Origin of the sequence: Lactococcus sp. NH2-7C (assembly GCF_029953655.1) — a bacterium.
Lineage (GTDB): Bacteria > Bacillota > Bacilli > Lactobacillales > Streptococcaceae > Lactococcus > Lactococcus lactis.
In genome coordinates, this window is the sequence record NZ_CP124538.1 from 1,954,799 (window position 1) to 2,012,469 (window position 57,671).

Annotated in this window: 55 protein-coding genes and 1 tRNA gene (2 of these 56 running past the window's edge); 43 read left to right on the forward strand and 13 right to left on the reverse strand. The window is 35.6% G+C overall.

Annotation, left to right across the window (positions count from 1 at the left end):
- From QJV49_RS09850 to glmM, 5 genes are all read left to right on the forward strand, one after another.
- A protein-coding gene (locus QJV49_RS09850) for an ABC transporter ATP-binding protein (RefSeq protein WP_003131545.1) crosses the window boundary here: on the forward strand, nt 1-507 show its 3' portion. It extends 630 nt beyond the left edge of the window; 507 of the gene's 1,137 nt are visible here — the last part of the coding sequence; its start codon lies beyond the left edge, outside the window; the stop codon is at nt 505-507.
- A 307-nt stretch (nt 508-814) separates the two neighbouring features.
- A complete protein-coding gene (gene nifJ / locus QJV49_RS09855) occupies nt 815-4,486 on the forward strand; it encodes a pyruvate:ferredoxin (flavodoxin) oxidoreductase (RefSeq protein ID WP_225512634.1) in 3,672 nt (1,223 codons plus the stop codon).
- Between the two features lie 183 nt (nt 4,487-4,669).
- Entirely contained in the window at nt 4,670-5,548 is an 879-nt protein-coding gene (gene cdaA / locus QJV49_RS09860) for a diadenylate cyclase CdaA (protein WP_003131542.1), read from the forward strand.
- A complete protein-coding gene (locus QJV49_RS09865) occupies nt 5,538-6,497 on the forward strand; it encodes a YbbR-like domain-containing protein (RefSeq protein ID WP_225512635.1) in 960 nt (319 codons plus the stop codon). Before cdaA ends, QJV49_RS09865 begins: the two co-directional genes overlap by 11 nt.
- A gap of 47 nt (nt 6,498-6,544) precedes the next feature.
- Nucleotides 6,545-7,903, forward strand: coding sequence for a phosphoglucosamine mutase (glmM, locus tag QJV49_RS09870; RefSeq protein WP_225512636.1), 1,359 nt, complete (start codon nt 6,545-6,547; stop codon nt 7,901-7,903).
- A 76-nt stretch (nt 7,904-7,979) separates the two neighbouring features.
- Here glmM and treR read toward each other — a convergent pair whose 3' ends face one another.
- Nucleotides 7,980-8,696, reverse strand: a complete 717-nt coding sequence (gene treR / locus QJV49_RS09875) for a trehalose operon repressor (protein ID WP_225512637.1) — start codon at nt 8,694-8,696, stop codon at nt 7,980-7,982.
- A gap of 110 nt (nt 8,697-8,806) precedes the next feature.
- Here treR and QJV49_RS09880 point away from each other — a divergent pair, with 110 nt between their 5' ends.
- The 4 genes from QJV49_RS09880 to pgmB all read left to right on the forward strand — a co-directional run bounded on the left by QJV49_RS09880 (nt 8,807) and on the right by pgmB (nt 14,182).
- Nucleotides 8,807-9,292, forward strand: coding sequence for a PTS glucose transporter subunit IIA (locus tag QJV49_RS09880; protein WP_225512638.1), 486 nt, complete (start codon nt 8,807-8,809; stop codon nt 9,290-9,292).
- A 136-nt stretch (nt 9,293-9,428) separates the two neighbouring features.
- Nucleotides 9,429-10,994: a PTS transporter subunit EIIC gene (locus QJV49_RS09885; RefSeq protein WP_225512639.1), complete on the forward strand. Its 1,566-nt coding sequence runs from the start codon at nt 9,429-9,431 to the stop codon at nt 10,992-10,994.
- 67 nt (nt 10,995-11,061) lie between these two features.
- Nucleotides 11,062-13,371, forward strand: coding sequence for a glycoside hydrolase family 65 protein (locus tag QJV49_RS09890; protein WP_225512640.1), 2,310 nt, complete (start codon nt 11,062-11,064; stop codon nt 13,369-13,371).
- 145 nt (nt 13,372-13,516) lie between these two features.
- Nucleotides 13,517-14,182, forward strand: coding sequence for a beta-phosphoglucomutase (gene pgmB / locus QJV49_RS09895; protein WP_225512641.1), 666 nt, complete (start codon nt 13,517-13,519; stop codon nt 14,180-14,182).
- Between the two features lie 58 nt (nt 14,183-14,240).
- On the opposite strand, the gene QJV49_RS09900 is transcribed toward pgmB, so the two are convergent.
- A complete protein-coding gene (locus QJV49_RS09900) occupies nt 14,241-15,008 on the reverse strand; it encodes an alpha/beta hydrolase (protein WP_225512642.1) in 768 nt (255 codons plus the stop codon).
- 111 nt (nt 15,009-15,119) lie between these two features.
- Between QJV49_RS09900 and QJV49_RS09905 the strand changes: the two genes are divergently transcribed.
- From QJV49_RS09905 to QJV49_RS09960, 12 genes are all read left to right on the forward strand, one after another.
- Nucleotides 15,120-15,815: an ATPase gene (locus QJV49_RS09905; RefSeq protein WP_225512643.1), complete on the forward strand. Its 696-nt coding sequence runs from the start codon at nt 15,120-15,122 to the stop codon at nt 15,813-15,815.
- Between the two features lie 207 nt (nt 15,816-16,022).
- Nucleotides 16,023-16,469: a tRNA (adenosine(37)-N6)-threonylcarbamoyltransferase complex ATPase subunit type 1 TsaE gene (tsaE, locus tag QJV49_RS09910; RefSeq protein WP_225512644.1), complete on the forward strand. Its 447-nt coding sequence runs from the start codon at nt 16,023-16,025 to the stop codon at nt 16,467-16,469.
- Nucleotides 16,466-16,984 (forward strand): GNAT family N-acetyltransferase, encoded by a 519-nt coding sequence (locus QJV49_RS09915; protein ID WP_225512645.1) that lies wholly within the window; start codon nt 16,466-16,468, stop codon nt 16,982-16,984. Before tsaE ends, QJV49_RS09915 begins: the two co-directional genes overlap by 4 nt.
- Before the next feature lie 104 nt (nt 16,985-17,088).
- Nucleotides 17,089-18,474: an LCP family protein gene (locus QJV49_RS09920; RefSeq protein WP_225512646.1), complete on the forward strand. Its 1,386-nt coding sequence runs from the start codon at nt 17,089-17,091 to the stop codon at nt 18,472-18,474.
- A 78-nt stretch (nt 18,475-18,552) separates the two neighbouring features.
- Nucleotides 18,553-18,626, forward strand: a tRNA-Arg gene (locus QJV49_RS09925).
- A 147-nt stretch (nt 18,627-18,773) separates the two neighbouring features.
- Complete coding sequence (truA, locus tag QJV49_RS09930; RefSeq protein WP_003131523.1) at nt 18,774-19,535, forward strand: tRNA pseudouridine(38-40) synthase TruA; 762 nt, start codon at nt 18,774-18,776, stop codon at nt 19,533-19,535.
- Between the two features lie 32 nt (nt 19,536-19,567).
- Nucleotides 19,568-20,356, forward strand: a complete 789-nt coding sequence (locus QJV49_RS09935; RefSeq protein WP_225512647.1) for a bifunctional hydroxymethylpyrimidine kinase/phosphomethylpyrimidine kinase — start codon at nt 19,568-19,570, stop codon at nt 20,354-20,356.
- A gap of 39 nt (nt 20,357-20,395) precedes the next feature.
- Nucleotides 20,396-20,896 (forward strand): ECF transporter S component, encoded by a 501-nt coding sequence (locus QJV49_RS09940; protein WP_225512648.1) that lies wholly within the window; start codon nt 20,396-20,398, stop codon nt 20,894-20,896.
- A complete protein-coding gene (locus QJV49_RS09945; protein WP_225512649.1) occupies nt 20,877-21,419 on the forward strand; it encodes a TIGR01440 family protein in 543 nt (180 codons plus the stop codon). The genes QJV49_RS09940 and QJV49_RS09945 overlap by 20 nt, the downstream gene beginning before the upstream one ends.
- Nucleotides 21,420-22,556 carry an alanine--glyoxylate aminotransferase family protein gene (locus QJV49_RS09950; protein ID WP_225512650.1) on the forward strand — a complete coding sequence of 379 codons (1,137 nt, stop codon included), beginning with the start codon at nt 21,420-21,422 and terminating at the stop codon, nt 22,554-22,556.
- A 236-nt stretch (nt 22,557-22,792) separates the two neighbouring features.
- Nucleotides 22,793-24,400, forward strand: coding sequence for a CTP synthase (locus QJV49_RS09955; protein ID WP_225512651.1), 1,608 nt, complete (start codon nt 22,793-22,795; stop codon nt 24,398-24,400).
- A gap of 137 nt (nt 24,401-24,537) precedes the next feature.
- On the forward strand, nt 24,538-25,452 hold the full coding sequence (locus tag QJV49_RS09960) for a lactate/malate family dehydrogenase (protein ID WP_225512652.1): 915 nt from the start codon (nt 24,538-24,540) through the stop codon (nt 25,450-25,452).
- A 32-nt stretch (nt 25,453-25,484) separates the two neighbouring features.
- Here QJV49_RS09960 and QJV49_RS09965 read toward each other — a convergent pair whose 3' ends face one another.
- The 5 genes from QJV49_RS09965 to QJV49_RS09985 form a co-directional block, all read right to left on the reverse strand.
- Complete coding sequence (locus tag QJV49_RS09965) at nt 25,485-26,357, reverse strand: DUF1003 domain-containing protein (RefSeq protein ID WP_225512653.1); 873 nt, start codon at nt 26,355-26,357, stop codon at nt 25,485-25,487.
- A 347-nt stretch (nt 26,358-26,704) separates the two neighbouring features.
- Nucleotides 26,705-26,905 carry a YjzD family protein gene (locus QJV49_RS09970; RefSeq protein WP_012897261.1) on the reverse strand — a complete coding sequence of 67 codons (201 nt, stop codon included), beginning with the start codon at nt 26,903-26,905 and terminating at the stop codon, nt 26,705-26,707.
- A gap of 97 nt (nt 26,906-27,002) precedes the next feature.
- A complete protein-coding gene (locus QJV49_RS09975) occupies nt 27,003-27,482 on the reverse strand; it encodes a nucleoside 2-deoxyribosyltransferase (RefSeq protein WP_225512654.1) in 480 nt (159 codons plus the stop codon).
- Nucleotides 27,466-28,020 carry a TIGR00730 family Rossman fold protein gene (locus QJV49_RS09980; RefSeq protein ID WP_225512655.1) on the reverse strand — a complete coding sequence of 185 codons (555 nt, stop codon included), beginning with the start codon at nt 28,018-28,020 and terminating at the stop codon, nt 27,466-27,468. The genes QJV49_RS09975 and QJV49_RS09980 overlap by 17 nt, the downstream gene beginning before the upstream one ends.
- Nucleotides 28,020-28,673 carry a deoxynucleoside kinase gene (locus QJV49_RS09985; protein ID WP_225512656.1) on the reverse strand — a complete coding sequence of 218 codons (654 nt, stop codon included), beginning with the start codon at nt 28,671-28,673 and terminating at the stop codon, nt 28,020-28,022. Before QJV49_RS09985 ends, QJV49_RS09980 begins: the two co-directional genes overlap by 1 nt.
- A 478-nt stretch (nt 28,674-29,151) precedes the next feature.
- Between QJV49_RS09985 and QJV49_RS09990 the strand changes: the two genes are divergently transcribed.
- The 8 genes from QJV49_RS09990 (at nt 29,152) to QJV49_RS10025 (ending at nt 39,776) form a co-directional block, all read left to right on the forward strand.
- Nucleotides 29,152-32,334, forward strand: coding sequence for a DNA polymerase III subunit alpha (locus tag QJV49_RS09990; RefSeq protein WP_225512657.1), 3,183 nt, complete (start codon nt 29,152-29,154; stop codon nt 32,332-32,334).
- 87 nt (nt 32,335-32,421) lie between these two features.
- The gene (locus QJV49_RS09995; protein ID WP_225512658.1) at nt 32,422-33,435 is read left to right on the forward strand and encodes a LacI family DNA-binding transcriptional regulator; all 1,014 of its coding nucleotides are present in this window, start codon (nt 32,422-32,424) and stop codon (nt 33,433-33,435) included.
- A gap of 93 nt (nt 33,436-33,528) precedes the next feature.
- A complete protein-coding gene (locus QJV49_RS10000) occupies nt 33,529-33,924 on the forward strand; it encodes an RDD family protein (RefSeq protein ID WP_225512659.1) in 396 nt (131 codons plus the stop codon).
- Entirely contained in the window at nt 33,917-34,192 is a 276-nt protein-coding gene (locus QJV49_RS10005) for a hypothetical protein (protein ID WP_225512660.1), read from the forward strand. The genes QJV49_RS10000 and QJV49_RS10005 overlap by 8 nt, the downstream gene beginning before the upstream one ends.
- A gap of 82 nt (nt 34,193-34,274) precedes the next feature.
- Nucleotides 34,275-36,575, forward strand: a complete 2,301-nt coding sequence (locus QJV49_RS10010) for a glycoside hydrolase family 65 protein (protein WP_225512687.1) — start codon at nt 34,275-34,277, stop codon at nt 36,573-36,575.
- Between the two features lie 53 nt (nt 36,576-36,628).
- Nucleotides 36,629-37,894, forward strand: coding sequence for an ABC transporter substrate-binding protein (locus QJV49_RS10015; protein WP_225512661.1), 1,266 nt, complete (start codon nt 36,629-36,631; stop codon nt 37,892-37,894).
- Nucleotides 37,895-38,029: 135 nt separating this feature from the next.
- On the forward strand, nt 38,030-38,944 hold the full coding sequence (locus QJV49_RS10020) for a carbohydrate ABC transporter permease (RefSeq protein WP_225512662.1): 915 nt from the start codon (nt 38,030-38,032) through the stop codon (nt 38,942-38,944).
- Nucleotides 38,916-39,776 carry a carbohydrate ABC transporter permease gene (locus tag QJV49_RS10025; protein ID WP_225512663.1) on the forward strand — a complete coding sequence of 287 codons (861 nt, stop codon included), beginning with the start codon at nt 38,916-38,918 and terminating at the stop codon, nt 39,774-39,776. Before QJV49_RS10020 ends, QJV49_RS10025 begins: the two co-directional genes overlap by 29 nt.
- A gap of 29 nt (nt 39,777-39,805) precedes the next feature.
- Here QJV49_RS10025 and QJV49_RS10030 read toward each other — a convergent pair whose 3' ends face one another.
- Nucleotides 39,806-40,459, reverse strand: coding sequence for a hemolysin III family protein (locus tag QJV49_RS10030; protein WP_225512664.1), 654 nt, complete (start codon nt 40,457-40,459; stop codon nt 39,806-39,808).
- Between the two features lie 201 nt (nt 40,460-40,660).
- Between QJV49_RS10030 and QJV49_RS10035 the strand changes: the two genes are divergently transcribed.
- From QJV49_RS10035 to QJV49_RS10055, 5 genes are all read left to right on the forward strand, one after another.
- Complete coding sequence (locus QJV49_RS10035; RefSeq protein WP_014570388.1) at nt 40,661-41,497, forward strand: DegV family protein; 837 nt, start codon at nt 40,661-40,663, stop codon at nt 41,495-41,497.
- Complete coding sequence (locus QJV49_RS10040; protein WP_225512665.1) at nt 41,490-42,350, forward strand: SGNH/GDSL hydrolase family protein; 861 nt, start codon at nt 41,490-41,492, stop codon at nt 42,348-42,350. Before QJV49_RS10035 ends, QJV49_RS10040 begins: the two co-directional genes overlap by 8 nt.
- Entirely contained in the window at nt 42,347-43,558 is a 1,212-nt protein-coding gene (locus QJV49_RS10045) for a glycoside hydrolase family 3 N-terminal domain-containing protein (protein WP_225512666.1), read from the forward strand. Before QJV49_RS10040 ends, QJV49_RS10045 begins: the two co-directional genes overlap by 4 nt.
- 9 nt (nt 43,559-43,567) lie before the next feature.
- On the forward strand, nt 43,568-44,224 hold the full coding sequence (locus QJV49_RS10050) for a YpmS family protein (protein WP_225512667.1): 657 nt from the start codon (nt 43,568-43,570) through the stop codon (nt 44,222-44,224).
- A gap of 104 nt (nt 44,225-44,328) precedes the next feature.
- On the forward strand, nt 44,329-44,604 hold the full coding sequence (locus QJV49_RS10055) for an HU family DNA-binding protein (protein WP_010905402.1): 276 nt from the start codon (nt 44,329-44,331) through the stop codon (nt 44,602-44,604).
- Between the two features lie 91 nt (nt 44,605-44,695).
- On the opposite strand, the gene QJV49_RS10060 is transcribed toward QJV49_RS10055, so the two are convergent.
- A complete protein-coding gene (locus QJV49_RS10060; protein WP_225512668.1) occupies nt 44,696-45,193 on the reverse strand; it encodes a GNAT family N-acetyltransferase in 498 nt (165 codons plus the stop codon).
- A gap of 149 nt (nt 45,194-45,342) precedes the next feature.
- Here QJV49_RS10060 and QJV49_RS10065 point away from each other — a divergent pair, with 149 nt between their 5' ends.
- The 8 genes from QJV49_RS10065 to QJV49_RS10100 all read left to right on the forward strand — a co-directional run bounded on the left by QJV49_RS10065 (nt 45,343) and on the right by QJV49_RS10100 (nt 51,190).
- Complete coding sequence (locus QJV49_RS10065) at nt 45,343-45,852, forward strand: methylated-DNA--[protein]-cysteine S-methyltransferase (RefSeq protein ID WP_225512669.1); 510 nt, start codon at nt 45,343-45,345, stop codon at nt 45,850-45,852.
- 13 nt (nt 45,853-45,865) lie between these two features.
- The gene (locus QJV49_RS10070; protein WP_225512670.1) at nt 45,866-46,426 is read left to right on the forward strand and encodes a bifunctional transcriptional activator/DNA repair enzyme AdaA; all 561 of its coding nucleotides are present in this window, start codon (nt 45,866-45,868) and stop codon (nt 46,424-46,426) included.
- Nucleotides 46,427-46,519: 93 nt separating this feature from the next.
- The gene (locus tag QJV49_RS10075; RefSeq protein WP_225512671.1) at nt 46,520-47,329 is read left to right on the forward strand and encodes an ABC transporter ATP-binding protein; all 810 of its coding nucleotides are present in this window, start codon (nt 46,520-46,522) and stop codon (nt 47,327-47,329) included.
- Nucleotides 47,326-48,051, forward strand: coding sequence for an ABC transporter permease (locus tag QJV49_RS10080; protein ID WP_225512672.1), 726 nt, complete (start codon nt 47,326-47,328; stop codon nt 48,049-48,051). Before QJV49_RS10075 ends, QJV49_RS10080 begins: the two co-directional genes overlap by 4 nt.
- A gap of 62 nt (nt 48,052-48,113) precedes the next feature.
- Nucleotides 48,114-48,572 carry a LytTR family DNA-binding domain-containing protein gene (locus tag QJV49_RS10085; protein WP_225512673.1) on the forward strand — a complete coding sequence of 153 codons (459 nt, stop codon included), beginning with the start codon at nt 48,114-48,116 and terminating at the stop codon, nt 48,570-48,572.
- On the forward strand, nt 48,569-48,946 hold the full coding sequence (locus QJV49_RS10090; RefSeq protein ID WP_225512674.1) for a hypothetical protein: 378 nt from the start codon (nt 48,569-48,571) through the stop codon (nt 48,944-48,946). The genes QJV49_RS10085 and QJV49_RS10090 overlap by 4 nt, the downstream gene beginning before the upstream one ends.
- Nucleotides 48,947-49,059: 113 nt before the next feature.
- Nucleotides 49,060-50,205, forward strand: a complete 1,146-nt coding sequence (locus QJV49_RS10095; protein ID WP_225512675.1) for a cysteine desulfurase family protein — start codon at nt 49,060-49,062, stop codon at nt 50,203-50,205.
- Between the two features lie 106 nt (nt 50,206-50,311).
- Nucleotides 50,312-51,190: a C40 family peptidase gene (locus QJV49_RS10100; protein WP_012897271.1), complete on the forward strand. Its 879-nt coding sequence runs from the start codon at nt 50,312-50,314 to the stop codon at nt 51,188-51,190.
- 57 nt (nt 51,191-51,247) lie between these two features.
- Here QJV49_RS10100 and QJV49_RS10105 read toward each other — a convergent pair whose 3' ends face one another.
- Nucleotides 51,248-52,897 (reverse strand): peptide ABC transporter substrate-binding protein, encoded by a 1,650-nt coding sequence (locus QJV49_RS10105; RefSeq protein ID WP_225512676.1) that lies wholly within the window; start codon nt 52,895-52,897, stop codon nt 51,248-51,250.
- 211 nt (nt 52,898-53,108) lie between these two features.
- The gene (cysK, locus tag QJV49_RS10110) at nt 53,109-54,041 is read right to left on the reverse strand and encodes a cysteine synthase A (RefSeq protein ID WP_225512677.1); all 933 of its coding nucleotides are present in this window, start codon (nt 54,039-54,041) and stop codon (nt 53,109-53,111) included.
- Nucleotides 54,042-54,259: 218 nt separating this feature from the next.
- Here cysK and QJV49_RS10115 point away from each other — a divergent pair, with 218 nt between their 5' ends.
- Nucleotides 54,260-55,345 (forward strand): LysM peptidoglycan-binding domain-containing protein, encoded by a 1,086-nt coding sequence (locus QJV49_RS10115; protein WP_225512678.1) that lies wholly within the window; start codon nt 54,260-54,262, stop codon nt 55,343-55,345.
- Between the two features lie 37 nt (nt 55,346-55,382).
- Here QJV49_RS10115 and QJV49_RS10120 read toward each other — a convergent pair whose 3' ends face one another.
- Complete coding sequence (locus QJV49_RS10120; RefSeq protein ID WP_225512679.1) at nt 55,383-56,015, reverse strand: MBL fold metallo-hydrolase; 633 nt, start codon at nt 56,013-56,015, stop codon at nt 55,383-55,385.
- Nucleotides 56,016-57,671 carry the 3' portion of a transglycosylase domain-containing protein gene (locus QJV49_RS10125; RefSeq protein ID WP_225512688.1) on the reverse strand. 357 nt of this gene lie beyond the right edge of the window, so 1,656 of the gene's 2,013 nt are visible here — the last part of the coding sequence; the start codon falls outside the window, past its right edge; its stop codon occupies nt 56,016-56,018. It abuts the gene before it with no gap.

Genomic DNA, 57,671 nt, shown 5'->3' on the forward strand with positions numbered 1-57,671 from the left:
TCATCACCAAACTCTGATAAAACAGGGACAGTTGGTCGTGTTGAACAAATCGGAACACCACAAGAGCTTTATAATGAACCTGCTAATAAATTTGTTGCTGGTTTTATCGGTAGTCCAGCGATGAACTTCTTTAATGTCAAAGTTGCTTCTGGAAAATTAACAAATAATGAAGGTTTGAATATGGACCTTCCAGAAGGAAAAGCAAAATTGCTTAAAGAACAAGGTTATGAAGGAAAAGAAGTGATTCTTGGAATTCGTCCAGAAGACATTCAAGCAAGCAATTTGGCACAACAAGCCTATCCAAATCAAACAATTGAAGCTGAAGTTGTCGTTTCTGAACTTCTTGGAGCAGAAACTATGCTTTATCTTAGAGCTGGTTCAACTGAATTTGTTTCTCGTGTTGAAGCGCGTGATTTCCGCAATCCAGGAGAAAAAATTACAGTGGCTTTGAACCTAAACAAATCACATTTCTTTGATGCTCAAACTGAACATCGCATCATTGATTAAAATTTACGCCCTCTTATCTCTAAAGATTCTGTCATTAATTGATAGAATCTTTTTTAGTTTGTAAGTGAAAAAATTACTGATAGGTCTTGTAAATAAAGGCTTTTCAACGATAATGTCAAAGATAATTGACACTAAGCAGCTTCAACTTTTCAGGCTTAAAATGCTAAAATTAACTTAGTCAAAATAATATTATTAGGAAAGCTCTCGTCTTTTTCGATTTAGTACTAAATCACATAAAGAACACCGACACCCCTCTTTATGCCGTAAAAATGTCGAATAAATGCTCTCCTGAGAAGGTTTGAAAAAAATGAAAAAAACAATGGACGGAAACATGGCGGCAGCACATATTGCTTACGCCTTTTCAGAAATTGCCGTAATTTATCCAATTACCCCAAGTTCACCAATGGCAGATTATACTGACGCGTGGTCAGTTGCTGGTCGTAAAAATATCTGGGGCTCAACAGTAAAAATTACAGAACTACAATCAGAAGCCGGTGCAGCAGGTGCCATGCACGGTGTTCTTAAAGCAGGAGGGCTTGCGACAACATATACCGCTTCGCAAGGGCTCCTTTTAATGCTTCCAAATATGTATAAAATGGCTGGGGAACTCTTGCCAGCAGTTATTCATGTCGCAGCTCGTGCCGTAGCGACTGGGGCGCTTAATATTTTTGGAGACCAGTCTGATGTAATGTCAGCTAGAACAACTGGGTTTGCCATGTTAGCAGAGTCATCTGTTCAAGAAGTGATGGACTTGTCAGCAGTTGCCCACTTAGCAACACTTGAAGGTTCAGTTCCTTTCTTGAATTTCTTTGACGGTTTTAGAACTTCTCATGAAATTCAAAAAATTGACGTAATTGATTATCAAGATTTATTACCAATGATTAATCAAGAAAAATTAGCTGATTTTCGTGACCGTGCAATGAACCCGGACCATCCTACTGTTTCAGGGACAAATCAAAATGCAGATATCTATTTCCAACAAAGAGAAACGGTCAATTCTTACTATGAAGCTCTTCCTGAAATCGTTCAAAAGTATATGGGAAAAATCAATAAACTTCGTGGGACAGATTATGATTTAGTCAATTATTATGGCGCACCCGATGCGACAGAAGTTATTGTTTCTATGGGTTCTGTTGCTGGGACAATTGAGCAAACAGTTGATTATTTAAATGGACAAGGCCGAAAAGTTGGCTTTATCAATGTCCACTTATACCGTCCGTTTCCCCTGGAAAACTTTCTTGAAAAATTACCAAAGACAGTCAAATCAGTAGCGGTCTTAGACCGTACAAAAGAATCTGGTTCAAATGGAGAACCCCTTTTTCTGGATGTTCAATCAGCCTTATTCAATTCTAATGTTAAACAAGTGATTGGTGGCCGTTATGGAATTGGAGGAAAAGATACTCGTCCAGAACATATTGTCAGTGTTTTTGATGAATTAGTCAAAGCTCAACCAAAACGTATTTTTACAATCGGAATTAATGATGATGTTACAAACTTGTCTCTGACAAATTCAACAGTTCTTGATTTAACACCAGCAGATACATTTCAAGCAAAATTTTGGGGCTTTGGATCAGATGGAACAGTTGGCGCCAATAAAGCAGCAATCAAAATTATTGGTGACCATACTGATAAATATGTTCAAGCCGCTTTTGAATATGATTCAAAAAAATCAGGTGGTTTAACCATTTCACATTTACGTTTTGGGGATTCTCCAATTACTTCTGAATATATGACAGCTACACTTGATTTTGTTGCTTGTCACAACATGACCTATGTACGTAAATATAACTTGACCAAAGGCTTGAAAACCGGAGGCCTATTTTTATTAAACACAAGCTGGAATTTAGAACAACTTTCAAAAAATCTTCCGAGTGAAATGAAGAAATTCATTGCCGAAAATCAAATTCGATTTTATACGATTGATGCCATGAAAATTGCCCATGAAACTGGAATGGAACGTAGAATTAATACGATTATGCAGGTCGCCTTTTTCAAATTGGCTCATGTTATGCCTTTTGATGAAGCCTACGAGATTTTGAAAAAAGATGCTCAAAAATACGCGAAGAAATCACCAACCATTGTTGAACAAAATTTGAATGCAATGGCACTTGCTTTGAATGGCTTGCATGAAGTAGATGTTCCAGAAAGCTGGGCTGAAACTCAAGAGGAAAAAACGAAAGTTCTTACGACAGAAAGTTCTCGTAAAAAATATGTTTTTGAAATTGTAAATAAAACCAACGCCTTTGAAGGTGATGAACTTTCGGTACAAACCTTAGTCGATAACAAAATGACTTTTGGTGATGAACCATTGGGAACAAGTGCTTCTGAAAAAAGAGGGATTGCCTTAGAAATTCCTGAATGGAATGCCCAAGCTTGTATTCAATGTAATGAATGTTCATTTGTTTGTCCACATGCTGCCATCAGACCATTTTTAGTCGACGAGGATGAATGGAATCAAGCGCCAGAAGGTTTCCATGTTATGGATTATAAAGGATCTGACGGCTTAAAATATCGGATTCAGGTTTCTGTTGAAGACTGTACAGGTTGTGGATTATGTGTTGAAGCCTGTCCTAAAAAGGGTGAAGCTTTAAAAATGATTCCTTATGAGGGACAAGAAAAAGAATCTGTCAATTGGGCTTTTGCACAAACCCTTAAAACAAAAAAAAATCCAGCTCGTCCAGGTACAATTGCCGCTAGCCAATTTGAAAAACCACTTTTTGAATTTTCAGGAGCATGCTCAGGCTGTGGTGAAACACCATATATTAAATTATTGACACAAATGTTTGGTGACCGAATGATGATTTCCAATGCAACTGGCTGTTCAGCCATTTATGGTGGAACACAAGCAACGCCATATACAACAAATGAGCTTGAACAAGGCCCTGCATGGTCAAACTCACTCTTTGAAGATAATGCGGAATATGGTTACGGAATGTGGTTAGCTTCTCAAAGTAGACGCCAAAAATTAGCAGCCCAAGTTCTTGAAGCCTTACCAGAAATGTCAGATGATTTGCAAAAATTGGCGAAAGACTGGGTAGAACACTTAGAAGATTCAGAAGGAACACGAGCAAGAGCCGAAAAAATGAAGGGAATGCTTGCTTCTGAACACTTCAACTCAGCTAAGTTGGATGAAATATATAAACAAAAAGATCAATTTGTAAAACCAACCCAATGGATATTTGGTGGAGATGGTTGGGCCTATGATATTGGTTTTGGCGGTTTAGACCATATTGTAGCTTCAGGTGCTGACGTCAATATCTTAGTTATGGACAACGAAGTCTACGCTAATACAGGGGGACAAGTTTCTAAAGCAACTCCAGCTTCAGCCATTGCACAATTTGCTGCTGGCGGTAAATCTAATACGAAAAAAGATTTAGGAGCGATGTTGATGACCTACGGAGATGTTTATGTGGCTCAGATTGCTTCTGGAGCAAACATGATGCAAACAATCCGAGCCTTTGATGAAGCTGAAAAATTTAAAGGCCCATCAGTCATTATTGCTTATACTCCATGTATTTCACATGGTTTATACGGAGGAATACATTTAGCACTTGATGAAGCAAAAGAAGCCGTGAATTCTGGTTACTGGCAACTTTATCGCTATAATCCTCTTCTTGAAGATTTGGGTAAAAATCCGATGATACTTGATTTCAAAAAACCTGATTTTAGTAAAGTTAGAGATTTCTTATTGACACAATCTCGTTTTGGTAATCTATTAAAAGTTGATGCTGAACATGCAGAAAGTTTGTATGCTAAAGCTGCCAAAGATTCTCGTAAACGATTTATGCGTTATGCTAGAACATCAGGAGATTTAGATAAGTATTTAGAACGTGAAGCAAAAGCACTGGCGAAAAAGAATCCTGAATCAGAGGGAACTATAGAAGCTACTCTGCCAAAAGAACGTAAGAAACGTCCAGTTGATCCTGAGCGTGAGGCGAGACGAGCTGCTCGTAAAGCAGAACGTGAGGCTAAAAAATAATAGGCTCTTACTAATGAAAAATTACTGACAGAATTTTTGTCAGTAATTTTTTATTCTCGTAAGCTAAAAATTACAGAAAGATTAAGGGGATAAGAACAAGATGATAAATCTTTATTTGGGAATAAAGCAGTTCACTTAAAATTTTGGTATAATTAGACTAACAATATAAAAGGAGGGGGACTTTTGACCGACTTCAATCAATTTTTTAACCTTGAGTTTTGGCAAAAGATTTTTGAATTGAATGAATCACCTCTGCGAATTGCTATTGCAATATTAGACATTGCAATTATCAGTTTTTTCCTTTATCAAGCAATTAGGTTTGTACAAGGAACAAAATTAATGACGCTTGTTCGTGGTGTGATTATTTTCATTTTTATCAGAATTATTGCCGGACTTATTGGACTTACAACAGTTGAGTGGTTACTCAACCAAGTTATTACCTATGGGGTTATCGCCGGAGTTATCATTTTTCAGCCTGAAATTAGGCGAGCGCTTGAAAGCTTAGGAAGAACAACCACATTATTTACACCAACGAGAAAAAGTAGCCCTGATGGGCATATTTCAGCTTACGAGAAATCTTTTGCTTACATGTCTGAGCGAAAAATTGGCGCTTTGATTGCGATTGAGCAAGGGCAAAATTTAAATGAATTTGTAAGTACAGGGATTCGTTTAGATGCGGATATTACTAGTGAATTACTTATTAATATTTTCATTCCAAATACACCTTTGCACGATGGCGCGGTCATTGTTCAGGGAAATAAAATCGCTGTAACCTCTGCCTATCTTCCTTTGACCGAAAAATCGGGGATTTCAAAACAATTCGGGACTAGACACCGTGCTGCAATTGGACTTTCTGAAGTCTCAGATGCTTTAATTTTAGTGGTTTCCGAAGAAACTGGTGGAATTTCAATTGCTCACAATGGAGAATTTTTCGCGGATATTTCTAAAGAAAAATTCCATGATATTCTAGTGGCCATTTTGGTTCCTAAAGTTGAAAAAAATGAAAAAGGAACAGGGAAGAATAGAAAAAATAAAGCAGGAGGAAAGAAAAATGGCAAATAAATTTTTTAATTCCAAAACATTTTATATCCTTGCCTCTGTTTTCTTTGCGATTGTCCTTTTCTTTAATGCTAATGCAACATCCATCCGTAATCAGGGAACTAATCAGTCTGGAGAAGTTTACACAGCCACAATTAATAACGTTCCAGTAGAATTAAAATATAATTCTAATAAATATTTCGTTAGTGGTTATAACAGCACTGCGACGGTTCATCTTTCTGGATATAATCGCTTGTCTATCACTAATGAAGAAAATTCGGATACAAGAAATTTCTTTTTAAGTGTTGATTTGACCAAACTAAAAACAGGAAAATTTGATGTACCAATTCGGATTGAACAACTGCCTGGCGGAGTAACGGCAACGATTGAACCTAAAACAATGAATATCACTTTAGAAGACAAAGTAAAGAAAGAATTTGAAGTAACACCAAAAGCTGATTCAACTCAATTGCCAGAAGGTTTTACAATTGATTCACTTTCAGTGAGTGATGAAAAGGTAAAAGTGACTGCCGGGGAAGAGAGCATCAAAAAAATTCAAGCAATTGAAGCTGCTTTACCAAATGATGTTAATTTAAATGAAAATTATTCAGGCACAGTCACTCTTCATGCCGTAGACAGCACAGGTAAAATTCTGCCAGCACAAATTGAACCTTCAACGACTCATTTGAAAGTTGTAGTAAACAAATTAACTAAAGATGTGCCGGTTAAAGTGACACAAAAAGGAACGCTTGATAAGACTTTATCATCCATTAAGACAAAAGTATCTGATAAAACAGTTACTCTTTCAGGAGAAAAAAGTGCTTTAGAAGCAATCAACGAGGTTGAAGCATCAGTGGATATCTCTGGAGTTGTAAAAGAAACGAAAGTAACTGTTCCTATACGTGCAACAGGAGTAAGTGCTGATCCACAAGAAGTTGAAGTAACATTAACGCCTGTAAAAATAGGTGGATAAATTTTCAGAGTCAAATAAAAAAATAATAAAAATGGAGACAAGAAAAAATGGGTAAATATTTCGGAACAGACGGTGTTCGCGGGGAAGCAAATGTTGAATTAACGCCGGAGATGGCTTTTAAACTTGGTCGTTTTGGTGGCTATGTCCTTAGTCAACATGAATTAGGTACACCAAAAGTTTATGTTGGTCGCGATACACGAATTTCTGGACAAATGCTTGCGAGCAGTTTGATTTCAGGACTTTTGTCTGTTGGGATTGAAGTTTATGATTTAGGAGTCATTGCAACACCAGGTGTAGCATATTTAGTTAAAAAAGATGGGGCCTCTGCTGGGGTTATGATTTCAGCGAGCCATAATCCAGCACTTGATAATGGAATTAAATTCTTTGGTGGAGATGGTTATAAATTAGAGGATGAAAAAGAGCTTGAAATTGAAGCATTGATTGATGCTAAAGAGGACACATTGCCACGCCCGTCTGCTCAAGGCTTAGGAATGCTGCATGACTATATCGAAGGGGTTCGTAAATATCAAGCTTTCTTAAAAACAACAGCAGAAGGGAACTTTGAAGGTTACAATGTGGTTCTTGATACAGCTAATGGTGCAGCTTACACTTCTGCTCGTGCTGTTTTTGCTGATTTAGAAGCGAATTTGACAGTTATTGGTGAAAATCCTGATGGACTCAATATCAATGTAAAAGTAGGATCAACTCATCCTGAAGCGATGGCTAAAAAAGTTGTTGAAACAGGAAGTGACCTCGGACTTGCCTTTGACGGTGATGCTGACCGCCTGATTGCCGTTGATGAAAATGGAGAAATTGTTGATGGCGATAAAATTATGTTTATCGTTGGGAAATATCTTCTTGGACAAGGAAAATTGGCTCAAGATACGCTAGTAACAACTGTGATGTCTAATCTTGGATTCCATTTAGCGCTTGAAGAAGCAGGAATTAATTCAGTGATTACAGCGGTTGGTGACCGTTATGTTGTTGAAGAAATGAAGAAAAATAATTACAACTTCGGTGGTGAACAATCGGGTCATATGATTTTCCTTGATTACAACACAACAGGAGATGGGCAGCTTTCAGCCATTCAATTGTTGAAAGTAATGCGTGAAACTGGCAAATCTTTATCCGAGTTAGCAAGTGAAGTTACGATTTATCCTCAAAAACTAGTTAACGTTCGAGTAAAAGATAATGCAGCCAAAAAATCAGCAATGGATGTGCCAGCGATTCAAAAAGTAATTTCAGAAATGGAAACTTCAATGAATGGGAAAGGTCGTATTTTAGTTCGGCCTTCAGGAACTGAACCACTCTTGCGCGTCATGGCTGAAGCGCCAACTCATGAAGAGGTCAATCATGTTGTAGATACCATTGTTGAAGTTGTTGAAGCAGAAATTGGTGTAAAATAAAGAAAAAAAGCAAGAACTGATTTTGTTCTTGCTTTTTATTATCAAGTAAAAACTCTCCTTATTGGGAGAGCTTTTTTTATCTTTTTTGTCGTCTAGCGAATTCTGTGAAACGAAAGCGGTCGACTTGATGCCGAGATTCAGTATATTGAAAAAGAGTATTATCAGCAAGGTAAACATGAGATTTGACAGAAACGACATGATGATCTTTGGGATTTAAATCAAGATATTTAAAGTCGTCTTCACAAGCAAAATCAATCGTGACTTCCTTTTGAGCATAGGCAATGTCAAGGCCTAAATGATCTTCTAAGTAATCATAGGTTGAGATTTTAGCATGTTCTGGTCTTAGACCTGCGGCATATTTTTCTAAAAATAAATCCCAATCTAAAATTGAAAATTTACCATCTACCTTGCGTCTTCTGAGAATACTTAAGGCGTGTTCACCGACGGCAAAACCAGTTGTTTCCGAAAGTTTTGGGTTAATTTCAAGTCTTTCAAAGCGAATAACCTCAGTTTCACTATGGAAACCCATAGAGGTTTGTAGTTCTTTGTATGAAGTTAAGCCAGAGATAGGGAAAAGGAGCCTATCGTGAGCGAGGACAATGCTACCATAGCCATGTCGTCTTTGAATAAGCCCTTTTTCTTCTAAAATTTTTAAAGCTTGTCTCACTGTTGAACGACTACTCTCGTAGATGACAGAGAGCTCATTTTCACTTGGAAGAATATCGTTCGTTTTATAGATATCGTTAAAAATCTTTTTTTCTAAATCTTGCAAAATCACTTCATATTTCTTCATACTTTATATTTTATCACAAAAATAATTGTTACCGCTTGCTGAAAACGTTTTTATGTGATACAATGATTTTGTTAACTTGTACGTACAACTTCGAAAGATAGGAGATTCTTATGTTTGGAATAGGAAAAAAGAAAGAGTTGAAAGATGATAAAGGGCTATATAATCCAGTTTCTGGAGAAGTTATTGAACTTTCAAAAGTAAACGATCCGGTATTTTCAAAGAAAATAATGGGTAATGGTTTTGCAGTTGAGCCCAAAGAAAATAAAATTTTTGCTCCAGTTTCTGCAAAAGTAACTTTGGTTCAGGGACATGCAATTGGTTTTAAACGTGCTGATGGCTTAGATATTCTTTTACATCTCGGTATTGATACAGTAGCTCTTAAAGGAGTACCATTTAAAATTAAAGTTAAAGTGGATGATATTGTTAATGGAGGTGATGAGCTAGGGACTGTTGATTGGGTGCAGATTGAATCTGCTGGTTTGGATAAAACGACAATGGTTATTTTTACAAATACTAAAGACGCTTTATCTGGCTTTGAGGTTAAATATGGTTTAGCCAATGCACGTGATCAATTGGGGCAGGCAAGTGTTAAGTAAGTAAAAATATCAACCAATAAATTTATAGCGCAAAGTTGACGGGAACTTTGGATATAAATTTTGTGACTATTAAACTCGTCAATTATTATTTTATATTATGAAATGCTTCATAGATAATGAAGCAAAAGGAGAACTTATGGCAAATTATTCACAACTTGCGACTGATATTATCGCAAATGTAGGTGGCGCTGAGAATGTCACAAAAGTTATTCATTGTATCACACGTCTTCGTTTTACTTTAAAAGATAAAGATCGAGCTGATACAGCGGCGATTGAAGCCTTGCCTGGTGTGGCTGGCGCCGTTTATAATTCAAACTTGAATCAATATCAAGTGGTTATTGGACAAGCGGTTGAGGATGTTTATGATGAAGTTGTTGAACAACTTGGTGATTCAGTAGTTGATGATGATGCAACGGCACAAGCAGTCGCTGCAACAGCACCAGCTAATGGTAAAAAACAAAATCCGATTGTTCACGCTTTCCAAGTGGTCATTGGAACAATTACTGGGTCAATGATTCCTATTATTGGTTTACTTGCAGCTGGTGGGATGATTAATGGTTTACTTAGTATCTTTGTTAAGGGGAATCGCTTAATCGAAGTGATTGATCCTGCAAGTTCAACTTATGTCATTATATCAACACTAGCAATGACACCCTTTTACTTCTTACCTGTTTTGGTTGGTTTCTCAGCGGCAAAACAATTGGCACCTAAAGATACTGTTTTACAATTTATTGGTGCTGCAGTCGGCGGATTTATGATTAATCCAGGAATAACCAACTTGGTTAATGCGCATGTTGGAACAAATGCGGCAGGTAAAAATGTTGTTGTCGAAGCAGCTGCTCCTGTTGCAAATTTCCTTGGAGTAACTTTCAATACAAGTTATTTTGGAATTCCAGTTGCTTTGCCAAGCTATGCTTATACAATCTTCCCAATCATCGTAGCGGTGGCAATTGCTAAACCACTGAATGCTTGGTTGAAAAAAGTTTTACCACTTGCCTTGCGTCCAATTTTCCAACCAATGATTACTTTCTTCATCACTGCATCAATTGTTTTACTTCTGGTAGGTCCAGTTATTTCTACAATTTCTTCTGGATTGTCATTTGTGATTGATCATATTTTGTCACTGAATTTAGGAATTGCAAGTATCATTGTTGGTGGTTTGTATCAATGTTTGGTTATCTTTGGCTTGCATTGGTTGGTTGTACCACTTATTTCACAAGAATTGGCAGCTACTGGAGCAAGTTCACTCAATATGATCGTTTCTTTCACAATGCTCGCTCAAGGGGTTGGTGCCTTGACTGTCTTCTTTAAATCTAAAAAAGCAGACCTTAAAGGACTTTCTGCTCCAGCCGCAATTTCAGCATTTTGTGGGGTAACTGAACCGGCAATGTATGGGATTAATTTGAAATATGTGCGTGTCTTTATCATGTCTTCAATTGGTGCCGCGATTGGTGCAGGTGTTGCTGGATTTGGCGGATTACAAATGTTTGGATTCTCAGGTTCTTTGATTGGTTTCCCTAACTTTATTTCTAATCCTTTAACACATCACGCTCCTGCGGGTAACTTAATGCTCTTCTGGATCGCAACTGGAGTATGTGCGGTTGCAACTTTCCTATTGGTTTGGTTCTTTGGTTATAAAGATACAGATGTAATGGGAGAGGGCGTTGAACAAAAAAATGCGTTTAAAGATGCAGTTAAATAATTAATAAACTCAGTTGGAGGCAGCGCTGATAAATTCTGCTTCCTTTAGTTTTATATGAGGGGGAGAAATGACTGAAAAAGATTGGATAATCCAATATGATAAAAAAGAAGTAGGGAAACGCTCTTATGGTCAAGAATCTTTAATGTCATTGGGAAATGGTTATTTAGGGCTTCGAGGAGCGCCTTTATGGTCAACTTGTTCTGACAATCATTATCCTGGCTTGTATGTAGCTGGTGTTTTCAACCAGACCAGTACAGAAGTCGCAGGACATGATGTCATTAATGAAGATTTGGTAAATTGGCCAAATCCTCAATTAATAAAAGTATATATTGATGGTGAATTGGTTGATTTTGAAGCGTCAGTTGAAAAGCAAGCTACAATTGATTTTAAAAATGCTTTGCAAATTGAACGTTATCAGGTGAAATTGGCCAAAGGAAATTTGACTTTAGTAACAACAAAGTTTGTAGATCCGATTAATTTTCATGATTTTGGTTTTGTTGGTGAAATTATTGCTGACTTCTCTTGTAAATTAAGAATTGAAACTTTTACTGATGGCTCAGTTTTAAATCAAAATGTTGAACGTTATCGGGCTTTTGATAGTAAAGAATTTGAAGTAACAAAAATTTCCAAAGGACTTTTGGTTGCTAAAACAAGAACAAGTGAAATTGAACTTGCAATTGCTTCTAAATCATTTTTGAATGGATTGGCTTTCCAAAAAATAGATTCTGAGAATGATGAGATTTTAGCAGAAGCAATTGAAATTGACTTACAAAAAAATCAAGAAGTTCAGTTTGACAAAACGATTGTCATTGCAAGTTCTTATGAAAGTAAAAATCCTGTTGAGTTTGTACTGACAGAGCTGTCAGCAACTTCTGTCAATAAAATTCAAGAAAATAATGCGAATTATTGGGAAAAAGTTTGGTCAGATGCCGATATTGTTATCAAATCAGACCATGAAGATTTACAAAGAATGGTCAGGATGAACATTTTCCATATTCGTCAAGCGGCACAGCATGGTGCTAACCAGTTTTTAGATGCATCAGTAGGTTCACGTGGCTTGACTGGTGAAGGTTATCGGGGCCATATCTTCTGGGATGAAATTTTTGTTCTTCCTTACTATGCGGCTAATGAGCCAGAAACAGCGCGTGATTTGCTTTTGTACCGAATCAATCGATTGACCGCAGCGCAGGAAAATGCGAAGGTTGATGGAGAAAAAGGAGCTATGTTTCCTTGGCAGTCCGGCTTAATTGGTGATGAACAATCGCAATTTGTTCATTTGAATACAGTAAATAATGAATGGGAACCAGATAATAGCCGGCGTCAAAGACATGTTAGTTTAGCCATTGTATATAATTTATGGATTTACTCACAACTGACAGAAGATGAAAGCATTTTGACTGACGGTGGTTTAGATTTAATCATTGAAACGACAAAGTTTTGGTTAAATAAAGCCGAATTAGGAGATGACGGCCGTTATCATATTGATGGGGTCATGGGACCTGATGAATATCATGAGGCCTATCCTGGGCAAGAAGGGGGAATCTGTGATAATGCCTATACTAATTTAATGCTCACTTGGCAATTAAATTGGCTGACAGAATTATCAGAAAAAGGATTTGAAATTCCTAAGGAATTACTTGAAAAAGCTCAAAAAGTTCGGAAAAAACTGTATCTAGATATTGATGAAAACGGTGTGATTGCGCAATATGCTAAATATTTTGAACTTAAGGAAGTGGACTTTGCAGCTTATGAAGCAAAATATGGGGATATTCATCGGATTGACCGTTTGATGAAGGCCGAAGGCATTTCACCTGATGAATATCAAGTGGCTAAACAGGCTGATACACTGATGTTAATCTACAATTTGGGTCAGGAGCATGTGACTAAGTTGGTCAAACAATTGGCCTATGAGCTGCCCGAAAATTGGTTGAAAGTCAATCGTGATTATTATCTTGCAAGGACTGTTCACGGTTCAACGACTTCACGTCCTGTTTTTGCTGGGATTGATGTGAAATTAGGTGATTTTGATGAAGCACTTGATTTCTTGATTACAGCAATTGGCAGTGATTATTATGATATTCAAGGGGGAACAACGGCTGAAGGGGTTCATATTGGGGTCATGGGCGAAACGCTTGAGGTGATTCAAAATGAATTTGCGGGTCTGAGTCTGCGAGATGGCCAATTTGCAATTGCTCCTTATTTGCCAAAAAGCTGGACAAAATTGAAATTTAATCAAATTTTTAGAGGAACTAAAGTTGAAATTTTGATTGAAAATGGACAATTATTACTGACAGCCTCGGCAGATTTACTGACCAAAGTCTATGATGATAAGGTTCAATTAAAAGCCGGAGTGCAGACTAAATTTGATTTAAAATAAATGGTTTAACTCTTAATAAAGTTTTGATACAAAGATTTACAATTATTTTTTAATAAAAAAGTTACTGACAGAATTTCTGTCAGTAATTTTGGAAAGTCATTGCTTAAAAATATATTTTTAAAATGACGAGAAAGAAGGTAAAAAGATGTTTAAAGCAGTATTGTTTGATTTAGATGGTGTAATTACAGATACCGCAGAGTATCATTTTAGAGCTTGGAAAGCTTTGGCTGAAGAAATTGGTATTAATGGTGTTGACCGCCAATTTAATGAGCAATTAAAAGGAGTCTCACGAGAAGACTCACTCCAGAAAATCCTAGATTTAGCTGACAAAAAAGTATCAGCTGAGGAATTTAAAGAACTTGCTAAGAGAAAAAATGATAACTATGTGAAAATGATTCAAGATGTGTCGCCAGCCGATGTTTATCCTGGAATCTTACAATTACTCAAAGATTTACGTTCAAATAAAATCAAAATTGCTTTAGCTTCGGCTTCTAAAAATGGTCCATTTTTATTAGAGAGAATGAATTTAACTGAATATTTTGATGCAATTGCTGATCCAGCTGAAGTTGCGGCATCAAAACCAGCACCAGATATTTTTATTGCAGCAGCACATGCAGTGGGCGTTTTACCTTCTGAATCAATTGGCTTAGAGGATTCCCAAGCTGGAATTCAAGCCATCAAAGATTCGGGGGCTTTACCAATTGGTGTAGGTCGCCCAGAAGATTTGGGAAATGATATCGTCATTGTGCCTGATACTTCACACTATACTTTAGAATTTTTGAAAGAAGTTTGGCTTCAAAAACAAAAATAATTAGTAATTAATAAATTACATAAAACCAATAAAAAATACCACTCAAAAGTGGTATTTTTTAATTTTTGATTTGTCTTTCTAACCAATCAGAAGCCCAAGAAACCCAGCGATGTACTGATGGAAGACAATAGGCATCAGAAGGAGCGGTTGAACGATTAGCCAAAGAGACACCATGAGGTCCAGATTCAAAAAAGTGAGCTTCAAAAGGAACTTGATGTTTTGAGAGCCGATCACAATATTTAAGGCTGTTATAGATGGGGACGCCTTCATCATCAGCCGTATGCCAGATAAAGGTTGGAGGAGTTGAGGAAGTGACTTTTTCCGAAATATTATATTCTGAGATATTTTCAATTTCAAAATTAAAATGTGACAAATCACTAGGCCAACCAAAAGTGAAAGAAGTTACTGGATAGCAGAGAAGAACTCCTTTTGGTCGATGAATTTGTTCAGAATTGCCATACCAAGCGGCCAGATGTCCTCCGGCAGAGCAACCAAGTAAGAAAACTTGCTCAGGGTTGATTTGCCATTCTTTATGATTTTGATGAATTAGAGAGAAAACAGCTTGAACTTCTTCAAGATTTTGTGATAAAAAGTTATAGTTTGTTCCTTTGTTCATCACGGTGTAATTAAGAAGAAATACTTGATAACCTTGGGCGAGAAAAGCTAAGGCCAGAGGGTCAGATTCTCTTTGTGAAATATGTTGATAACCACCACCAGGGCAGATAATAATGGCAGGAAAAGTATAATTTTCGTTTTGACGAGGGTTTTGGAGCTGATAAAAATCAACCCATGCAGTATCATTTAAAGAAAACGTTGATTTATTCATAAGTTCATTGTACCAAAAAATATTTGAAAGAAATATCAAAGTACCTCGTTGTTTATTTATTACATTAATAAATTTTAAGTTCGTTTAAGAAAACTATCATAAAATTTGAATATGAAGAAAATTATTTATAGTATAGGTCTGATAGCCTTGCTTAATTTTGGAACGATTGCTTATGGAGAAACGGCAACCGGGACTTCAGCAAGTTCAGCAGATGCAACAGCTCAAAGCTCAACTGGGACTTCGAGTACCTCAAATTCAGCAAGTTCAGCTAGCAGTAGTTCACAAAACACAAGTTCCTCTGAAGGAACGAATTCGACAAGTCAAAATCAAACACAAACAAGTACCACTGCTCAAAATCAGACAGATAATGTTGGGCAAAATCAAACGCCTCCGGTAGTAGAAAATCGAGACAGCTCAACAGATAAAAATTCTGGCAGTCAAAAAGAAACTAAAAATTCAACCACAATTATTAATGAAACCGTCAATAATAATGCAAAAGGGAACAATATTCTTTTGATGACATTGACCAGTTTGTCAGCATCAGTCACAATCATTGGGGGAATTATTGCTTTTGTGCGTCATTTGCGTGGCCGTGGCAAGAAGAAAAATCCTGTCAGTAAAGCACAAAGTTCTAAAAATGGGAAAACTCCTTCAAATTCAATGACAGCTGAGCCATCAGTAAGTTCTAAAAAAGCACCAAATGAAGAAAAAGTACTGACAGAAACTCAGCAAATTAATATGCAGGCAGATGAATTGCTTAAAAATCATAAAAAACAACAAAAAGAGTATCGTCGCAGAAGAAGATAAAAAGCCATTTAAGGTTTTTTATTTTGCCCAAATTTTTGAAAAGCTGTCAGTAAATTTTACTGACAGCTTTTATTTTAAAGACTGTGATAATGAAGGAGATAAACTTTTTGAAGTGGCAACACTGGAATTTTCTAAAGTTTGACTGTTTTTAGACTCATCAGTTGCAATCGTTAGATAGTGTCTTAGGGGATGTGTTATAATAAAATCATGAAATTTAACGAAGAAGAAATGTTACAATTTGCACAAAAATTGGGAAGAAAATTAGAGGCTCAAGATGTTATTGTTTTAACGGGCGAGCTTGGGGCTGGAAAAACAACTTTTACCAAAGGCTTGGCTTTGGGATTAGATATTCATCAAATGGTTAAAAGTCCAACTTATACAATTGTCAGAAGTCTGGAAGGACGTTTGCCGCTCCATCATATGGATGTTTATCGCATTGGTGATGATCCAGATAGCTTTGATTTAGATGATTATTTATTCGGTGATGGTGTTTCAGTCATTGAATGGGGCGAAATGTTAGGCGATGATTTGCCAGAAAATTATCTGGAAGTCATTTTTGATAAGTATTCTAAAGATTTGGTCAATGATCAAGAGCGTAAAATTATTTTGAAACCGCATGGGAAAAGATATGAGGAGCTCGTTAATAACTTATGACCACAGAGCTAATTGTTAGAGAAGCAAATGGCGCCGACAGTCCTAGAGTCATTGAATTTCTCAATAAGGTTGGAACAGAAAGTAATTTTTTGACCATTGATGAAGTAGGAATTTTAATCTCTGAAGCAGAAATGACGGACTTTTTAAATCGACAAGCTGAGAAAGATAATAATGCTTATTTTCTGGCATTCGTTGGTGATGAAATTGCTGGTATTTTGCATTTGACAGCGGATTATCATTATCGAGTACGTCATATTGCGGAACTTTTTATCGCTGTGTCAGAAGATTATCAAGGTTATGGCATTGGGACGATTCTACTAGAAGATGCACTTGAGTGGGTAAAAGAAGTTGGAACAATCAAGCGTTTGGAATTAACTGTCCAAGCACGTAATAAAAAAGCACGTCATCTCTATGAAAAGTTTGATTTTGAATTAGAAAATGTCAAAAAATGGGGCGCCCGAGATGAAAAGGGCCAATTAATTGATGTTTGCGAATATGTTTTATTTTTTGACTAATAGTTGACCCTTTTGTCAGTAAAATTAAATATAATTAAAGAAAAATTAAAATCTAATTTTTCTTTTTTTGTTGTGAAAAATCAGAATTTTGATATAATGCTAATATGAAGCTTTGGATAAAAACACTTCTCATGCTTGGAAGTATTATTTTAGTAACGGCAATTGCTGCAGGCGGATATACATTAACCGTTTTGAACAGTACAACAAAAGCCTTTAAAATGACTTACACTAATGCTGGGAATAAAAAGACAGAACAAGTCATTCAGGCAACTGAACCTCTGACTATCCTACTTATGGGGGTTGACACAGGAGGCGAGGGGCGTGGAACTTCCGATTCATGGAATGGGAATTCTGACTCACAAATTCTGATGACACTTAATCCTAAAACGCACACGACAACAATGGTTTCAATTGAACGTGATACGATGACTAACATTTTAGATGCTGACGGAAATATTGTTTCTAAGCAAAAAATGAATGCAGCTTATCCCTTAGGTTATAACTCAGGGTCGTCTTCTGATGGTTTAAAAAATGCTGTAAGTTATGCCATGAAAACAATTGGTGCTCAGACTGGTATTAATATTGACAGTTTTGCAACCGTCAATTTTGATGGTTTAGTCAACATGGTTGATAATGTTGGTGGAATTGATATTAACAATACCACAGGGCAAACCCTCTATATTTCAGATACAGAGCCACAATATACTGCGAAAGTTCCACCTGGCAAACAGCACATCAATGGTGACCAAGCCTTAGTTTATACTCGTGATCGACATCATTTACCAAATGGTGACTACGGTCGGGCGGCTCATCAACGTGAAGTCATTGCAGCACTCATGAAGAAAATTTTAGCTTTAGATAATATCACACGCTATGAACAATTTTTGAACGAAGCCTCAAAAGATTTTAGAACTAATATTCCAATTAATGCCTCAACAATTACTTCATTACTAGGTTATAAAGATTGCTTTAACAAAGTAGTCTCTGTTCAATATGAAGGTGTTGGTGAAATGGTTGATGGTGCTTCTTATCAATTTATGCCAACAGATATTTATCTCGCGATGCAAAATATCATGAAGAAATCGCTTGATGAATCAACAGTGACCACTTTGCCAAGCAGTTTGATTACTTATGAATCAGTTTTTGGCTCAGGAACAGCACCTTTTTATTATCTTCCGTCAGCTACTGTAACTGAAAAAGGAAAATCAGCGGTAACTTATGGTGTTGATACGCAAGGAAATCTTGTTTCTTTGAATTCTAAAAATTCAGGGAATTATGTTTCGACAAGTGGTGGCTCAGTTCAATCAGCTTCAAGTTCGGGCTCCTCTAGCTCAGCAAGCGATTCTACAGCAACATCAAGTTCTGATTCTACTTATCAGCAAAATGATACCTATAATGATGGCTATAATAATAGTAATGACAGTACAACCTCTAGCTATGGAACAGATAATACAAACACAGGTAACTATGGCTACGGTACAGGTCAATAATTGAAAAAAACAAGAGAATATGATAAACTTGATTCTGTTAGTAATTTTAGCTTAAAAACTTACTGACAGAAACAATTTGGTCCGATAGCTCAGCTGGATAGAGCATTCGCCTTCTAAGCGAACGGTCGAGGGTTCGAATCCCCCTCGGATCATGGTGCCAAACCTCGCCCCACCTTCGTAGTGGGGCATTTTTTTATACTTTTTTACGAAAAAAATTTAAAAGATACGTATTAAAAAAGGATAAACCATTATAAAAAAAGAAAATAAAGTCCTAATAAAAATTGTGCTATAATAGAAAAATGACAAGATACAAAGCCACAATCGCCTATGATGGTACAGATTTTGCAGGTTTTCAAAGCCAAACAAATCAAAGAACAGTTCAAAAAGAAATTGAAAAAATACTGACGAAGTTAAATTCTTTTGAGCCAGTTATTTTACAAGGCTCAGGCCGAACGGATTCTGGAGTTCATGCTTTTGGTCAAGTCATTCATTTTGATTTAAAGGGAAAAGTTCGTGATTTGGAACGTTTACGTTTTGGTTTGGACACTCAAACCCCAGCAGATATTGCAGTAAAAAAAGTGGAACTTGTCCCAGATGATTGGCATGCAAGATATCAAAAGCATGAAAAAACCTATGAGTATTATCTAGAAAATTCAATCACACGAAGTCCATTTCAAAGACATTCTAAAGCCTATTTTCGCTATCCACTTAACTTTGAGCGAATGCAAGAAGCAATGTCAAAGTTGGTTGGGGAACATGATTTTACAGGTTTTACAGCATCGGGTTCATCAGTTGATGACAAAGTAAGAACGATTTATCAGGCAGAAATTATCCGTCTTGATGAAGAAAATTTCAAATTTATTTTTCGTGGCAATGGCTTTTTGTATAAACAAGTGCGAAACATGGTTGGAACAGTCATTAAAATTGGTAATGACCGAATGCCTGTCAGCCAAATAGATAAAATATTGACCTCTAAAAATAGAGATTTTGCAGGACCAACAGCGGCACCTGAGGGTTTATATTTGAAAGAAGTCAAATATGCGGAAAATACTGACATCTAAAAGCTACTGTCAGTAAAATTAATGGAGAGAAGATGCCAAAGAATTTAAATGAAAGCAAAAAAATTCTAACAATTGCAGGTTCAGATATCCTATCCGGAGGCGGGATGCAAGCTGATTTAGCGACTTTTGCAGCCAATGGGCTTTATGGCTTTTGCGCCTTAACAAGCATTGTAACTGTCAAAGAAGATAAATTTTTTGTTCATACAGTAGAAAAAGAACTCTTTCAAGAAGAGTTGGAAAGTTTAAGCGATGTGGACTTTTCAGCCATAAAAATAGGACTATTACCCAATAAAGAAATACTTGAACTGACCAAAAACTGGCTGACAGCTCTGTCAGTGAAATCTGATACTCCAATTATATTAGACCCAGTCATTGTTTTTAAAGAAAATGCTGACTATTCGGTCAATGAAATGCGTGACCTTTTCATCAGCCAACTCTTTCCTTTGGCGACTGTAATTACCCCGAATCTCAAAGAAGCAGAAATACTGACAGGGCTGTCAGTAAAAAGTAAATCAGAGATGAAAGAAGCAGCCAAACTTTTGCATGATTTTGGAGCAAAAAATGTCGTCATCAAAGGAGGAAATCGCTTTGACCAAAAACAAGCCATTGACCTTGCTTATGATGGAAAAGCTTTTTATGAATTATCAAGCCCGATTATAGAAAATAATAACAACGGAGCAGGTTGTACCTTTGCTTCATCTATTGCGGCTAATATGGCTTATAATCACCTCTTTAAAGATTCAGTCAAGAATGCAAAAGACTTCGTTTATCAAGCAATTCAAAATGCAAATGAATATGGTGTTTTTCAAAATAAAAAATAAATTTCCAAAAGTAAACCAAACTTCTAGGAAAAGTAGGAGATGAAACTCATGGACAACAGAAATATCAAAAAATTAACTTTACTTGCGATTTGGACAGCAGTCACTTTTGTTCTGGGTCGCCTATTTACCTTCCCTATTCCAGGTTCAGCCGGAAATATATTAACCCTTTTGGATGTCGGAATTTATACAGCAGTCTTTCTGTTCGGTAAACGAGAGGCGGCAATAATTGGAGGATTTGCAGCCTTTCTACTTGATTTGACTGCAGGATACAGTAACTATATGTTTTTCAGCTTAATTATTCATGGCGGTCAAGGCTATCTTGCAGGATGGACGAGATACAAATGGCTTAACTTTTTGTTCAGTCTTGTCTTTATGGTTGGAGGATATTTTATTGTTGGTGGATTAATGTATGGCTGGGGTTCAGCTATTGCGGGACTTTGGGTAAATATTATTCAAGTTGTGGTTGGCTTTATTTTAGCAAAAGTCTTAAGCCCACTCATTGAAAGGACAGGTATTTTAAATGGATTTAGAAAAGCTTAAAAAAGACACACAAGTCATTATCGATGATGTCATAAAACAAACAGAAATTAAAGCTGGTCAAGTCTTTGTTCTTGGTTTATCTTCATCAGAAGTAAATGGTGGTTTAATTGGCCATGCCAGTTCTAGCGAAATCGGTCAGGTCATTGTTTCTGTCATATACAAGACCTTGTCAGACAAAGGAATTTATCTGGCGGTCCAAGCATGTGAACATCTTAATCGTGCCTTACTCATTGAAGAAGAATTAGCCGAAAAAAAAGACTGGGAAATCGTTTCTGTGATTCCACAACTTCATGCTGGTGGAAGTGGTCAAGTTGCCGCCTATCAACTCTTTAAATCTCCAGTTGAAGTAGAGCATATTGTGGCTCAAGCAGGATTAGATATTGGCGATACTAGTATTGGAATGCACGTAAAGCATGTTCAAATCCCCGTTCGTCCTATCTTAAAAGAACTTGGAGGTGCTCACGTAACAGCTCTTAAATCACGTCCTAAACTCATTGGTGGAGAACGTGCGAGGTACAAATAAATGAAAGAGATGTTAATTATGACCCCAGGCCCGACTGAGGTGACTGAAAATGTTCGACTAGCAAGAGCAAAGGCAACAACCAATCCAGATATTGATTTAGATTTTTATGACTTTTATAAAAAGACTTGTAGTAAACTTGCCCAATTTTTAAAAACAAAAAATGATGTCAGAATATTAGCTGGTGAAGGAATTTTAGGATTGGAAGCGGCTTGTGCTTCTTTAACCGAAAAAGGTGACCGGGTTCTGGTACTTGATAATGGTATTTTTGGTCATGGCTTTTCTGATTTCATTGAGCTTTACGGTGGTGAAGCAATTCTACTGCAGAGTTCAGAAAAAGAAACATTTTCCCTAGAAATTCTGGAAAAATTTTTAGAAAAAGATCATAACTTCAAATATGCAACAGTTGTTCATTGTGATACGCCCTCAGGCGTCTTAAATGATCTATCAAACATTTGTCCTCTTTTAAAAAAATATGGAATTCTAACCGTTGTTGATTCAGTTGCGGCGATGGGGGGTGAAGATTTACAAGTTGATGAGTGGCAAATTGACATCGCTCTTGGTGGCTCTCAAAAAGTTATTTCAGCTCCACCAGGCTTAACAATTGTATCTATTTCAACAGAGGCTTATCAAGCGATGAAAGAGAGAAAAAGTCCCATCGCAAGTTTTTATTGTAATCTCCTTACTTTTAAAGATTATTATGAAAAAAAATGGTTTCCATATACCATGCCAATTTCTGATATCTATGGATTAGACCAAGCGATAGATAATCTTCTTTCCGACCAAGAAATTTTGAAACGTCATATGATGATTGGTCATGCGACAAGACAAGCAATTGAAAATTCTCCTTTAGACCTTTATTTGCAAAATGGCTATTCAAATACCGTTTGTGTTATTAAAGTGCCAGAAGGTCTGAATGACCAAGAAATTTTAAGAAAAATGCGTGAGAACTATCGAGTGATGATTACAGGATCATTTGATCATTTGGCTGGTAAGGTTTTAAGAATTGGGCACATGGGAGAAAATGCGAAACCAAATAAGGTGGCTTACAGTCTATATGCGCTTCAAAAAGTATTAGAAGATTTTGGTATAGCATTTAAAAATAACTTACAAGAAGATTTTTTAGAAGCTCTTAATTAAAAAATAAGTGATGTTTATAGATTATAATATAAACAATAAGTACAAAATCTAATATTACAAAGGTTCATGAAAAATTAAAAAACAGACTTTTGACAAAAAAGGAAAAATCAGATATAATTATTTTCGGGCACTGGTTTTTTATTATAAAAAATCAGTAACGGTAGGCTCCCCTCTGGGGAGCTGTTTTTGTTTTTCCCAGTTATTTCTGTTTTGTAAAAAGATTATAGGAGATTTAGATGTCAACTAAGTATATTTTCGTCACTGGTGGTGGTACTTCGTCAATGGGTAAAGGGATCGTAGCGGCATCGCTCGGTCGTTTGCTTAAAAATCGTGGACTTAAAGTCACTGTCCAAAAATTTGACCCATACCTTAACATCGATCCAGGGACAATGAGCCCTTATCAACATGGTGAAGTCTTTGTTACTGATGATGGTGCTGAAACTGACCTTGACCTTGGTCACTATGAACGTTTCATTGACATCAATTTAAATAAGTATTCAAATGTTACTTCCGGTAAAGTTTACAGTGAGATTCTTCGTAAAGAACGTAAAGGAGAATATCTCGGAGCAACTGTCCAAATGGTACCGCATGTGACTAACATGTTGAAAGAAAAAATTAAGCGTGCAGCAACAACAACTGATGCAGATATCATTATCACAGAAGTTGGTGGAACAGTTGGCGATATGGAAAGCTTGCCATTTATTGAAGCTTTACGCCAAATGAAGGCCGAAGTTGGTGCTGACAACGTCATGTATATCCATACTGTCCCAATTCTTCACTTGCGTGCTGCTGGAGAATTAAAAACTAAAATCGCACAAAATGCGACTAAGACACTTCGTGAATATGGTATCCAAGCTAACATGCTTGTATTACGTAGTGAAGTTCCAATCACGACAGAAATGCGTGATAAAATTGCGATGTTCTGTGACGTAGCACCAGAAGCAGTCATTCAATCGCTTGATGTTGAACACTTATACCAAATTCCATTGAAACTTCAAGCACAAAACATGGACCAAATCGTTTGTGACCATTTAAAACTTGAAGCACCAAAAGCAGATATGACAGAGTGGTCAGCAATGGTTGACCATGTCATGAACCTCAAGAAAAAAGTAAAAATTGCTTTGGTTGGTAAATACGTAGAGTTACCAGATGCATATATTTCAGTGACTGAAGCACTTAAACACGCAGGCTATGCATCTGATGCTGAAGTTGATATCAACTGGGTTAATGCTAATGATGTAACCGATGAAAATGTTGCTGAACTTGTTGGTGATGCTGCAGGGATCATTGTTCCTGGAGGCTTTGGGCAACGTGGAACAGAAGGTAAGATTGCAGCTATTAAATATGCGCGTGAAAATGACGTTCCAATGCTTGGAATCTGTCTTGGAATGCAATTGACAGCAGTTGAATTCGCCCGTAATGTTCTTGGACTTGAAGGAGCTCATTCATTTGAACTAGACCCTGAAACAAAATATCCAGTCATTGACATTATGCGTGACCAAGTTGATGTTGAAGACATGGGTGGAACACTACGTCTTGGACTTTACCCAGCTAAATTGAAAAATGGTTCACGCGCTAAAGCGGCTTATAATGATGCTGAAGTCGTTCAACGCCGTCACCGTCACCGTTATGAATTTAATAACAAATTCCGCGAAGACTTTGAAAAAGCAGGATTTGTATTCTCAGGAGTTTCACCAGATAACCGTTTGGTTGAAATTGTTGAACTTTCTGATAAAAAATTCTTCGTGGCATGTCAATATCACCCAGAATTGCAATCACGTCCAAATCGTCCAGAAGAACTCTACACAGAATTTATTCGTGTGGCAGTTGAAAATAGTAAATAATGTATGCTAAAAACCTCCGAGATTAGGAGGTTTTTTATTTGCTTTAAATAGTCAGAATATTTGAAATATATATTGTTTTACCAGCCTTTTTGTATTATAATAGATTCAATTTAAAGTTGAAGAAAATGAGGTGAAAAATGCGTAAAGTAGGTTTAATTGGTTGCGGTCATGTTGGAGCAACGGTGGCTCTTTGTATTGTTCAAGGAGGCCTTGTAGACGAGTTGGTTATTATTGACAAAAAAAGAGAAAAAGCTGAAGCAGAAGTTTTAGATCTTCTAGATGCCCTTTCTCTTTTACCGTTCTATGTCAAAATTTATGTTGGAGATTATGCCGATTTAGCAAATGCCGATGTCATTTTATCGACCTTAGGACATATTGAACTAATCAAATCTGGCGGAGACCGTTTTACAGAATTAAAAGCAAATATTCCAGAAATTAAAGATGTTTCTGAGCAATTAAATAGGATGAATTTCAAAGGAATTTTGATTGCAACAACCAATCCAAATGATGTGATTGTTAATCTCTATTCTCAATTACTGAACCTCCCTCAAAGTCATATTATTGGAACGGGAACTTATTTAGATACTGCAAGAATGAAAGCACAAGTAAGTAAAGCATTAAAAATTGATGGTCGGGCTATTGAAGGATACGTACTTGGGGAACATGGGAACTCGCAATTTACTGCCTGGTCAACGGTCAGGGTTGGTGGACAACCTTTTTTAGAGATTGCTAAAGAAAAAAATCTAGATTTAGAAGACCTAGAAGAAAAAGCGCGTCAAGGAGGCTTTGCTGTCTTTAATACGAAAGGTTATACTAATGTTGCCATAGCTGTCGCAACAGTATCTCTGATGAATCTGGTGCTTTCTGATGCAAAAAGTATTGCCATCTGTTCACATTATGATGAAAAGTTTAAATCCTATATTTCTACCCCTGCTTTAATTGGCAAAGAGGGAGTAGAGGCACTTGTAAAACTTCCCTTAACTTTTGAAGAAGAAGTTAAGCTCAAACAATCAGTCTCTGAAATTCAGGAAAAAATAGATTATTTTAGTTAAAAAAAGAGCCTGTTCAATCGAACAGACTTTTTTTAATCAGCATTAGCCATGCCTTCTTCTTCCTCATCATCAGTATTTTCTTCAATACTGTCAAGAGTTTCTTCAAAACTATCAAAGGTTTCTTCAAAATCATCAAGTTGATCTTCGACATCATCCAAACGCTCACGAATATCTTGGTTTTGTTGATAAACTTCATTAAGAAGAATTTGAATATCTCCAAGCATTTCGGTTTGAATTTTTTGAATTTGCATATTTGAAGCTTGATCATCCATCATCAAATGGTCAAGTTTTTCGTGTAAGGCAGCTACCCCTTTTTCTGAATTAACATTGACTTGGAAGTCATTTTTAGCAGACAAGCGGTCATGGTGTGCAGCACGATTTTGACTCATCATAATCAAAGGGGCTTGCATTGCGGCCGTAATTGATAAAAAAAGATTGAGGAGAATGAAGGGATATTTATCCCACTCAACCCCAAAAATCCCAGAGACATTAATAAACATCCAAACGACTAAAATTCCGAGATAAGTGATGATGAAAGCCCAAGAACCAACAAATTCAGTAACTTTATCAGCCACACGTTCACCGATAGTTTCTTGGGTTTGAAGTTGTTCTTCCACGTCATGAATCTCAAAATTTGCCTTAGTTAATTCTTCATTAAGTAGGTCATTAACGGTAAAGTTTTTTTGAAGGTCAAGATGAAAAAGGGTATCTAAGACCTCCAAACGGAATTTAACCTGATGTTCATTACAAATGAAATCATGACTGGTTGCTTCTGGGTAATCGCGCATGATAACGGTTTGAAGGCTAGGATCGAGATTCTCAAGGAAGTCTCCTCCTGACCGACGATGAACACGACCGTTAACAAGACAGACGACTTTATTTTTATTAATTGGAGTTGGAGCCATTTTATAGCATGGTTCAAGCTTGTAAAATCAAATTTCTTATTTTGTGAAATGGGTCAAGTTTTTTGAATTAAAATCAAAAAGCTGGCACAAGAAGAGCGCCAATCTACTCTTGGTCAATTTGACAGAATAAGTAATCATAATAATTGCGGGTTTGGGTCGACCTTTCAAAGCTTGAGCGCTCTCCTTTCATTTAGGTTTTTAAAGGACAGTTTAAATATGTCCATATTAAATTATAAGGTATTTTAAGAAATTTGCAAGCCTCAGGACCAAAATAAAAACTCCTGCAGAGCAAGAGTTTCTATTTTCAAACGTTTTTTAGTGAAATAACCTGATAAAATATCAGTAATTTAGTTTGCTTTAGCCTCTTTTTCCACAGCAACAGCTTGGAAAAGATATACAAAAAGGCCAAAGATAAGCGAGATAATCGTTGTCCAAAGTTCAGGGTCTGGAACGCCAGCAAGAGCAGTTGCAACATAACCTACAACTTGTCCAAGAGCAAGCGACCAAAAAAGTGTGACAATAAGTTTCATATTTACGCTTCTTTCCATTATTTTCTATCCGCCTATAGTATAGTACAAATTATGACAAATTTCAAATTTTATATATAAAGGAGAAGATAAAAATAAGCAGGTGCTTATCTCTTTACTACTGGTATTTTCCACTATATGGGATTAGTTTAGACTCTAAAAAATCATATTCTTCAACTTGTTCAATCTGGATGAAGAAAGCTCTATTTCGCTCAGTGAGCATTATATTTGCTGGAATAGTATCTTCAAAACGAATAAGATAGGTTGGTTTTTTTAAAGCAATGGCGTAGCCAAGCTCCCAAGCTGTTCCAGAATCGGTATCTTGATGATCGAAATCAACAATTGCAACGATGATATCTGCTTTATTTAGCTCATTTACATCATTTTCCATTGTCGCTTTGGCCCATTCAGGGGTAAAAGCTTCAACTTCTTGTGGTAAAGATTCAGGATGTTGACATCTCATTGGGCTAAAAAAGTTTGCTACTGTTTTATTTTTTGAAAGTGCGTTTTCTAAAAGTTCAACTTTTTTTATTTGAGTTTCGCTAAAAAATGGTGCGGCAAGGTAAATGTTAACCGCTTGGTTAAACAACTTGTTCAAGTTTCAAATCTCCTAACAATTCTATGGTTTCTTCGGCAGTATCAACAAGAGAAATGGCATCTATGACTTCTTTAGAAATCATCCCTTCCTTAAGTTGCAAGCGCAGTAGGTCAAAGAGAGGTTGATAAAATTTTCGACCAACAAAAATGACTGGGCGGACAGCGGTTTGGTTGATAGACATCTCAGTTAAAAGTTGAAAACTTTCTTCCATTGTCCCAAATCCACCAGCTAAAATGACAAAAGCTTCTCCTAAATCAATGAGTTTACGCTTGCGCTCATCCATTCCACTTGTTAAATAAAGTTGACTGGCATTTTGGCGAGGTGGTTCTAAAGGGAGAATTCCATCAGGATAAACGGCAATAACTTTGCCTTGGTGACGAATGACTGCTTCTGAGACCATTCCCATACATCCTTCCTCGGATCCACCATAGACGAGGGTATGTCCTGATTTCGCAAGTAATATTCCTAATTTTTCGCTTGTATCTTTATAGATTGGATTTTTTCCCTCTCTTGAAGAAAGAAAGACAGTGACATTCATTAATTATTTTCTCCTTCAATTTCTATTAATTTTTCTTTGATTTGTTGCAAAACATGAATTTTTGATTGTTCATCCTCTACAAAATCATATTTATCGCCATCAATTTGGATTTTGGGACAAATATCAAAAGCTTCAAACCAAGTATCATATCTGCTATTTAATTCTTTATAGTAGTCATATAAACTTGGATCGTATTCCAATTGTTCAAATCGACGTCCTCTTTTTTTGATTCTTTCTAGCATTTTATCAAAAGAAACTTTGACATGAATGAGTAAATCAGGCCTTTTTTTGAAAGATAAACTATCAATTTCTTCCAGCATGTTGTTAAGTAAGTCATCATATACCTCGACTTCCGTTTCATCTGCTCGTCCTAAATCGGCGTTCAAATGAAAAAGCAGACTATCTTCATAAATCGAGCGGTCTAATACATTATTATTATCAGACAAGGCTCTTTTGATTGAATCAAATCGCTTATTTAAAAAGTATATTTGTAATAAGAAGGCATATTTTTGAGGGTTCTCATAGAATAATGGCAAAACTTTATTATCGTCAACACTCTCATAAAAAGCTTGTGTTTTCAATTCCTCCGCCAACATCTCAGTTAAAGAGCTTTTTCCTGCTCCGATTGTTCCAGCTAATACTAGCACTGTCATTACACCTTTCCCATTCTATTTTTAGTTTTAGTGATTGTTTAATTAAAAATTAGTAATAAATAAACATGGCTTGCTCATTATAGTGCAAAAAAAAGTTCTCGTCAAATTGCTAATATATAAGCTATAAATGCTGTTGTTAAAGGATTCTTTTAGTTTTTATAATTTTTTATTACGATTAATAAAAAGGTGAAACATCTTAGTTTTTTGTAATAAAAACGAATTAAAAATAAGAATGAAAGCAGTTTTTAAAATCAAAAAATGTCAAAAATGTTGGACGTTTTCAGCCGTTAAGTTGTTTTTTGATATCAATTTAGTTAAATTTAATTACTTTTGTTTGAGTTTAATAACTAAAATTTGACGTTTTTTTTGTTCTTAGTTTGTCTAAACTTATCCCAAGTTCAAGCTAAAATATAGTATAATAAAATTAATATCTTTTAATTAAGAAATACCAGTCGTTTTAGCAAGAAAGGAGGAAAATATGTTTGCACCCTTGAATACAAAAACTGAATATAGTTTTTTAGATAGTGTCGTTAAAGTTGATGACTATTTGGAAATGGCGCACCATTTAGGTTATCAAACGGTTGGAATTTGCGATGTTGGGAATCTTCATGCTGCTTTTCGTTTTGTCAGAAAAGCTCAAAAATTTAATTTGCAACCCATTATTAGTATTGAGCTAAATTTTGAATGGCGGGGTTTACCAATTGCTTTTTCTTTTATTGCTAAAGATACTGAAGGTTATAAAAACTTACTTCGGATTTCGACGCTTCATAACTATGGACGCCGTCAATTTTCTGATATTCAAAATCATTTATCAGGAATCGCCTTGATTATTCCTGAAACTTACGGAAGTTTGAGCGAGCTGACAGAACTTTCGTCAGTAGCTGATGAAGCTTTTATTGGGATTGATCAACTGACAGATAAAGGGGCTAAATTTAATTTACCAACACTTCCTTTTCCTGCTATTCGCTATTTGAATTTTGCTGATAATGAAATTTTAGCAATTTTGCATGCAGTGCGTGATGGAGTTTCTTTCGATGAAAGTTTAACAATCAGTTCTAATGAACTTCTTCAAAGACCAGAAGCTTATGAGACTTACTTCCTGAAATATTTTCCACAGGCTTTGAAAAATCTGTCAGCATTAACAGCAAAGATTGCTTATCAGTTCGATGAAAAATTGGAGCTTCCTAGATTCGATAAGAAGAGACAGGCAGTTGAACATTTACGAGAAGAAGCGACTTTAGGTTTGTCAGCTCGACTTGAAGAAAAAAATTTACTGACAGAAGTCTCGTCAGTAAATTTGCAAGATTTGTCAGTTTATCAAGAACGTTTAGAAAAAGAGTTGTCAGTCATTCATCAAATGGGATTTGATGACTATTTCTTGATTGTCGCGGATTTGTTGCGTTATGCCCGTGAACAAGAAATTTATTGTGGAATGGGGCGTGGTTCAGCGGCCGGTTCTTTAGTTGCTTATGTTTTAGGAATTACACAAGTTGACCCTGTTCAACATAATCTTTTCTTCGAACGTTTTTTGAATCCAGAACGTGTCGCCATGCCCGATATTGATATTGACATGCCAGATGACCGTCGTGCTGAATTATTGGCCTATATGAAAAACAGATATGGTTCAGACCATGTCGCACAAATTGTTACTTTTTCAACATTGGGTAAAAGACAGGCACTTAGAGATGTTGGTAAAGCCTTTGGAATGTCTGAAGCTGAATTATCCAATTTAACTAGAATGCTTGTGCGTCGTTTTGGAACTTTGGCTGATGAGTATGAAAATAATCAACGTTTTAAAGCTGAAGTGTTAAAAAATGGAAAATTGAAAAGAATTTATGAAGTCGCAAGACGAATTGAGGGAATGCCTCGTCAGACTTCAACACACGCTTCAGGTGTCGTCCTTTCTGAAGAATCCTTGGTGAATTATGTATCATTAAAACCGTCAGAAGATTTGGCTTTGACGCAATATGAGGCGCCAGATGTTGAAGCAATTGGACTTTTGAAAATTGACTTTTTGGGATTACGTAATTTAACAATAATTTCTAGATTACGTGATTTGGTGAAAAGACGTCAAAAAATTGATGTTGATCCACTAAAAATAAATTTGGAAGATGAAGACACATTGGCACTTTTTCGGGCTGGAAATACCATGGGAATTTTTCAGTTTGAAAATCCACAAATGCGACGTTTTTTAAGAAATCTTGCCCCAAGTAAATTTGATGATATTGTTGATGCAACTTCAATTTTCCGTCCTGGTCCATCACAGTTTATTCCACAATTTGTTGCTAGACGGCATGGAAAAGAAATTGTGCCTACCGTGGATGATTCTATTAGTGAAATCTTAAAGCCAACATACGGAATTATGATTTATCAGGAGCAAATTATGCAGGTGGCTCAAGCTTTTGCTGGCTTTTCTCTTGGGAAAGCTGACCTTCTTAGACGAGCAATTTCTAAGAAAAAAGGGTCTGAGTTAGAAAAGTTGCGTGAAGATTTCTTAGTTTCCGCAACTCACAATGGACATTCTAAAGAAAAATCAGAAGAAATCTATGACTTAATTGAACGTTTTGCTAATTATGGTTTTAACCGTTCTCATGGTTTTGCTTATGGAGCGCTTGCTTTTCAAATTGCTTATTTTAAGGCACATTTTCCTGATGAATTTTATGAAATACAATTACGTGACCGTAAGCGTGAAGTGATGATTTTAGATGCATTAGAAAATGGGTTTGAAATAGAAAAACCAAACATCAATCTGATGAAAATTGGCGATTTTGTAAAAAATAAAAAGATTCGTTTAGGATTGGCTCGCATTCAAGGAATTTCTCGTGATTTAGCAAAATGGATTGTTGAAAATCAACCCTACAAAGATTTAGCAGACTTTGTCGAAAAATTACCTAATAATTTTCATAAAAAAGAAAACATTCTTCCCTTGATTCAGATTGGTGCCTTTGATTATGCAGATTCAAATCGAGGGAAATTAGCTTATAATTTGGCTGACCATGCTAATTTATTAAATTATTATAGTGATGATATCTTTATGGCAAGTTCTGGTGGGGGCTTTGCCTACCATGAGGCAGAAGATTATTCGGAAACTGAAAAATATGAATTTGAAAAAAATTTATTAGGAATTGGGATAACACCACATCCTTTGCAAAATCTAGCTCGCAGATTTGAAGGTAATTTTACACCTCTTGTTCAACTTGTGAAAAATAGACGAACGACTATCTTGGTTGAAATCAATTATATTAGAACCCATCGGACTAAGACGGGGCAAACAATGGCCTTTTTAACAGTATCTGATAGTCGCGAAAATTTTGATGTGACACTTTTTCCAGAGATTTATCGTCAATTTTCCTGTGAACTTGAACAAGGAAAGTTTTACCTCATCAGTGGAAAAGTAACAGAACGTAATGATGAATTACAGCTGGTTGCAGACCGAATAAGTCCAGCTTTAGAAACGGATAGAAAACTTTGGCTAAATTTAAGAGATGAGAAGTATAACCAAAAAATTTCACAAATTTTGCGTGAATTTCCAGGCTCTCATCAAGTGATTCTTCACTATTCAAATTTGAAAAAAACAATCCAAACAAAAATTTATGTGGAAGAGTCGGAGGTTTTACAAAAAAGGTTGGATGGATATGTTATTGGTATAGTATATAAATAAAATGGTTCTATCAAGGACCTTTTTATTTATAGTTGTTTAGAAATAGGAAAAGTGGTAATATTAAAAAAAATGAGCAAGAGGGATGTGATGAAGAAAGTAACAATTAAGGATGTTGCGTTACATACAGGTTTATCCGTGAGTACAATTTCTAGAGTATTTAATAATTATGGAGATATCAGTGATAAAACAATCAAAAAAGTTAACCTTGCAGCTAAGGAATTGGGCTATACTCCAAATAGTGCAGCAAAACAACTCTCAAGTAAGAAGAAAAAAATTATTGCTTTAATTTTAAATGAAATAAATGTTACACCGGGAGTAGCAATGCCTTTAGAGGTCTTAGGTGGAGTGGTTGATAATTTGGATAAGACGGATTATGAATTTGTTTTTTATGCCACAAATTCAACTAAACAAAAACAAAAAAGTTTAAAGCAATTTTGCAATGAGCGTGATATTACGGGATTGATTATTCAGGGATTACGTATTTCTGACCCTTACTATCAGGAACTGGCAACTTTTGATTTGCCTACTGTTGCGATTGATCTGGATATAGAAAATGATAAAGTTGGAACAGTTTCAACTGATAATGTCAAGGCTGCCTTTGAAATGACTCGTTTATTGATAGAGTTAGGTCATAAAAATATTATTTTTATCAATGGAACTAAAGTGGCAACCGTTGCCCAAGAACGTGAGAGCGGATATCTTGCAGCAACTGATAATTCACAAATTTTTTATGCAAATTTTTCCGAAAATGAAGCTTATCAATGGGCAATTGATTATGCTAAAAACAAAGGATTTAAAAAAGAAGATGCAGTTTTTGCAGCTTCTGATATTATGGCAATTGGGATTATAAAGGCATTTAGAAAGTTGAATTTGGTCAATAAAGTCGCAGTCGCTGGTTTTGATGATATTACACTTGCGAGTTATATTACCCCTTCTTTAACGACAGTTCGGCAAGATATTAAGAAAATCACGGAGTATGCGGTGAAGGATTTAATCTGTCAAATCGAGAGTGGAGAAATCAAACATCGGTTTGTTCCTTTTCAAATTATTGAGCGCGAAAGTACGAATATGAATATGAATATGAATATGAATATGAGTTAATTTAGTAAGAAACTCATATTTTTTTATTGACAAGTGAAAGCGATTACTATATAATGTTTTTGTGGAACTAAAACGTTTTAGTTGGAGGCAGAAATGAGAACATTATTTTTTGTACAACGTTTCTTAGCAACCTTGATTGATTTAATAATTGTTTATTTGCCGGTTTTACTTCTTGTTCAGCTTGTTTTCACCAATAAAGAAGTGAGTGGCATTGGGGATTTTTTTGCAACTATTCTCTTTGTTTTGTACAATTTAATTTCAGAAAGTAGCTTTCAGGGAAAAACAATTGGAAAATTTTTTGCTAAATTAAAAGTGAGAACAATGTCAACAGATTTATTGGAAGTGTCCCAGCGTGAGCTGGCTAAGTTACTCTATTTTTTACCAATGGTTGGTTGGATTTTTATTCTTGTTAGTGTGGTTATGTATTTCGTAAATGGTCAGTTTTTACATGATAAAATTGGAAGAAGTGAGGTGACAGTTAGTGATTAATCAGAACAATCTACCAGAATTTTTAAAAAGTCCAATTTTACCATTAGCTTCAGTTTTTATTTTGACAATCTTAGTTGCTTATTTACTAGCTTGGTTTTATCGAAATGATTATGACCCAATGAAAATGATCAGAGCATATTTAATTTATGGTTTACCATTTTTCTTACTCGGATTTTTATTGCAGGTAAGATTAATATTGATATTTGGAACTTACATTTTTGGAATGATCATTTTGATTTTTCGAAATCAACATTATTTTGATCATTAAAGCTTATAAAAAATTTTAAGAATTTACTAAAACGTTTTAGTTTAATGTCAATAATTTAAAAAGGAGAATAAATTTGAGTTTTATGTATTACAACGAAGAAAATCTTTGGCAGATTGAGCAAAAAGGATTTGACGAGCGTTATTTGGGAAAATCAGAAGCTACAATGGCTTTGGGTAATGGTTATTTTGGGAGTCGTTCTAGCGAGGAAGAAGCTTACATTGGCGAGAAACGAGATACTTTTGTAGCAGGAACTTTTAATTCATTCGATGAAAATGAAGTCACTGAATTACCTAATGTTCCTGATATGTGGGGAATGGAATTTGTTATTAATGACCAACGATTTTCGCTGACACAAGGCCTTGTCAGAAATTATTCTAAACGTCTGAATCTTAAAAATGGCGAACTAAGTCGAGAATTTATTTGGGAATTAAACGATATAAAGTTAAAATTCAAATTTCAAAGATTTATCTCAAAAAAACGTCAGCACTTGCAGGTCAGTCATTTAGAACTTTTTAATCTTACTGACAGAGCCGTCAGTATAAAAATACACACAGGAATTAACGGACAGGTTTCCAACGAGGGCAGTCAGCATTTTACTGACGGTGAAAAAGGGCTGATGAATGGCAAATTTATCCAAATGATATCAATGACAACTCATTCAAAAATTCAATTTGTACAAACAGTCGAGCATAAATTTGATATAAGAGTATCAGAGAGACCAGAAACTGGACGGCGTGCTTTCTTTATGAATTATAATTTTGAACTTGCCGCTGATAGTTCATTCACTGTTGAAAAACGAGGGTCTGTTTATACTTCAATTGATAATGACCTTGAAAGTCAGGATTTGAATGAAATACGGAAACAAGCGGTTCATGAATTAGAGAATATAGAGAAGTTGACTTATCAGGAACTTCTAACAGAATCGCAACTTGCTTGGCAACAAATTTGGAAAAAACATCCGATAAAAATTGAATCTGAAAATTTCCGTGACCAATTGGCTGTTAGATTTGCCAAATATCATTTGCACGTCATGGCACCCGCACATGATGAGCATATGAATATTGGTGCAAAAGGACTTTCTGGGGAGGGATACAAGGGACATACATTTTGGGATACTGAAATTTTCATGTTACCTTATTTTAATTTTACACACCCAGAAATTGCTAAAAATCTTGTCACTTATCGTTATTTGGGACTTGATGGTGCGCATAAAAAAGCGAAGGTCAATGGCTATGAAGGTGCCCAATATCCATGGGAAGCGGCAAATCCTGCTGACGGAGAAGTAACTCCTGTGTGGGGAGCGGCAGATATTGTGACAGGACAGTCAACAAAAATTTGGTCAGGATTTATTGAACAGCATATTACGTCAGATGTTGCCTTTGGTGTGAAACAGTACATTGATGTGACAGGCGATAAAGAATTTGAGGAAAATAAAGCTTATGAAATTTTGATTGATACGGCAAAATTTTGGGCCAGTCGACTGGAGTATATTCAGGAAGATGACTCTTATGAAATTCGGGATGTGATTGGGCCTGACGAATATAAAGAACATGTCAATAACAACGCTTATACCAATTATACTGCTCATTGGAATGTTACTTTTGCCATAGATTTAATTCAGAAATTAAAAAGTCAAAAACCCGATATTTATGACAAATTAGACCAAAAATTCAATCTGAACTTACTGACAGAAAACCTGTCAGAAAAAGTTGATAAAATTTTTCTACCAAAAGCGACAGCTGATGGAATTATTCCGCAAGATGATACTTATCTTAGTAAAAAAATATTAGATTTGCAGAAATATCGTGACTCTGATGGTGTTGATAGTCTTTTTCACGATTATAATCTGGAGCAAGTCAACCAAATGCAAATTACAAAACAAGCTGATGTCTTACTTTTGATGCTACTTTTTGAAGGATTATTTGATAAAGAACAAAAATTGAAAAATTTTGATTATTATGAGCCTAAAACTACTCATGATAGTAGTTTAAGCCTTTCTACACATGCTATTCTTTCGGCAGATTTGGGGAAATTAGAGCAATCTTATGATTTTTTTAATAAGGCCATAAATATTGACATGGGAGAATATATGAAGTCTTCAGATGCAGGTGTTCACGCGGCAAGCCTTGGAGGAATTTGGCAAATGATTGTATTTGGTTATGGTGGATTGAGGATGATAGAAAGTCAATTACGCATTGAGCCGCATTTACCAAAGGAATGGAAAGTTCTGGAATATGGTTTTGACTATCATGGAGAGGCTATTCATGTAGAATTGACTAAAGATAAAATGAATTTGTCAAAAGAAAATAATGACCATGCTATTAGTTTTATGAATAAAGGTCAAAAATATCTTCTAAAAAATCAGTTAACAATCAAAATGTGAGATAAAAATATAAATAATTTCACATCATAAAATTTCCACTAGGAGGAAAAAACATGAAAACTTGGAAAAAACTTTCGCTCATCAGTCTGACTTTAGTTGGTGCAATAGGATTAGTTGCCTGCGGTAATTCTGCTTCTAGCTCGAAAAATAGCCAAACAAAAACGCTGACAGTCGGTTATTGGAAAGGATCTGATACCGAAAACGCCACTTTTGATAAATTGGTTAAAAATTTTGAAAAAGAGAATAAAGTCAATGTTAAACCCAAAGTATATACGGATATTACAACCCAACTTCCGACTGATCTTTCTGGCGGAACTGCTCCCGATGTTTTTTACATTGACTCTTCTTTCTATCCCTATTTGCAAAAGGAAGGTGTCTTAAATGACCTATCAAAAGTTGTCAATAAAGATGAATTTTATTCAACAATTGCTAAAGCTTTTGAAACGAATGGGAAAATTTATGCTGCGCCAAAAGACGTGTCAACACTGGCAATTTACGTAAATAAAGATATTTTCTCTAAGGCAGGAATTGATATTAACTCTATTCCAAAATCTTATGAAGAATTTATCAAATGGGCGCCAAGCGCTCAAGCAAAAATTGATGCAGCTTACGGCAAAGGTAAAGTTTATTTGATGAACACGAATGCTGATTTGACCAGAAATTGGCAATTTATCACAGCTGATGGACAAAATCCAATCTCTAAGGATGGAAAAGCAGATTTATCAAATCCAACTATTTTAAAAAATCTTGAAACAGCTATTGATTTATTTAATACTGGTGCAGTAGCAACTCCTCAACAAGTTGGTGTGGGCGATGAAGGAGCCGGTTTTGGCAATGGAAAATTTGCCATGGCGCTGACAGGAAATTGGAATTTCCAAGTTTTTAATAGTCAATACAAAAATCTCCACTATACAATCATTCCTAATTTGACTTATCAAGGTAAGAAAATGACCATGCAATACACGGTCGGTTGGGGCGAATACAAAGATACCAAAGCAAAAAATTTGGCTGACAAATGGATTCAATATGTCACAGGAAAAGATGGAATGTCAACTTGGACAAACGGTGTCGGAACACTTGCGACGCGTCCAGATGTTGCTGACAGTTCAACTTTCTTAAAAGCAAATCCTTTACTTCAAGTTCATCAAGATTCGATTAAATTTGCAACCCCTTGGCAAGATGGGACAAATCTGACAACTCTTGTTTCATCATACGGAAACTTTATTCCAAATGTTTTCAAGAAAGGGGCAACCGCGGCCGACTTGAAAGCCGCAATGAAACAGGCAGACCAAGATGCCAATAGCAAAATATCAAAATAAAAGTCATTCTGTCAGTAAAATTTAAGTCCTGTCAGTAAATTTGCTATAGATAAAAAGCGAAATTTACTGACAGAAACGTGAAATTTACTGACGAAAGCTTTACAAAGACAAAAAGAAAGGGTTTGATCACATCATATGGAAAAACAAAAAACGAGTAAAAGAGCCAGAGGTGAAATGATTCAAGCTTACGGATTTTTAGCCCCTGCCCTTCTTGTTATTCTCATATTCTTTGTGCTGTCAATTTTATTTGCGGTTTATTTGTCATTTAACAATGTCAATCTTATTGCGCACAATTATCAATGGAATAATTTTAAAAATTACACTAACCTTTTAGGGGATAAACAACTTTTTCGAGCATTAGAAAATACAGGTTTCTTTGCTCTAGTTGTAGTGCCGGTTCAAACGATTATTGCTTTGGTCATCGCCTATATTTTGGCAAATAAAGGCATCAGAGGAAAAACTGTTTTTCGTTTAATTTATTTTTTACCAACATTGACAAGTTCAGCAGCTTTGACTTTAATATTCATGTTTATTTTTAATCTAAATGGTCCAATCAACGGTCTCTTAGAAAGTCTTCATCTGATTAGCCAGCCAATTAATTTTATAAATGACACCAATTGGACTTTAAAGGTAATCATGATAATGAATATTTGGTCAACAGTACCCTATTTTATGACCATTTATCTCGCTTCTTTGGTTGATTTACCAGATTCAATGTATGAAGCTGCCGAAATTGATGGGGCGAACGTTTTTGATAAATTACGTTATATCACCATTCCTTATCTTCGGCCAATTACTACCTTTGTTTTACTGACAGGGATTATTGGAACTTTTCAAATGTTTGACCAAGCTTATATTTTTTCGGGTGGAACAGGTGGACCAGCTAATAGTACGTTGACCGTCAGCCTTTTAATTTTCCAATATGCTTTTGGTCAAAATAATCAAATGGGCTACGCAGCAGTTATTGCAATCATTTTGGCTATTATTATCTTTATAGTCGCTCGAATTGCTGAGAAATTAAATGGAGGAAACGGTTTTGAAAAGAACTAGAAAACAGAGTCTGCTTCGAACGCTACTTTATGTGATTTTAATTGTTTATGCTTTTATTACTTTTTATCCCTTCATGTGGGCTTTAGCCGCCTCTTTTAAACCATTATCTGAGATAACGAGTGGAAGTTTATCACTATTTTCAAAGCACTTTACGATAGAGCAATACCAATATCTCTTTAGTCCAGCTTCTGGTTCAATGTTTACGCAATGGTTAGTTAATTCAGTGATAGTTTCAGTAATTGGAACAGCAATCAATATTTTTCTAAATACAATGGCAGGGTATAGTCTAGCAAGATTAACATTTCCAGGGCGCAAACAATTTTATTATGGAATTTTAGCCATGATGATGGTGCCTGCTCAAGTACTCTTAATTCCCAATTATTTGATTATCAAAAACTTAGGAATGTTAGATACTTTTTGGGCGCTTATTTTACCAGCAGCGATTAATATTGGAAATATTTTTATGATGAGACAATTTTTCTTAAGCTTTCCAAAAGATGTTGAAGAAGCTGCCCGAATTGATGGATTATCTCGTGTTGGAACATTTTTCCGTATTGTAATGCCTCTTGCAAAGCCTTCAATCGCAACGCAGGCAGTCTTTGTTTTTATGGGATTTTGGAATAATTTTCTTTCACCAATGTTATATCTACATACACCGAGCAAATTTACTTTAACTGTTGGTCTACAAATGCTCCAGTCAGCTGATCAAGGCGGACAGATGTGGAATCGTGTCATGGCTGCTTCAATCTTAACAATTATCCCAATTATCATTTTGTACATTGTTTTTAACCGTTATTTCTTACAAGGAGTTCGAATGGACGGAGAAAAATAAAAAACCCGTTCATTCGAACGGGTTTTATCTTATCCCACATAAAGGTAAACAGAGAAGAACATGAGAATTGCAGCGAGTAAAACAAAGAGGTGCCACACCACATGAGCAAAAGGAAATTTAAAGTGGTAGATGAGTGCACCAACAGAATAAACAACACCACCAGCGACTAAAAGCCAGAAACCTATAGGATTTAATGTGTTCCATAAAGGATAAATAACGATTAAAATCATCCAACCAAGAACGACATATAAAACGGTTGATAATTTAGGTGTTTTACCCCATTTTGGTAAATAGATTGAAGTTAAAACAATCCCCAAAATGGAACAAATCCAAATGACTGCTAGGACAATCCAACCTAACCAATTATTTAAAGCAACTAAACAGTAAGGCGTATAAGTTCCAGCAATCAGAAAGAAAATTCCGTTGTGGTCAAAAACTCGAAAGACTTTGACTGCTTTAGTAAAATGTAAACTGTGTGCTAAAGTTGAACATAAAAAAAGAATGACTAACGAAGCTCCATAGATTGTAAAAGCAACAACTTCAAGTGCAGAACCAGATGCGGCTCCTTTAATGACAAGAAGAACTAGTGCTGCAATTGCTAGGCCAGTGCCCGCGCCATGAGTAACTGCATTGAAAATCTCATTGAGAATCTGATAGGTTTTTGAACCTTGTGTTTCTTCCATTTGTTCTCTCCAATTTATTGATTTATTCAGCTTTTGAGCAATTTTTAATTTGTTTTTGGAATCAAAAAAATAATATTATCAACCTTTTTTGCTCTTTCCAACTGAAAATTTGTTATAATATATGATAGCACAAATTGTATAGAAAAGGAATTGGACTGCCGACTTTCTCTTATGAGAAAAATGGGAGTTCAGATAGTAAATATGCCAATAAAAATTGTGACAGATTCATCCATTACGATTGAGCCAGGAATTGCTCGTGAACTTGACATTACTATTGTTCCGTTATCAGTAACGATCGATGGAACAATGTATTCAGACGACGACTTGAAGTTTGAAGATTTCATGGTCAAGATGGCTGCATCAAAAAACTTGCCTAAAACAAGTCAGCCACCAGTTGGTGTTTTTGCCGAGGTTTATGAAAAAATTGCTGCTGAGGATGATGAGATTATCTCTATTCATTTAACAGAAGCATTGTCAGGAACAGTAGAAGCAGCACGCCAAGGGGGAATGCTTTCAGGTCGTAACGTAACGGTCATTGATAGTGACTTTACTGACCAAGCACAAAAATTCCAAGTGGTTGAAGCAGCGCGCCTAGCAAAAGCAGGAGCATCTAAAGAAGAAATTTTAGAAAAAATTAAATATATTCGAGAAAATACAGAGCTTTTTATCGGATTTTCAACATTAGAAAATTTGGTTAAAGGTGGTCGTGTCAGTCGAATGACAGGACTATTTGGAAGTCTTTTACAAGTTCGCGTCATTGGAACTTTGAAAGACCGTGAATTGAATACTCTTTTACGAGGACGTGGAAGTAAAACTTTTTATAAATGGCTTGAAGAACTTTCAGATTCTATTAGTAGTTCTGGACGTAAAATCCGTGAAATTGGAATTTCTCATGCTCAAGGTTTAGAATTTTCACAAAAAGCGAAAGAAGTTTTGCAAAAATTTGTTGAAAAACCTATTTCAATTTTAGATACCAATACGACAATTGCCACACACACAGGTCCTGGGGCTTGGGCAATTATGATTGATTATGAATGATAAATCTAAAAATATGATGAAAAATTTTATACGTACATTTGCCGGCTTGTTGCTGGCAATTTTGCTAATTTTAGGCTTCTTTTTGCTCATTTTTCCAAAGGCAGGGGACCGATTTTCAGCTGGCAAAGAAGTTTCAACTCTGTCAGCAAAAAATCTGACTTATGCAGCTTTAGGAGATTCTCTGACAGAAGGAGTTGGAGATGCCACAGGACAAGGTGGTTTTGTCCCTTTATTTGCCAAAGATATTGAGAATAAGACAGATAGCTCTGTCAGCAGTCAAAATTTTGGGAAAGCTGGAGATACAAGTACTCAAATCTATAATCGGATGACAAAAAGTAAAAAAATTACTGATGGCTTAAAAAAAGCTGATATCATTACGATTACCATTGGAGGGAATGATGTTTTAAAAGTTATTCGTGATAATGTTACCAAACTTTCATCAATGACAGAAAAGGATTTTACTAAACCAGAGAAACTTTATCAAGCGCGAGTAAAAAAATTATTAGATAAAATTCGTGAAGACAATCCCAAAGCGCAGATTTATGTCCTCGGAATTTACAATCCTTTTTATCTGAATTTTCCTGACCTCACAGTCATGCAAAATGTGATTGACAGTTGGAATACAGCAACTGCAGGTGTTGTAAGCCAAGAAAATAATACATATTTTATACCAATCAATGACTTACTTTACAAAGGTTCAGGAGATAAACAAGCGGTTGAATCTGGCAGTACATCCGATGCAGTTTCCAATAACTTACTTTATACAGAAGACCATTTCCATCCAAATAACGTAGGTTATCAAATTATGGCTGACGCAGTATTTGCAAGTTATAAGGAGGTCAACCAAAAATGACTAAGCGCTTAAAGAAAAAAGCAAAACCAGTTGTTTTTCTAAGTCTTGTTCTTGGTTGTGCATTAATTTTGTCAGGAGTTCTTGGTTTGGCGGGACATTTAAATGGACAAGAATCGTCTAAAACAAAAAAGAAAAGCCAATTGTCAGAAACTAAAAGGAGTTCAACTTCCTCAAAAAATATGGATAAAAATATTGAGCAGATGACTTTGGAACAAAAAGTTGGACAGTTATTTATGACAGGAATGCCAGCAAATAACTATGATCAGGCAACTTTTGATGCGATTGAAAAGTATCAAGTAGGTAGTATTATTTTGACTGGTCGCTCTAATCTCAGTGTCCCAGAAATGAAAGTTATTACTGACAAACTACAAGGCTTAGCACCGGCTAATCGCAAACTCTTGATATCCTGTGACCAAGAGGGAGGAAATGTTCAAGTTCTTCAGGGGCAGGGATTTTCACAGATTCCTGATGGATTAACTCAAGGAAGTTGGACAGCTGACAAATTACAAAAGGAATCACAAACTTGGGGAAATGAACTTTACGCAGCTGGAGTTAATTTTGACTTAGCACCAGTTGCTGACCAAGTTTTATCTGCCGACTTTGCTCCACAAAATGCTCCAATTGGCTATTGGAGTCGCCAGTATGCTTATGATAAAGCGACAATTGTCAATCACGCTGACGCCTTTACAAAAGGAATGAAGGCAGCCAAGGTTTTGACAACTGCTAAACATTTTCCAGGGCTTGGAGCGGTGACAGGCAATACAGATATCAGTGCAGGTGTTAGAGATGACCGAACGAATTCCAATAGCGAATCTGTTCAAATTTTCAAAGATTTAATCTCTTCTGGGACACCTTCGATTATGACCGCAACCGCTATTTATGATAAAATTGACCCTAACCTTCCCGGTGCTTTTTCATCCAAAATGGTTGATGGTTTACTACGGAAACAATTAGGCTTTGATGGTTTGGTTATTACAGATGATTTATCAAATGCTGTCCAAGTACAGTCATGGACGCCTGGTCAAAGGGCAGTTTTAGCATTGGTAGCAGGAAATGACCTTGTTTTAGCCAATGAGCCTACACAAATTCCAGAAATGATCTCAGAAGTTTTGAAAAAAGCAAAAGCAGACCCAGACTTTGCTAGAAAAATTAGTCAATCAGCCATAAGAGTGATTAAAGTAAAAGAAGAAATGAAACTTGTAGAATAGAGAACCAAAATGGAAAATAACGAAAATCAAACAAGAAAATCAAAAACAAAAAATTCCAATAAGCCAAAAACAAAAAAAGAAGAAGGTCTTAAAAAGCGTCCCATTTGGAAATGGCTGTTTATTATTCTTTTGGCTCTGAATATAGCAGGAATTGTATTTGTCGCGATTCGTGTGACTAGCCCAAGAGACCAAACGGTTCTCAATCAAAAATCAACTGATAGTTCAGACCAAAAAGTTGCTCAAATCAGAAGTACAACTTCGCAGCTCAATGAATTGATTAATAGTTATTTAGAAACTTACCAAACGAAAGAGATGACCTACAAGTTTTATATTTCTAATCAACAAGCAGTTCTTGAAGCATCTTATAAACTTTTTGGAACCAAAATTCCACTTTATATTTATTTTGAACCTTTAGCACTTTCTGATGGCTCGGTTAGTTTGTCTGTCCAAAATATTTCTGCTGGAAGTTTGAGTCTACCTACTTCAGAAGTCCTACAAATCGTTAAAGCATACGACTTGCCAGACTTTGTCCAAGTTGAAAGTAAGAAAAATCAGATTGTCATCAATTTACCTAAAATAAAGCTTGCAAGTAATCTTTATATTAAAGTTAATCAAATTGATTTATCCAAGGGTAATTTTGTCTTTGATTTCATGAAAAAAGCCTGAAAAACGCCATAAAATGGCATTTTGACTTGCAAACTGGGCTAAGATTTGCTAAAATGAAAATTGCCTATGTTTAAGGTAAAAAACAAATGGAGGACATTTCTAAAATGGCTAACAAACAAGATCTTATCGCTGAAGTTGCAGCAAAAACAGGATTGACTAAAAAAGATTCAGAAAAAGCAGTTAACGCTTTTGGTGAAGTAGTAACTGAATTCCTTGCAAAAGGTGAAAAAGTTCAATTGATCGGTTTTGGTACTTTCGAAACTCGCGAACGTGCAGCTCGTGAAGGACGTAACCCACAAACTGGTGAAGCAATCAAAATCGCTGCTACAGTTGTTCCTGCATTCAAAGCTGGTAAAGCATTGAAAGACGCAGTTAAATAATTATAGCTATTAAGCATTAAACACCGTAATTTTACGGTGTTTTTTTCTTATCTGTCATTAAAATAAAAAACATATCCCGGGATATGCTTTTTTAGATTTCCTTTGTAAAAAAAGATTCAGTGATAATTTCCCCTAAATTTTCTTCCTTAAAAATTCCTGTGTCAGAAAAACCGAGTTTCTTGTAAAAGTTAATGGCATTTTCATTGCTACTTAGTACCCACAGGCCAACTTTTGGATAATTCTCTGTTGAAAGTTCTTCTAAGGCGAATTCAAGCATTTTTCGACCTATTTTATGTTTTTTGTAGGAGTCAAGTAAGTATATACCATGAATTTCACCAAAGTTTTCTTCAAAAGAATTATTCCGAAGAGGGCCCCAACCGCAAAAACCAATAATTTTGCCTTCAACAATGGCAACCACTGTATTTGAACAAAGATTATTTTTAAAAATATTAATGCTTGATTCAAGCGTTCTGTTTTTTAAGAAACTTTCTGGGAGAAGTACAGTGTATGTTTCTAACCAGGCTTTATAGTGAACAAAAGCAATTTGCTCATAATCATCTGGAAGTGCTTTTCTTAATATTACTTTCATTGTCAGACCCATAATCTATTTTTTTTAATATTATATCATTTATCAAGAATGATATTCAAAAAAATGAAAAAGCCAAATAGTGATGTTTTCTGCCTTATTTTTTTGTTATACTATTGAATATAAAAAGTCAGAACGAAGAGGATAGGAATATGTTAGCTAAAAAAAACTACCAGTCACCTTTAGGAGAAATAACGCTTTTAAGTGATGAAACTTATTTATTAGGAGTGTGGTTTAAAGAGCAAAAATACTTTGCAGCCAATTATGATTTAAATCAGGTCAAAGAGGATAAGAGTCTTCCAATTATTAATGCTATAGAATGGTTGGATGTTTATTTTGAAGGAGAAAACCCTGATTTTAAAAAAATAAGATTGAAACCAGAAGTAACGGATTTTAGGAAAGAAGTACTCAAAATATTAAGTGATGTCCCCTATGGTAGTCTAATTACTTATAAAGAGATATCAAACCTCCTTCAGGTCAATGAAGAGAAAAAAAGAAATATGTCACAGGCGGTTGGTGGAGCAGTTGGACATAATCCACTTTCAATCATCATTCCTTGTCACCGAGTTGTGGGGACTAATGGTTCCTTGACAGGATATGCTGGTGGACTAGAGAAGAAAAAAGCTCTTTTGGCACTTGAGCAAGCACATTTCAAAAAATAATTGGAGTTTTCATTTGGAAATCACTGACGAAACTTGGACAATCATTAAAAATAATGATAAAAACTTTGATAATAAGTTATGGTATGGCGTAGCAACGACCAAAATATTTTGTCGACCTTCCTGTGTCTCTAGACTACCAAAAAGAGAGAATCTAAGTATTTTTAAAACAGCTGAGGAAGCCATAGCAGAAGGTTATCGTCCTTGCAAAAGATGTCGACCAATGGATAAAGTTGTACCAAATGAGGTTTGGGTAGAAAAGATTGATTTACTTTTAAAAAATCATTATGATGAGGACTTAAGTCTTGAGGAGCTGGGCCAAAGACTTCATGGTTCTTCGTCTTATCTTCGACATATTTATAAAAAAATAAAAGGGCTAACTCCACAGCAAGAACTAACAAGAATAAGACTTGAGCAAGCAAGAATACGATTGCTTAAAGGAAATGAAGCAATCTCTGAAATTGCGCGTGCCGTTGGAATGATGAATACTCCTTATTTTATAAAATCTTTTAAAAAGCGCTATGGACTTGCTCCCAATCAATACCGTAAAGCTTATAATATAAATTCAAAAAAATAGGAGAAAAAACTCTTATTTTTTTATCCCTAAAATTGCTTAATTTATCCCAAACTTTTTGTCAGTACTTTTGATAGATTGAGTTAAAATAGCAATATGAAAATAAAAAATATAAATAAATCCTATGGTAACAATCAAGTTCTAAATGATATCAGTTTTGAATTAAAAGCTGGCGATAAGGTTGCTTTATTAGGAAATAATGGTGCGGGAAAATCAACATTAATGAATATTATTAATGGAAAAGTCAAGGCTTCTTCAGGAAAAATTGAATATGGCAAAATGAAACCGACTTCCAATAATACTGGGTACATCATGCAAAATATGACTTTACCTCCTGATGCTTTAGTCAGTGAAGTTTTAGCATTGTTTTCAAATGATGAAAGATCTAAAGAATATGGCTTAAAACTGGTCAAAGAATTTAAAATGGAATCCTATTTAAAGCAAAGATTTTCAAATTTATCTGGTGGTCAAAAACAAAAACTCTTTTTGGTATCTGCACTACAAAATAGTCCTGAATATTTCTTTTTGGATGAAATTACAACGGGTCTTGACAGTGAGAGCAGAGGAGAGCTTTTTAAATTTTTATCTTCAAATTTGAAAGTGAAAAATTCAACTTTACTTTTGGTAACCCATTATTTAGAAGAAGCTTTGCAATTATGCGACCGATTTATCATTCTTAAAGATGGAAAAATTATTGCAGATTTACAAAAATCAGATTTAATTCAAGAAGAGTTTTCTTTTGTTGAATTTTTAGTAGAAGTTCCAGAATTTGAAGCCTATAAACTAAAAGAAAAACAGTACAAATTACCAAAGGAATTGGCTGAACAAGCCATCATTAAATTCAATAAAGAACTTGTTTTATATCAAAAGACTTACCGTATCAACTTGGAGGAACTATTATCATGAAATTTCTAAAATATTTTACATTTGAACTACGTTTACGCTATAGGAATCCTTCACAAATTTTCTTTGTATTTATCTTTCCTTTATTTTTAATGTTTGCTTTTTCATCAAGTTTTGGAAAAAGCGTACCACATTATATCGAAAATAACATTGCGTCAATATTATTATACAGTGTTCTATCAGCTAGTTTGACTTCACTGTCAGTACAAATTGCTGACTATCAGTCTGGAAAAATTTATCAATTATTTGTCCAAAGAGGAATAAAAAAATTATTTTATATTATTGCACAAATTGTTAGTTTTATGATTATTATCTTTTGCTCAACGCTTGTTATTCTAGTAGTTGCTCATTATGCTTATGGTTATGAGTTTCCTAAGTTGAGTTTATTAATTCTTTTTTATCTAAAACTTTATTTATATTCAATTCCATTTTGTTTATTAGCAATGATTATTGGACTTCTTGCTAAAAACACGGCAACAGCAAGTGCAATTGCTATGCCTCTGATGTTTCTTTCCTTCTTCTTTTCAGGAATGATGATTCCGTTAGCACAACTTTCAGGAGGAATTCGTAAGATTGCTGACAATTTTTTCCTCACTCAGTTACTTTCTGATTTAAACCATACATTAACTTCCAACTATACAGTCGTTCCAAATTGGTCAAGAATATCTTTAAGTGTCGGTTTGATTTGTCTCTTAGCTCTATTAGTTTATCGAAGAAAGGCCTAAATACTTTAGCTTTTGTCAGTTAAATAATTGTTTAAGTAAGTATTTATTTATATAATGAAAAAGTGAAATTAAAAAAACAAATTGATCCTAATATAGAAGAAGCGGAAGTTGTCATTGTTGCTCGAACACAAGAAGAATTTTCGGCTATTGTAAAAGAGTATCATTTAGAAGATTTGTCTTCTATAAATAACGAGAAACTCTATTTGGCAACAAATAAAGGTTTTGAGATTGTTAATATCAGAGAAATTTTATATTTAAAATCAGAAAAAAATTATCTAGATTTCCATATGACGGATGGAGTGATAAGAGTAAGATCTCCTCTCTATTTTTATGAGAGAAAATTGGCTTTGAATTTTATTAAAATATCAAGAAATACTCTGGTTAATTTTGAACAAATAAAGCGTTTGGAAACGGACTTTGTTTACGGAGTATTGCTTTATATTGGAGATGAAAAGTTGCCTGTCAGTCGTAGATACTTGGCAAATATCAACAAGAAGTTAGAAGAAGGAGCTAAAAAATGAAATATGTAATTTCGGGATTAAAAGGTGCCTTCATTGCTATAGTCTGTGGATTCTTGCTTACTTTGTATTTTGGTGGAGAAATTGATTTTGAATCAATGACTCTAATTCTTGTTTATGGTTTTGTTCAGGGGGCCATGTCTAAATTGATAGATGAATATGTCACAATTGCCTTGCTTGAATTTGTTAGTCAAGCTTTAGCAAGTTATTTGCTGGCTTGGGGTTACTTATTAGTTAATACTTGGCTTTTTGATAGCTCGTGGCAACATCATATTTGGAGTTTTACTATTACTTGGTTGCTCATTTTTATTTTGGTATATCTTTATTCAATCGTCAGAAATCGGCAAATTGTCAAAAGATTTAATAGACAGAAATAGCGAATGTCAAAAGTTTTTTATGGTAATTTAATCATCATTCTTATATTTTAGTCAAACTTTTCGGTATTTTTTGTGTTAAAATAAGATTGATTTTTAAATATTAAGGATAAAAAATGATATATTTTGATAATTCTGCTACGACAGCAGTTAATCCAATGGTTTTACGAACTTATACAGATGTTGCAACAAAAATTATGGGAAATCCGTCAAGTCTACATGGTTTGGGGACAACAGCGACGAGATTATTAGAGGCTTCTAGACGACAAATTGCTGAACTGTTGGGAGTCGATTCACAAGAAATATTTTTTACAAGTGGAGGGACTGAAGGAGATAATTGGATTTTAAAGGGTGTTGCTTTTGAAAAGCGTCCTTATGGTAGTCACATCATTGTTTCTAATGTAGAGCATCCAGCTGTAAAAAATACAGCAGAATGGTTAAAAACGCAAGGTTTTGAAGTTGATTTTGCACCTGTTGATGGGGATGGTTTTGTTATTGTTTCTGAGCTTGAAAAATTGATTAGAGATGAAACGATTTTAGTTTCAATCATGGCAGTCAATAATGAGGTCGGAACCATTCAACCGATTGGTGAAATTTCTGACCTACTTGCTGATAAGCCAACAATTTCTTTTCATGTAGATGCAGTACAGGCCATTGGTAAAATTCCATTAGAGGCTTGGTTGACAGAGCGGGTAGATTTCGCGGTTTTATCTGCTCATAAATTTCATGGGCCACGTGGTGTGGGAATTGTTGTTGCAAAAAAAGGGAAAAGATTGACTCCGCTTTTACATGGGGGAGGTCAAGAGCATAATTGGCGTTCGACTACAGAAAATTTAGCTGGAATTGCTGCGACTTCTAAAGCCCTTCGTTTAGCTTTAGATGATGATGACTTTAAACGTCAAAAAGTACGAGCAATGAAGCAGGTGATTTTAGAAGAGTTAGAAAAGCATCGAAAAGTTCATGTTTTTAGTAAAGTGGAGAATTTTGCTCCTAACATTTTGACCTTTGGGATTCGTGGGGTTAGAGGTGAGGTCGTTGTTCACGCTTTTGAACAACATGAAATCTATATTTCGACAACCTCAGCTTGTTCTTCAAAGAAAAATGCGGCGGCTGGAACTTTAGTTGCGATGAATGTCCCTTCAAAATTAGCAACAAGTGCGGTCAGGATTTCTCTTGATTCAACAAATAATATGGCTGAAGTTGAACAATTTTTGACTGTTTTTCGACAAATTTATCAAGAATTAGAAAAAGTAAGTGGTTAAATATTTTATAAAAGTGATTTGAAGATAATTCCAAATCACTTTTCTTATCCAAATCTTAAATTGTTCTTATTAAGTTATCATTAAACTTGAAGTGGTATAACTAGATATGGAAAAAAGAACAAGAGATTATAAAAAAAATGGCTCTAAAAAAATGAGTAAACAAGGGAAAGTACTTATTCTAGCTTTATTAGCATTTCTAATTTTCTTTGTTGGCTTTAAAATATATCATAGTAAAGATGTTCAGGCTTCAACGATTAAATTGGTTAATAAATCAAATGAGACTTATGCTTACTCTGGGTCAAAAAAATTAACGGGTCTTCAAAAAATTAATGGGAATAATTATTATTTTGATTCAACAACAGGTGTGATGAAGACAGGTTTGATGACTTTGGATGGTGGAACGGTTTATTTCAGTCCACAAACGGGGAAAATGGTTTATGGATTACAAAAAATTAATGGTTATTATTACTATTTCACAAAAAAGACGGGTAAAGATGATGTGGTTAAAGCTTATGAAGCGGTGGCCAGTCAATTGAAATCTGATAATTCAGTGATTGAAAAAACAATTTCATCAGGAATGAAACTGGTTGGGAAAAGTCCATATGTTTATGGTGGAGGGCGTACTGATGATTCGGTAGCTGCCAATGAATTTGATTGTTCGAGTTTTATTGCTCAAATGTTCCGGTTAGGCGGTCAATCTTTGGTTTATCAATTTGCGGCTTCAACCTCTTTGCTAGCTCAAACTGGCGAGGCTGAAGATTGGTCAGATAAGGCGCGTGGTGATTTATTAATTACAGCTGACGATGCAAGTGAGGATGAGCAACATGCGGCTATCTATCTTGGCGGAGGATTTATTCTACATGACTCAACAAGTACTGATGGAGTGAGCATTAGTCGTTTAAATCAGGTCATCAATAAGAAAGTTTTAGGAACAATGACTTGGGGGCAACTTTTTGAGCCGGGGCATGTTCGTCGTGAAGTTTAAAATTTACTGACAGAATAAAAAATTTACTGACAAAAATCTGTCAGTAAATTTCTTTTATTATTTAGCGATTTCAGCATGACGTAAATCAAAAATCATGGCTGAGTTATAAGTTGAAATTCCTTTAAGTTTTGGATTTAATAATAAAGAAACAGATTCAGTGGCCAAGGGATTGACATTAGCGGCCTCATATAGTGCATTCTCAGCATCTTTATAGTGAGCATAACGTTTATCAGCTGACAGAACGTCAGGAGCTGTAGTAGCAGCTTGATAAGCTTTATCAAAGTTAGGGTTTTTGACTAATCCATGATTCATTGTACTTCCTGATACAAAATTCATCAAGAAATCAGAGGGTTCATTGTAATCTGCACCCCAACTTGTCAGCAGAATTTGGAAATTATTATTTTGAGCATCTTTTTGACGTTGAGCTGAAGAAACGAGTTTCTCATTAATGGTTAAACCTGGTAGATCTTTTTCGAGATTGCCTTTAAGATAGTCAACCGCTGCCTTGGCAAAGGAATTGTCATTTGCTCCTTCAAGTTCAAGAGTAATTGATGTTTTTCCTAATTCTTTTAAACCTTCTTTAAAAAGTTCAGCGGCTTTTTTGGCATCATATTTATAAGGTTGGGCAGCGTAAGTTACGAAATCTTCTCCATTTGGTGCTTGATCTAATTTTTTAGGAGTCACTGTATTCGTAATTGAAAAACTTGGCGCCGCAATTTCTAACAAGTTTTTTCTATTTGTAGCTAAGTTTAAAGCTTGACGAATTTTTAAGTTTGAAAGTTCGGGAACTTTACCAGATTGATTGTATTCTAAAACATCAATTCTTGGTGAAGTTAGTGCTTTGTAATCTTTATTTTTCTTATTTGCAGAAACTAATTCCGGAGTGGCCAAATTAGCGACATCAAGTTTTCCAGATTTGAAAAGATTAACAGCGGTGTTAGGATTATTTACAATTTGATAAGTTGCTCCAGAAAGTTTTACATTTTTGGCATCATAGAATTGATCATTTTTTACAATTGAAAAAGTTTCATTTGAACCAGTCCAATTATTTTTTCCTTTGACAAATTTGAAAGCGCCATTATAAAGACTAGTGTCTGAACTTGTTCCATATTTATTTCCCATTTTTTTAACGAAAGCTTCATTGACAGGATAATAAGCTGGGAGTGTCAGCAATTTATTGAAGTAAGGAGTAGGTGTTGCTAAAGTGATGACTAATTTCGTATCAGATTCAGCTTTAATTCCAAGAGTATCGACTGGTTTTTTACCAGTCATTATTTCGCTGGCATTAGCAACAGGTGTTAAGGCATATGCGTATTGTGAACCAGTTTTTGGGTCAACGGTTCTTTGCCAACCATAAACAAAATCAGCAGCCCTTAATTTAGCACCGTTGGACCACTTTAAACCATCACGCAAAGTTACATTATAAGTTTTGCCATCTTTTGAAATGTCAATTGATTTTGCCAAATCGTTGACAACTTGTGCTTTGGGATTCCAACGGACAAGTCCAGCATCAACGTTGAGCAATACATCAATGGAATTGACGTCAGCTGCCATGCTGGTGTCAAGAGTTAAAATATTGCTTGCAAAGCTGTATTTGGCTTCTTGAGCGGAATCTTCAGATTTACTGACAGAATTTCCACAGGCTGTCAGTAAAAGGGCAGCAGAAAGTGAAATTGCAGAGAAAGCAAAAATTTTTGATTTATTCATGAAATTGTTTTTTTCCTTATTAAAATTTTCCAAGAGCAAAGCGCTCCCAAAATAACTTTACCCTAAAATAGTGAAATATAAAAATATGTTGTTTGGATTTTAGATAAAAAATACTGACAGGAAAATCAGAAAATTTTGTCAACCTTTTTAGCTGATTTATCTTCTCAAATTTCTGTCAGTAACTTTTTTACTTTCTGTCAGTGAAAATTATTTATTTTTCAGACTCAAAATCATAAAGAGCCGTTGATAAGTAGCGTTCTCCATTATCAGGAGCAATCGCTAACACTTTTTTACCCTTACCTAATTTTTTAGCTACTTCAAGGGCAGCATAAATGGCTGCGCCCGAAGAAATTCCAACTAAAAATCCTTCTTTTCCTCCAAGATGACGAGCCGTTAAAATGGCATCATCTCCTTTGACCCGAATGATTTCATCATAAGATTTAGTGTCAAGATTCCCAGGAATAAAACCAGCAGAAATACCTTGGATTTTATGTGGGCCAGCAGCCTCACCCGAGAGAATAGCAGATTCATCAGCTTCGACAACATAAGTTTTGATAGTTGGATTTGCTTTTTTGAGGGCATGCGAAACTCCTGTTATCGTTCCACCAGTCCCTGCACCTGCCACAAAGGCATCAAGTCCAGTTGGCCCAAAAGCATCAATAATCTCAGCTCCTGTTGTTTTTTCATGAATTTCAGGATTTGCGGGATTTTCAAATTGCATGGCAAGAAAATAACCTTCTGTTTCTGAGAGTTCTTTTGCCTTAGAAATTGCTTCTTTCATTCCACCACTAGCGGGTGTTAAAACTAATTGAGCCCCGTAAGCTTGAATCAATTTGCGACGTTCAAGTGAGAATGACTCTGGCATGACAATGACAACTTTGTAACCCAAAGCAGAGCCAACGAAGGCGAGTCCAATTCCTGTATTTCCAGAAGTCGGTTCAACGATTGTTCCACCAGGTTTTAGACGTCCGTCGGCCTCAGCCGCCCTAATCATTGCAAGGGCAATCCGATCTTTCACAGAACCACCAGGATTGAAAGCTTCAAGTTTGACATAAACATCAGCACTATCTGCTGGAACGTGTTGAAGTTTAACAATTGGAGTTTGTCCGATTAATTCAGTAATGTTATCATAAATTTTAGTCATTTTTTCGCTCCTTTTACTCCATTATAGCTTAAATAAAAAAATTTGCCTCCTAATATTATAATCATGGTTCTAAAAAAAATTTATGATGTGAACTTAAAAAAAATAACAAAGAAAAGACTTTACAAATCGCCAGAAAATTTTTATACTAGTAAGTAACAATAAAAATACAATTGGCATGTTTTAGTCAAAAATTATCTAATATTAAAAGAGGAGACTCGATGAAACAGAAACATAAATTAGCGCTTGGTGCGTCAATTGTTGCTTTGGCAAGTCTGGGTGGGATTAAAGCGCAAGCTGCATCCGTTCAAGAAATTATTAACGCTGCGGTACCAGTGGCAAATGACTACGGACTTTATCCATCAGTAATGATTGCCCAAGGAATTTTAGAATCAAGTGGTGGCCAAAGTGCCTTAGCAAGCAATTATAATAACATTTTTGGAGTTAAATACACTTCTGGCACACCTGTTTATCTGCCAACACAAGAGTATTTGAATGGAACAATGACGAATGTTGTTGAACCCTTCCAAGCTTATAGCTCAGTTTATGACGCATGTGTTGCCCAAGCTAAAATGTTACGTTCTTCATCATATTATTCTGGTGCTTGGCGTGAAAATACAAGCTCTTACTTGGATGCAACAGCTTGGCTTGAAGGACGCTATGCCACAGATCCAACTTATGCCTCTAAATTGAATAGTGTGATTTCTGAACTTGGTTTAAGTGTTTATGACCGAGGAGGAGAAGTGTCGGGAGGAACTGCTGTTACAACCAGCTCATCAGCCTCAACAAATTCAGCTGGCACATACAAAGTACAAGAGGGAGATTCATTATCAGCAATCGCTGCCCAATATGGTACAACTGTTGATGCACTTGTGTCAGCAAATAGTTTAGAAAATGCGAACGATATCCATGTAGGAGAAGTTTTGCAAGTTGCTGGCGCTAGCACAACTACAACAAATACAAATACGACTTCCAATGTATCGTCAAGTTCTACCTATACCGTCAAATCCGGAGATAGTTTATATTCGATTGCGGAACAATATGGAATGACTGTTTCATCATTGATGTCAGCTAATGGAATTTATGATGTTAATTCAATGCTTCAAGTAGGACAAGTATTGCAAGTAACTGTAAGTAGTAGTGCAGCAACTTCAAGCACAACGACTTCAAACAGTTATACAATTCAAAATGGAGATAGTATTTATTCAATTGCCACAGCAAATGGTATGACAGCTGACCAATTAGCAGCCCTCAATGGATTTGGAATTAATGACATGATTCATCCAGGACAAACAATTAGAATTTAAATAAAAAAGTTACTGACAATAGAATCAGTAACTTTTTTTATTGGAAAAAAGGATTATTTTGTTTTTCAGTACCAATACTTGTTTTTGAACCATGACCAGGAAAGACTTGAGTATTTTCATCAAGTGTGAAGAGCTGCTCACGAATTGATTTTAAAAGTTGCGCATGATTGCCAGTAGGTAAATCCCAGCGTCCTATTGCATTCTTAAAAAGTGCATCTCCACTGAATGCAAAAGACTCAGTTTCCAATGTAAAAAGCAGACTTACTCCACCAATAGAATGTCCCGGCGTTTCGAGTACTTGAAACTTGAAAGAGTCGATATCGTAAAGCTGATTAATTTCATAAAAATAATCAGCTTCAGGGCCAGTCACAGCAGTTCCTAGGAAAAAGAGTGATGCATTTAATTTAGGATTTTTCATCCATTCTTTTTCAGCTGAATGAAGATAGATAGGAACATCAGGGAAATGTTTCCTTAGTTCATTCAGCCCCATAATGTGATCGAAATGAGCGTGTGTCAGTAAAATTGCACTGATCTTTTTGTCAGTCATTTTAAGACGTTCAAGAAGTTCTGACGAGTCACTTCCAGGATCAATAATGAGATGAGAAGTAGAATTGCTCAGGAGATATGTATTCTCCTGAGCAATTTTATTAACAATTTTTTCAATTTTCATTTAGCCACCATTAGCAGAAGATTGACTTATTGTTTGACCTGAGCTATTTGTTTTTACAATAGCAGTTCCTTCTTGACTAACACCCTCAGGCATAGTCCATGCTGCAACAGAAGAAGGGTCAGGATTAAGTTGGGTCATCATTGCTGAGAAGACTTTAGTAGCAATCCGAGTACTTGTACCATAAATTGGCGTCATACGATTTGAATAACCAGTCCAAACAGCCATTGAGTACTGAGGAGTATAGCCAACAAAGTTTTCATCAGGAGAAACCATTGAGCCAGCGAAACCTGGAACAGAACCATATTTTTCATTTATTTTAGTCATTTCATCATCAGTATAGTTAGATGTTCCGGTTTTACCCGCAGCAGCTAAGCCAGGAACAGCAGCATATGAACCTACAGATTGGGAAAGTGGTAAAGTTAAAACACTTTGAAGAATATTGGTCATGATATAGGCTGTTGAAGCTTGCATTGCTCGTGAACGAGCTGGTTTGTACTCAACTGTTCGACCGTCAGGAAAAACAACTTTAGAAACATAATAAGGTTTAGTGTAAATCCCACCATTTGAGAAGGCGGCATAAGCAGCGGCCATTTGTTCGGAACTTGCTCCACCGTTTTTCGTGCTAGTATTACTAGAAATAGCATTAGAATATTGCATAGGATCCAAATTAATCCCTAAACCGTTAACAAATTTACTAGAATTATCTAGTCCAACATTGATTAAAGTTTTAACAGCTGGGATGTTACGTGAAAGTGCTAAGGCACTTTTGACAGTCATTGAACCAAAATAAGTATTATCCCAGTTTTTTAAAGGGGTTCCATTTGGATAAGTAGTTGGTGAATCAGAAACATAATCATTAGTTGAAGTATAAATATTGTTTTCAAAAGCGGGACCATAATCAACAATTGGTTTCATCGTTGAGCCCCAATCTCGGTCAGTTTGAACCGCTTGGTTAAAGCCAAAGGTGACATTAGTAGGTTGATTACGGCCACCAATTTGCGCAATGACAGCGCCCGTTTTAACATCAGTAACAGTTGAAGCAACTTGCATTGAATCGTCTGGGTACTCTATATAATTACCAGTATTAACGATGTTATAGAGATTTTGCTGTGCGGTTGTATCAAGCGTTGTATAAATCTTAACCCCTTCAGTCAAAATATCATTTCCAGCCAAAGTCTTAGCTTGAGCAATAGCCTGTTTGAGGAAATTATCAGCATAGCTTGGAATTGTTACACTTGATTTTAAAGGTTGAAGTCCATCATCAATCGGTGTCGCCAAAGCTTTCTTTTCTTCTTCGGCTGTAATTTTATCATAACGACGCATCGCACGGATAACCATATCACGGCGCCATTTAGCAGAAGTAGGATTAGTATATGGATTGTAAGTGTTAGGAGCTTGTGGCATTCCGGCAAGGAGGGCAAGTTGAGCGATGGATAAATCCGTTAAGTCTTTACCATAATAAGCTTGAGCTGCAGTTCCCATTCCATAATAACCATTTGCCATATTCACTTTATTAACATAAGCAGTAAAAATTTGTTCCTTGGTCCATTTTTGGTCTAATTTTAGAGCCATCCATGCTTCTTGAACCTTAACACTTAAAGTTTGGTCCGATTCATCAGTTGAGAAGAATGAAAGTTTAATTAATTGCATATCGAG

Coding starts and splice junctions, on each gene's coding strand:
- QJV49_RS09935 (WP_225512647.1), top strand. CDS start 19,568: ATGCCAAAGAATTTAAATGAAAGCAAAAAAATTCTAACAATTGCAGGT.
- QJV49_RS10000 (WP_225512659.1), top strand. CDS start 33,529: ATGAGAACATTATTTTTTGTACAACGTTTCTTAGCAACCTTGATTGAT.
- QJV49_RS10120 (WP_225512679.1), bottom strand. CDS start 56,015: ATGAAAATTGAAAAAATTGTTAATAAAATTGCTCAGGAGAATACATAT.
- treR (WP_225512637.1), bottom strand. CDS start 8,696: ATGAAGAAATATGAAGTGATTTTGCAAGATTTAGAAAAAAAGATTTTT.
- tsaE (WP_225512644.1), top strand. CDS start 16,023: ATGAAATTTAACGAAGAAGAAATGTTACAATTTGCACAAAAATTGGGA.
- QJV49_RS09960 (WP_225512652.1), top strand. CDS start 24,538: ATGCGTAAAGTAGGTTTAATTGGTTGCGGTCATGTTGGAGCAACGGTG.
- QJV49_RS10095 (WP_225512675.1), top strand. CDS start 49,060: ATGATATATTTTGATAATTCTGCTACGACAGCAGTTAATCCAATGGTT.
- QJV49_RS10045 (WP_225512666.1), top strand. CDS start 42,347: ATGACTAAGCGCTTAAAGAAAAAAGCAAAACCAGTTGTTTTTCTAAGT.
- QJV49_RS09965 (WP_225512653.1), bottom strand. CDS start 26,357: ATGGCTCCAACTCCAATTAATAAAAATAAAGTCGTCTGTCTTGTTAAC.
- QJV49_RS09955 (WP_225512651.1), top strand. CDS start 22,793: ATGTCAACTAAGTATATTTTCGTCACTGGTGGTGGTACTTCGTCAATG.
- QJV49_RS10090 (WP_225512674.1), top strand. CDS start 48,569: ATGAAATATGTAATTTCGGGATTAAAAGGTGCCTTCATTGCTATAGTC.
- QJV49_RS10025 (WP_225512663.1), top strand. CDS start 38,916: ATGGAGGAAACGGTTTTGAAAAGAACTAGAAAACAGAGTCTGCTTCGA.
- QJV49_RS10030 (WP_225512664.1), bottom strand. CDS start 40,459: ATGGAAGAAACACAAGGTTCAAAAACCTATCAGATTCTCAATGAGATT.
- QJV49_RS09940 (WP_225512648.1), top strand. CDS start 20,396: ATGAAACTCATGGACAACAGAAATATCAAAAAATTAACTTTACTTGCG.
- QJV49_RS09985 (WP_225512656.1), bottom strand. CDS start 28,673: ATGACAGTGCTAGTATTAGCTGGAACAATCGGAGCAGGAAAAAGCTCT.
- QJV49_RS09945 (WP_225512649.1), top strand. CDS start 20,877: ATGGATTTAGAAAAGCTTAAAAAAGACACACAAGTCATTATCGATGAT.
- QJV49_RS10020 (WP_225512662.1), top strand. CDS start 38,030: ATGGAAAAACAAAAAACGAGTAAAAGAGCCAGAGGTGAAATGATTCAA.
- QJV49_RS10075 (WP_225512671.1), top strand. CDS start 46,520: ATGAAAATAAAAAATATAAATAAATCCTATGGTAACAATCAAGTTCTA.
- QJV49_RS10050 (WP_225512667.1), top strand. CDS start 43,568: ATGGAAAATAACGAAAATCAAACAAGAAAATCAAAAACAAAAAATTCC.
- QJV49_RS09905 (WP_225512643.1), top strand. CDS start 15,120: ATGAAGAAAATTATTTATAGTATAGGTCTGATAGCCTTGCTTAATTTT.
- glmM (WP_225512636.1), top strand. CDS start 6,545: ATGGGTAAATATTTCGGAACAGACGGTGTTCGCGGGGAAGCAAATGTT.
- QJV49_RS09915 (WP_225512645.1), top strand. CDS start 16,466: ATGACCACAGAGCTAATTGTTAGAGAAGCAAATGGCGCCGACAGTCCT.
- truA (WP_003131523.1), top strand. CDS start 18,774: ATGACAAGATACAAAGCCACAATCGCCTATGATGGTACAGATTTTGCA.
- QJV49_RS10065 (WP_225512669.1), top strand. CDS start 45,343: ATGTTAGCTAAAAAAAACTACCAGTCACCTTTAGGAGAAATAACGCTT.
- QJV49_RS10060 (WP_225512668.1), bottom strand. CDS start 45,193: ATGAAAGTAATATTAAGAAAAGCACTTCCAGATGATTATGAGCAAATT.
- QJV49_RS09950 (WP_225512650.1), top strand. CDS start 21,420: ATGAAAGAGATGTTAATTATGACCCCAGGCCCGACTGAGGTGACTGAA.
- QJV49_RS10015 (WP_225512661.1), top strand. CDS start 36,629: ATGAAAACTTGGAAAAAACTTTCGCTCATCAGTCTGACTTTAGTTGGT.
- QJV49_RS09865 (WP_225512635.1), top strand. CDS start 5,538: ATGGCAAATAAATTTTTTAATTCCAAAACATTTTATATCCTTGCCTCT.
- QJV49_RS09880 (WP_225512638.1), top strand. CDS start 8,807: ATGTTTGGAATAGGAAAAAAGAAAGAGTTGAAAGATGATAAAGGGCTA.
- QJV49_RS09990 (WP_225512657.1), top strand. CDS start 29,152: ATGTTTGCACCCTTGAATACAAAAACTGAATATAGTTTTTTAGATAGT.
- QJV49_RS10040 (WP_225512665.1), top strand. CDS start 41,490: ATGAATGATAAATCTAAAAATATGATGAAAAATTTTATACGTACATTT.
- QJV49_RS10115 (WP_225512678.1), top strand. CDS start 54,260: ATGAAACAGAAACATAAATTAGCGCTTGGTGCGTCAATTGTTGCTTTG.
- QJV49_RS10055 (WP_010905402.1), top strand. CDS start 44,329: ATGGCTAACAAACAAGATCTTATCGCTGAAGTTGCAGCAAAAACAGGA.
- QJV49_RS10105 (WP_225512676.1), bottom strand. CDS start 52,897: ATGAATAAATCAAAAATTTTTGCTTTCTCTGCAATTTCACTTTCTGCT.
- QJV49_RS10100 (WP_012897271.1), top strand. CDS start 50,312: ATGGAAAAAAGAACAAGAGATTATAAAAAAAATGGCTCTAAAAAAATG.
- QJV49_RS09890 (WP_225512640.1), top strand. CDS start 11,062: ATGACTGAAAAAGATTGGATAATCCAATATGATAAAAAAGAAGTAGGG.
- QJV49_RS10035 (WP_014570388.1), top strand. CDS start 40,661: ATGCCAATAAAAATTGTGACAGATTCATCCATTACGATTGAGCCAGGA.
- QJV49_RS10010 (WP_225512687.1), top strand. CDS start 34,275: ATGTATTACAACGAAGAAAATCTTTGGCAGATTGAGCAAAAAGGATTT.
- cysK (WP_225512677.1), bottom strand. CDS start 54,041: ATGACTAAAATTTATGATAACATTACTGAATTAATCGGACAAACTCCA.
- QJV49_RS09980 (WP_225512655.1), bottom strand. CDS start 28,020: ATGAATGTCACTGTCTTTCTTTCTTCAAGAGAGGGAAAAAATCCAATC.
- QJV49_RS09920 (WP_225512646.1), top strand. CDS start 17,089: ATGAAGCTTTGGATAAAAACACTTCTCATGCTTGGAAGTATTATTTTA.
- QJV49_RS09885 (WP_225512639.1), top strand. CDS start 9,429: ATGGCAAATTATTCACAACTTGCGACTGATATTATCGCAAATGTAGGT.
- QJV49_RS09995 (WP_225512658.1), top strand. CDS start 32,422: ATGAAGAAAGTAACAATTAAGGATGTTGCGTTACATACAGGTTTATCC.
- QJV49_RS10080 (WP_225512672.1), top strand. CDS start 47,326: ATGAAATTTCTAAAATATTTTACATTTGAACTACGTTTACGCTATAGG.
- QJV49_RS09970 (WP_012897261.1), bottom strand. CDS start 26,905: ATGGAAAGAAGCGTAAATATGAAACTTATTGTCACACTTTTTTGGTCG.
- nifJ (WP_225512634.1), top strand. CDS start 815: ATGAAAAAAACAATGGACGGAAACATGGCGGCAGCACATATTGCTTAC.
- pgmB (WP_225512641.1), top strand. CDS start 13,517: ATGTTTAAAGCAGTATTGTTTGATTTAGATGGTGTAATTACAGATACC.
- QJV49_RS09900 (WP_225512642.1), bottom strand. CDS start 15,008: ATGAATAAATCAACGTTTTCTTTAAATGATACTGCATGGGTTGATTTT.